The 48,445-nt window shown below is 47.9% G+C and carries 55 protein-coding genes and 3 pseudogenes (1 of these 58 only partly in view); 42 read left to right on the forward strand and 16 right to left on the reverse strand.

What is annotated here, in order from left to right:
- Nucleotides 1-198, forward strand: the 3' end of a protein-coding gene (locus QMZ30_RS14415) for a DnaT-like ssDNA-binding domain-containing protein (protein WP_283227893.1). It extends 1,605 nt beyond the left edge of the window; 198 of the gene's 1,803 nt are visible here — the last part of the coding sequence; its start codon lies beyond the left edge, outside the window; its stop codon occupies nt 196-198.
- 193 nt (nt 199-391) lie between these two features.
- Here the strand turns inward: QMZ30_RS14415 and QMZ30_RS14420 are convergent.
- From QMZ30_RS14420 to QMZ30_RS14430, 3 genes and pseudogenes are all read right to left on the reverse strand, one after another.
- A pseudogene (locus tag QMZ30_RS14420) lies at nt 392-484 on the reverse strand (NAD-dependent dehydratase); the annotation flags it as partial.
- Nucleotides 485-490: 6 nt separating this feature from the next.
- A complete protein-coding gene (locus QMZ30_RS14425; protein ID WP_283227894.1) occupies nt 491-1,423 on the reverse strand; it encodes an alpha/beta hydrolase in 933 nt (310 codons plus the stop codon).
- A complete protein-coding gene (locus tag QMZ30_RS14430) occupies nt 1,423-2,343 on the reverse strand; it encodes an alpha/beta hydrolase (protein ID WP_283227895.1) in 921 nt (306 codons plus the stop codon). Before QMZ30_RS14430 ends, QMZ30_RS14425 begins: the two co-directional genes overlap by 1 nt.
- 139 nt (nt 2,344-2,482) lie before the next feature.
- Between QMZ30_RS14430 and QMZ30_RS14435 the strand changes: the two genes are divergently transcribed.
- Entirely contained in the window at nt 2,483-3,382 is a 900-nt protein-coding gene (locus tag QMZ30_RS14435) for a LysR family transcriptional regulator (protein WP_283227896.1), read from the forward strand.
- Nucleotides 3,383-3,852: 470 nt separating this feature from the next.
- Nucleotides 3,853-5,664 (forward strand): toxin-antitoxin system YwqK family antitoxin, encoded by a 1,812-nt coding sequence (locus tag QMZ30_RS14440; RefSeq protein ID WP_283227897.1) that lies wholly within the window; start codon nt 3,853-3,855, stop codon nt 5,662-5,664.
- 235 nt (nt 5,665-5,899) lie between these two features.
- Here QMZ30_RS14440 and QMZ30_RS14445 read toward each other — a convergent pair whose 3' ends face one another.
- Nucleotides 5,900-6,136, reverse strand: a complete 237-nt coding sequence (locus tag QMZ30_RS14445; protein WP_283227898.1) for a hypothetical protein — start codon at nt 6,134-6,136, stop codon at nt 5,900-5,902.
- Nucleotides 6,137-6,313: 177 nt separating this feature from the next.
- Here QMZ30_RS14445 and QMZ30_RS14450 point away from each other — a divergent pair, with 177 nt between their 5' ends.
- Nucleotides 6,314-7,264 carry a bifunctional helix-turn-helix transcriptional regulator/GNAT family N-acetyltransferase gene (locus QMZ30_RS14450; RefSeq protein WP_283227899.1) on the forward strand — a complete coding sequence of 317 codons (951 nt, stop codon included), beginning with the start codon at nt 6,314-6,316 and terminating at the stop codon, nt 7,262-7,264.
- Between the two features lie 111 nt (nt 7,265-7,375).
- Here QMZ30_RS14450 and alaE read toward each other — a convergent pair whose 3' ends face one another.
- Nucleotides 7,376-7,837 carry an L-alanine exporter AlaE gene (gene alaE / locus QMZ30_RS14455; protein WP_283227900.1) on the reverse strand — a complete coding sequence of 154 codons (462 nt, stop codon included), beginning with the start codon at nt 7,835-7,837 and terminating at the stop codon, nt 7,376-7,378.
- Nucleotides 7,838-8,290: 453 nt separating this feature from the next.
- On the opposite strand from alaE, the gene QMZ30_RS14460 reads away from it, so the two are divergent.
- Nucleotides 8,291-8,494: a hypothetical protein gene (locus QMZ30_RS14460; RefSeq protein WP_283227901.1), complete on the forward strand. Its 204-nt coding sequence runs from the start codon at nt 8,291-8,293 to the stop codon at nt 8,492-8,494.
- 190 nt (nt 8,495-8,684) lie between these two features.
- On the opposite strand, the gene chaB is transcribed toward QMZ30_RS14460, so the two are convergent.
- Nucleotides 8,685-8,918 (reverse strand): putative cation transport regulator ChaB, encoded by a 234-nt coding sequence (gene chaB / locus QMZ30_RS14465; protein WP_283227902.1) that lies wholly within the window; start codon nt 8,916-8,918, stop codon nt 8,685-8,687.
- 461 nt (nt 8,919-9,379) lie between these two features.
- Here chaB and QMZ30_RS14470 point away from each other — a divergent pair, with 461 nt between their 5' ends.
- Nucleotides 9,380-10,267, forward strand: coding sequence for an SDR family oxidoreductase (locus QMZ30_RS14470; protein ID WP_283227951.1), 888 nt, complete (start codon nt 9,380-9,382; stop codon nt 10,265-10,267).
- Between the two features lie 44 nt (nt 10,268-10,311).
- On the forward strand, nt 10,312-10,836 hold the full coding sequence (locus tag QMZ30_RS14475; protein WP_283227903.1) for a type 1 glutamine amidotransferase domain-containing protein: 525 nt from the start codon (nt 10,312-10,314) through the stop codon (nt 10,834-10,836).
- A 50-nt stretch (nt 10,837-10,886) separates the two neighbouring features.
- Here the strand turns inward: QMZ30_RS14475 and QMZ30_RS14480 are convergent.
- Nucleotides 10,887-11,198: pseudogene (locus QMZ30_RS14480) on the reverse strand (glycine betaine/L-proline transporter ProP); the annotation flags it as partial.
- 265 nt (nt 11,199-11,463) lie between these two features.
- Here QMZ30_RS14480 and QMZ30_RS14485 point away from each other — a divergent pair.
- Complete coding sequence (locus QMZ30_RS14485; RefSeq protein ID WP_283227904.1) at nt 11,464-11,868, forward strand: cupin domain-containing protein; 405 nt, start codon at nt 11,464-11,466, stop codon at nt 11,866-11,868.
- A 13-nt stretch (nt 11,869-11,881) separates the two neighbouring features.
- On the opposite strand, the gene QMZ30_RS14490 is transcribed toward QMZ30_RS14485, so the two are convergent.
- A complete protein-coding gene (locus QMZ30_RS14490) occupies nt 11,882-13,249 on the reverse strand; it encodes an MFS transporter (protein WP_283227905.1) in 1,368 nt (455 codons plus the stop codon).
- A gap of 1,215 nt (nt 13,250-14,464) precedes the next feature.
- Between QMZ30_RS14490 and QMZ30_RS14495 the strand changes: the two genes are divergently transcribed.
- The 4 genes from QMZ30_RS14495 (at nt 14,465) to QMZ30_RS14510 (ending at nt 20,024) form a co-directional block, all read left to right on the forward strand.
- A complete protein-coding gene (locus QMZ30_RS14495; RefSeq protein WP_283227906.1) occupies nt 14,465-16,234 on the forward strand; it encodes a sensor domain-containing phosphodiesterase in 1,770 nt (589 codons plus the stop codon).
- Between the two features lie 519 nt (nt 16,235-16,753).
- Nucleotides 16,754-16,948, forward strand: a complete 195-nt coding sequence (locus tag QMZ30_RS14500) for a con-10 family general stress protein (RefSeq protein ID WP_283227907.1) — start codon at nt 16,754-16,756, stop codon at nt 16,946-16,948.
- Nucleotides 16,949-17,137: 189 nt separating this feature from the next.
- Complete coding sequence (locus QMZ30_RS14505) at nt 17,138-17,557, forward strand: thiol-disulfide oxidoreductase DCC family protein (protein WP_283227908.1); 420 nt, start codon at nt 17,138-17,140, stop codon at nt 17,555-17,557.
- Between the two features lie 115 nt (nt 17,558-17,672).
- The gene (locus QMZ30_RS14510; protein WP_283227909.1) at nt 17,673-20,024 is read left to right on the forward strand and encodes a phosphoketolase family protein; all 2,352 of its coding nucleotides are present in this window, start codon (nt 17,673-17,675) and stop codon (nt 20,022-20,024) included.
- Nucleotides 20,025-20,053: 29 nt separating this feature from the next.
- On the opposite strand, the gene QMZ30_RS14515 is transcribed toward QMZ30_RS14510, so the two are convergent.
- The 4 genes from QMZ30_RS14515 to QMZ30_RS14530 form a co-directional block, all read right to left on the reverse strand.
- Nucleotides 20,054-20,176 carry a hypothetical protein gene (locus QMZ30_RS14515; protein WP_283227910.1) on the reverse strand — a complete coding sequence of 41 codons (123 nt, stop codon included), beginning with the start codon at nt 20,174-20,176 and terminating at the stop codon, nt 20,054-20,056.
- 67 nt (nt 20,177-20,243) lie between these two features.
- A complete protein-coding gene (locus QMZ30_RS14520; protein ID WP_283227911.1) occupies nt 20,244-21,014 on the reverse strand; it encodes a hypothetical protein in 771 nt (256 codons plus the stop codon).
- Complete coding sequence (locus QMZ30_RS14525; RefSeq protein WP_283227912.1) at nt 21,015-21,212, reverse strand: hypothetical protein; 198 nt, start codon at nt 21,210-21,212, stop codon at nt 21,015-21,017. It lies immediately after the preceding gene.
- A 181-nt stretch (nt 21,213-21,393) separates the two neighbouring features.
- On the reverse strand, nt 21,394-22,083 hold the full coding sequence (locus QMZ30_RS14530) for a YetF domain-containing protein (protein ID WP_283227913.1): 690 nt from the start codon (nt 22,081-22,083) through the stop codon (nt 21,394-21,396).
- Nucleotides 22,084-22,726: 643 nt separating this feature from the next.
- Between QMZ30_RS14530 and QMZ30_RS14535 the strand changes: the two genes are divergently transcribed.
- From QMZ30_RS14535 to lysC, 9 genes are all read left to right on the forward strand, one after another.
- Entirely contained in the window at nt 22,727-24,268 is a 1,542-nt protein-coding gene (locus QMZ30_RS14535) for a recombinase family protein (protein ID WP_283227914.1), read from the forward strand.
- Nucleotides 24,265-25,170, forward strand: coding sequence for a ParB/RepB/Spo0J family partition protein (locus tag QMZ30_RS14540; protein ID WP_283227915.1), 906 nt, complete (start codon nt 24,265-24,267; stop codon nt 25,168-25,170). The genes QMZ30_RS14535 and QMZ30_RS14540 overlap by 4 nt, the downstream gene beginning before the upstream one ends.
- The gene (locus tag QMZ30_RS14545) at nt 25,148-26,023 is read left to right on the forward strand and encodes a plasmid partitioning protein RepB C-terminal domain-containing protein (protein WP_283227916.1); all 876 of its coding nucleotides are present in this window, start codon (nt 25,148-25,150) and stop codon (nt 26,021-26,023) included. Before QMZ30_RS14540 ends, QMZ30_RS14545 begins: the two co-directional genes overlap by 23 nt.
- A 306-nt stretch (nt 26,024-26,329) precedes the next feature.
- Nucleotides 26,330-26,923 (forward strand): helix-turn-helix transcriptional regulator, encoded by a 594-nt coding sequence (locus tag QMZ30_RS14550; RefSeq protein ID WP_283227917.1) that lies wholly within the window; start codon nt 26,330-26,332, stop codon nt 26,921-26,923.
- Nucleotides 26,924-26,941: 18 nt separating this feature from the next.
- Nucleotides 26,942-27,226 (forward strand): hypothetical protein, encoded by a 285-nt coding sequence (locus QMZ30_RS14555; RefSeq protein ID WP_283227918.1) that lies wholly within the window; start codon nt 26,942-26,944, stop codon nt 27,224-27,226.
- A 52-nt stretch (nt 27,227-27,278) separates the two neighbouring features.
- Nucleotides 27,279-27,980, forward strand: a complete 702-nt coding sequence (locus tag QMZ30_RS14560) for an antitermination protein Q (RefSeq protein WP_283227919.1) — start codon at nt 27,279-27,281, stop codon at nt 27,978-27,980.
- A 217-nt stretch (nt 27,981-28,197) separates the two neighbouring features.
- Complete coding sequence (locus tag QMZ30_RS14565; RefSeq protein WP_283227920.1) at nt 28,198-28,419, forward strand: phage holin; 222 nt, start codon at nt 28,198-28,200, stop codon at nt 28,417-28,419.
- Between the two features lie 3 nt (nt 28,420-28,422).
- The gene (locus tag QMZ30_RS14570) at nt 28,423-28,929 is read left to right on the forward strand and encodes a lysozyme (RefSeq protein ID WP_283227921.1); all 507 of its coding nucleotides are present in this window, start codon (nt 28,423-28,425) and stop codon (nt 28,927-28,929) included.
- A 281-nt stretch (nt 28,930-29,210) separates the two neighbouring features.
- Nucleotides 29,211-29,480: an Rz1-like lysis system protein LysC gene (lysC, locus tag QMZ30_RS14575; protein ID WP_283227922.1), complete on the forward strand. Its 270-nt coding sequence runs from the start codon at nt 29,211-29,213 to the stop codon at nt 29,478-29,480.
- A 397-nt stretch (nt 29,481-29,877) separates the two neighbouring features.
- On the opposite strand, the gene QMZ30_RS14580 is transcribed toward lysC, so the two are convergent.
- Nucleotides 29,878-30,144: a hypothetical protein gene (locus QMZ30_RS14580; protein ID WP_283227923.1), complete on the reverse strand. Its 267-nt coding sequence runs from the start codon at nt 30,142-30,144 to the stop codon at nt 29,878-29,880.
- 286 nt (nt 30,145-30,430) lie between these two features.
- Between QMZ30_RS14580 and QMZ30_RS14585 the strand changes: the two genes are divergently transcribed.
- The 5 genes and pseudogenes from QMZ30_RS14585 (at nt 30,431) to QMZ30_RS14605 (ending at nt 32,129) form a co-directional block, all read left to right on the forward strand.
- Nucleotides 30,431-30,631 (forward strand): hypothetical protein, encoded by a 201-nt coding sequence (locus QMZ30_RS14585; RefSeq protein WP_283227924.1) that lies wholly within the window; start codon nt 30,431-30,433, stop codon nt 30,629-30,631.
- 41 nt (nt 30,632-30,672) lie between these two features.
- Complete coding sequence (locus tag QMZ30_RS14590; RefSeq protein ID WP_283227925.1) at nt 30,673-30,906, forward strand: hypothetical protein; 234 nt, start codon at nt 30,673-30,675, stop codon at nt 30,904-30,906.
- A 242-nt stretch (nt 30,907-31,148) separates the two neighbouring features.
- Nucleotides 31,149-31,478, forward strand: a pseudogene (locus QMZ30_RS14595) (KilA-N domain-containing protein); the annotation flags it as partial.
- Between the two features lie 18 nt (nt 31,479-31,496).
- Nucleotides 31,497-31,670 carry a hypothetical protein gene (locus QMZ30_RS14600; RefSeq protein WP_283227952.1) on the forward strand — a complete coding sequence of 58 codons (174 nt, stop codon included), beginning with the start codon at nt 31,497-31,499 and terminating at the stop codon, nt 31,668-31,670.
- Between the two features lie 207 nt (nt 31,671-31,877).
- Nucleotides 31,878-32,129, forward strand: a complete 252-nt coding sequence (locus QMZ30_RS14605) for a bacteriocin immunity protein (RefSeq protein ID WP_283227926.1) — start codon at nt 31,878-31,880, stop codon at nt 32,127-32,129.
- 42 nt (nt 32,130-32,171) lie between these two features.
- Here QMZ30_RS14605 and QMZ30_RS14610 read toward each other — a convergent pair whose 3' ends face one another.
- The gene (locus QMZ30_RS14610; RefSeq protein WP_283227927.1) at nt 32,172-32,813 is read right to left on the reverse strand and encodes a DUF4145 domain-containing protein; all 642 of its coding nucleotides are present in this window, start codon (nt 32,811-32,813) and stop codon (nt 32,172-32,174) included.
- A 108-nt stretch (nt 32,814-32,921) separates the two neighbouring features.
- On the reverse strand, nt 32,922-33,821 hold the full coding sequence (locus QMZ30_RS14615) for an EcsC family protein (RefSeq protein WP_283227928.1): 900 nt from the start codon (nt 33,819-33,821) through the stop codon (nt 32,922-32,924).
- Nucleotides 33,822-33,993: 172 nt separating this feature from the next.
- Here QMZ30_RS14615 and QMZ30_RS14620 point away from each other — a divergent pair, with 172 nt between their 5' ends.
- The 13 genes from QMZ30_RS14620 to QMZ30_RS14680 all read left to right on the forward strand — a co-directional run bounded on the left by QMZ30_RS14620 (nt 33,994) and on the right by QMZ30_RS14680 (nt 44,964).
- Complete coding sequence (locus QMZ30_RS14620; protein WP_283227929.1) at nt 33,994-34,566, forward strand: terminase small subunit; 573 nt, start codon at nt 33,994-33,996, stop codon at nt 34,564-34,566.
- The gene (locus QMZ30_RS14625) at nt 34,553-36,025 is read left to right on the forward strand and encodes a phage terminase large subunit family protein (RefSeq protein WP_283227930.1); all 1,473 of its coding nucleotides are present in this window, start codon (nt 34,553-34,555) and stop codon (nt 36,023-36,025) included. The genes QMZ30_RS14620 and QMZ30_RS14625 overlap by 14 nt, the downstream gene beginning before the upstream one ends.
- Nucleotides 36,026-36,097: 72 nt before the next feature.
- A complete protein-coding gene (locus tag QMZ30_RS14630) occupies nt 36,098-37,438 on the forward strand; it encodes a DUF4055 domain-containing protein (protein WP_283227931.1) in 1,341 nt (446 codons plus the stop codon).
- 103 nt (nt 37,439-37,541) lie between these two features.
- Nucleotides 37,542-38,294 (forward strand): DUF6651 domain-containing protein, encoded by a 753-nt coding sequence (locus QMZ30_RS14635; protein ID WP_283227932.1) that lies wholly within the window; start codon nt 37,542-37,544, stop codon nt 38,292-38,294.
- Between the two features lie 13 nt (nt 38,295-38,307).
- Nucleotides 38,308-39,456, forward strand: a complete 1,149-nt coding sequence (locus QMZ30_RS14640) for a P22 phage major capsid protein family protein (RefSeq protein WP_283227933.1) — start codon at nt 38,308-38,310, stop codon at nt 39,454-39,456.
- 46 nt (nt 39,457-39,502) lie between these two features.
- Nucleotides 39,503-39,895, forward strand: a complete 393-nt coding sequence (locus QMZ30_RS14645; RefSeq protein ID WP_283227934.1) for a hypothetical protein — start codon at nt 39,503-39,505, stop codon at nt 39,893-39,895.
- A 1-nt stretch (nt 39,896) separates the two neighbouring features.
- Nucleotides 39,897-40,550: a hypothetical protein gene (locus tag QMZ30_RS14650; RefSeq protein ID WP_283227935.1), complete on the forward strand. Its 654-nt coding sequence runs from the start codon at nt 39,897-39,899 to the stop codon at nt 40,548-40,550.
- Between the two features lies 1 nt (nt 40,551).
- Nucleotides 40,552-41,355, forward strand: a complete 804-nt coding sequence (locus QMZ30_RS14655; protein WP_283227936.1) for a hypothetical protein — start codon at nt 40,552-40,554, stop codon at nt 41,353-41,355.
- A 67-nt stretch (nt 41,356-41,422) separates the two neighbouring features.
- Complete coding sequence (locus QMZ30_RS14660; RefSeq protein WP_283227937.1) at nt 41,423-42,976, forward strand: phage tail protein; 1,554 nt, start codon at nt 41,423-41,425, stop codon at nt 42,974-42,976.
- 31 nt (nt 42,977-43,007) lie between these two features.
- Nucleotides 43,008-43,439 (forward strand): hypothetical protein, encoded by a 432-nt coding sequence (locus tag QMZ30_RS14665; RefSeq protein ID WP_283227938.1) that lies wholly within the window; start codon nt 43,008-43,010, stop codon nt 43,437-43,439.
- A 36-nt stretch (nt 43,440-43,475) separates the two neighbouring features.
- Nucleotides 43,476-43,826, forward strand: a complete 351-nt coding sequence (locus tag QMZ30_RS14670; RefSeq protein WP_283227939.1) for a hypothetical protein — start codon at nt 43,476-43,478, stop codon at nt 43,824-43,826.
- Nucleotides 43,827-43,995: 169 nt separating this feature from the next.
- Nucleotides 43,996-44,484, forward strand: coding sequence for a phage virion morphogenesis protein (locus QMZ30_RS14675; RefSeq protein ID WP_283227940.1), 489 nt, complete (start codon nt 43,996-43,998; stop codon nt 44,482-44,484).
- A 108-nt stretch (nt 44,485-44,592) separates the two neighbouring features.
- Nucleotides 44,593-44,964: a hypothetical protein gene (locus QMZ30_RS14680; protein WP_283227941.1), complete on the forward strand. Its 372-nt coding sequence runs from the start codon at nt 44,593-44,595 to the stop codon at nt 44,962-44,964.
- Nucleotides 44,965-45,472: 508 nt separating this feature from the next.
- Here QMZ30_RS14680 and QMZ30_RS14685 read toward each other — a convergent pair.
- Nucleotides 45,473-46,126 (reverse strand): hypothetical protein, encoded by a 654-nt coding sequence (locus tag QMZ30_RS14685; RefSeq protein WP_283227942.1) that lies wholly within the window; start codon nt 46,124-46,126, stop codon nt 45,473-45,475.
- A 172-nt stretch (nt 46,127-46,298) separates the two neighbouring features.
- On the opposite strand from QMZ30_RS14685, the gene QMZ30_RS14690 reads away from it, so the two are divergent.
- The 3 genes from QMZ30_RS14690 (at nt 46,299) to QMZ30_RS14700 (ending at nt 48,354) form a co-directional block, all read left to right on the forward strand.
- Complete coding sequence (locus tag QMZ30_RS14690; protein WP_283227943.1) at nt 46,299-46,811, forward strand: hypothetical protein; 513 nt, start codon at nt 46,299-46,301, stop codon at nt 46,809-46,811.
- A gap of 758 nt (nt 46,812-47,569) precedes the next feature.
- Entirely contained in the window at nt 47,570-47,926 is a 357-nt protein-coding gene (locus QMZ30_RS14695) for a lipoprotein (protein WP_283227944.1), read from the forward strand.
- Between the two features lie 131 nt (nt 47,927-48,057).
- A complete protein-coding gene (locus QMZ30_RS14700; RefSeq protein WP_283227945.1) occupies nt 48,058-48,354 on the forward strand; it encodes a hypothetical protein in 297 nt (98 codons plus the stop codon).
- Nucleotides 48,355-48,445 lie beyond the last annotated feature (91 nt).

Below are 48,445 nucleotides of genomic sequence, written 5' to 3' on the forward strand. Positions count from 1 at the left end.
GATTTAGAAGTGGCGGAATTTATAAATTACTGGTCGGAAGAGGGCGCACAGCACACCCAGAAGCAGTGGGAGACGAAGCTGGCACGTTTTATCGGTAAGGGGCGGAAGAGGGCGGCTAAACGTGCTCAGAGCCGTCAGGACTTCACAATCCCCACCAGTATGGATTATGCAATACCTGATGGGTTTCATGGGGGCTGATAAGACAAACGCGAGTAAACCGGTTTTACTTGTTGAAGAATTGAAGCTCGTAAGGCAGCTATGAGCGAACAACGGACCTTCTTATCCAGCCTCGCTCCTGGGCTGGTTAACACCGATATATACAGGTTTTTTGATCATATCGGCAATGAATGCGGTCAGGCGTTTACGGGATACAATTTGAACAGCTCATAATTAACGTTTGTGTGACGCCAGATTTAGCTGCCCGCTGGTTGATAACATGGCGGGCAATCTGCCCGCTGGCGCACAAGATCAGGACGTTCTGCATCATGTTTTAAGCAAGATGTGTGGCAAAAAACGGCAGGACTTTAGCCATTGCTTCTCCTATCGCTTCCGGTTTGTCATACAGTTCGTAATGCGAAAAATCAGCTAATGAGACCAGCTGACGGTCACGGGAAGCCACGGCCCGGCCATAAACTTCCATGCCATCCCTGTAAGCACCGAAAGCACCCACGTTTTCACCAACCACCACCATCACGGGCTGAGTCAATAACGTTTCAGCAAAGGCGAAAGCATCCCAGGCCAGTGTTTTCTGCGCATGAGAGAACACCATTCGAGTTGCGCCGCCTGGCTGCTGGCCGCGCGGCGTTTTGTAGTAGTCTGTTGCTTCGAAGACGTCTCGCTCGGTCAGCCCGTTAGCCTCTGCCATTTCCAGGCTGGGAGGAAGCAGTTCGTTAACCTGAACCTCACCGCCCCGGGCTTCATTTGTACGCTGCGTCGCCATCGCATTCAGCGTGCCGATCGGATCGTAATTGCTGAAGCCTTCCCGAAAGAGTCGTCCGATATTAACACCAGTAATACTCGCTACGGCTTTAATACGCTTCTCCGTCAGCGTGGCGTTGATGGCATAACCACCTCCGCCGCAAATCCCCAGCACGCCAATCCGTTGGGCATCGACATACGGTAGGGTTACGGCGTAATCAATTACGCGACTGATATCTTCTACACGCTGAGTCGGATCTTCCACCCAGCGTGGGGAGCCGCCGGATTCCCCCTGGAAACTGGCGTCATAAGCGATCACAACATAACCTGCTTCTGCCAGCGCTTTTCCATAGACATTGCCAGAGGTCTGCTCCTTACAGCTGCCAAAAGGATGAACGCTGATAATCGCGGGGTACTGCTTTGACTCATCGAACGCAGGTGGAAACTGAATGCTGGCGGCAATATGCCAGGCCATGTCGGCGTTCTGGATTTGAACATGTTTCATTAGAGCGTCTCCTCGAAGAAGGGGGCTAATACAGAAACTGCTTCAGCGACGTATGCTTCACCGTCATACAACGCCATGTGGTTCGCGCCTTCGACAATGTGGTAGCGCTTATCCTGGCTTGAGGCGCGATCGTACAGGTCGTCGCTCATCCATTTACTTCCCGCTACGCTACCAGCAACAATTTGCAGAGGCTGAGTCAGGTACACCTCCGCCATGTGATAAGCATCGTAGGTAATTATCTGGTTGAGGCTGCGCAGCGTGGCGTATCCGGGCGCTGTCGGATATTGCGCACGTGGGGTGTGGTAATACTCCCACGCCTGACGCAACTCCTCGTTCGGCGCATCAGACTCCTTCAGAGGTGCCAGCGGCATGGAGGCATTTTCACCGCTGCTGATATCCCCGGTACGGGCGTTGGAACCTGCTTCCACATACGGCAGTGCATCAATGGACTTCACGTTGTTCTCCCAGCCATTTCGGAACATCGAGCCGATATTAACGGCACTGACCGTTCCGATGGCTTTGATACGACGATCCTGAATCGCGGCATTGGCCGTGTAGCCAGCCCCGGCGCAAATTCCCATCGCGCCAATTCGTGCGATGTCGACATAAGGTAGTGTGGTCAGATAATCAATCACTGCGCTGACGTCTTCGGTACGGATATAGGGATTTTCCAACTGACGGGGTTCTCCTCCGCTTTCCCCCTGGTAGGAAGCATCATAAGCCACGGTAACAAATCCCTTTTCAGCCAGTTTCTCCGCATAGGTTCCGGCGGTTTGTTCTTTTACGCCTCCGCCAGGATGGGAAACCACGACCGCCGGGTACTTTTGGTTCTCATCAAACCTGGGCGGAAAGTAGAGCACAGCTGACAAAGAGATTGTCGGGATATTGCTGTTTATGAAGCTTATTTTCTGGTTCATCATCCGGTTCCTCATGTGGGGTGACGGGTATCTGTCATGCTTGATGGGATAACTATAGCTATTGATCATTAATATAATTAGACCCAAAATCATGATTGGACTTATCATTTAAATGATTAATTTCTCATATGGAAATACAGAGATGAAGCGTGATGAGGTAGCAGATTTGATGGTGTTCGTAGCCGTCGCAGAAGAGCGTAGTTTCACCCGAGCAGCCGCCCGTCTTGGCATGGCGCAGTCAGCGCTAAGTCAGATAGTGCGCCGTACAGAAGAGCGTCTGAGTCTGCGGCTTCTGACGCGCACTACACGCAGCGTTGTTCCCACCGAGGCTGGTGAACATCTCTTGTCTGTTCTTGGCCCAATGTTGCATGACCTGGATTCCGCTTTGACTTCCCTGGGCGATCTGCGCGATCGCCCGTCCGGCACTATTCGCATTACCACAGTGGAACATGCCGCAAAGACAATATTGCTTCCCGCCATGCGCACGTTGTTGAAATCCCACCCTGAAATTGATTTGCAGATCCTCATCGATTACGGCCTTACTGATGTCGTCTCAGAGCGCTTTGATGCCGGGGTTCGCCTCGGGGGAGAGATGGATAAGGATATGATTGCTGTTCGAATCGGGCCTGATATTCCGATGGCGATTGTTGGTGCGCCGGACTATCTCTCCCGAAGAGGTACTCCATTGTCTGTGACGCGCCTGGTCGATCATCAGGCGATTAATCTGTACCTTCCATCGTCGGGCACCGCTAATCGCTGGAGATTAATGCGCGGAGGGCGCGAAGTCAGGGTTCGCATGGAGGGACAGCTTCTATTAAATACAATAGATATGATCCTCGACGCAGCTATTGACGGGCACGGACTGGCATATCTGCCTTTTGATCAGGTACAGCAAGCTGTTGAAGAAAAAAAACTGGTCCGCGTGCTGGAGAAATTTACCCCAGATTTACCTGGGTATCATCTGTACTACCCACACCGCCGCCACGCAGGTTCGGCCTTTTCTCTGTTAATTGATGTGCTTAAGTACAAGGGCACTGTTTAATTATCTTTTGGATGCTGGTTTCAGGTATTGAGATGAAACGAGTACATCCAGTACGACCTCCGTGATGATTGAGTTGCCTGCCAAGAAGGTTGGTAGGGCAGCAATGAGCGATCTACGGAAATTGCTAACAGCGCTTTGTGTCAATTAACCGGGAGCAGATCAGTCAGCCAATAAAGGATGAGAAAATGACCGAAAAAAAGAACCTTTTTGGAACCGTATGGTTCCAGAGCTGACGGTAACGGATTTTCCCGCCTCCCTGCAATTTGTAAATCATGATTCGCACGTACATAATCCTATGAGTAATCCATGGACAGGATCTTCTACCACACACGGGTCAGTCCAAAAAAATCAAAGCCGTCAATGAAAATTCAGGTAGTTGTTCATACCTCAACCTAACGGTGATAATACAAAAAAATGCAACGAAGTATGACACTCGCTTCAGGTGTTAAATATGGATTTCAGGAGAAGGAATGAAACGAGCAATATATTTACTGTCTGTCATTACTCTGGCCCATTCAGCCTTGGCGGAAACGCGTAATTTAACCAGTGAATGGCAAATTGCTAAAGAAGGGCAAAAGACTGCCTGGTTACTAGACTGGCCAGCAAAACCCGGAGATAAATTCACACTGCGCTACCCTGATGGTAAGCCCTATCTTCAAGCCACCTTACAAGATAATAACCATGAAGATTTGCTCGCAAGCGAAAATATGACTGGAAAATACCGCTTCTATTATCCTGATGGAAAAATAAAAAAAGAGGGTGAGTGGGATAAAGAGGGAACCTCTGTTGGTTTAGAAACGACCTATTATGAGAATGGCTCTCCCAAAGAAGTAAATCGATATCTCGATGGCGGATGGTCCATCAATGAGAGAGCGTATTATAAAAACGGCCAGCTTAGTTACGAGGGCCTTAATTATGATGGTGAGAAATATAAAGAATCAAAGTATTACTATAACGATGGCAAGCTTAAACAAAAAAATTATACTAAAACCATAAAGAACATCGAAAAAGAAATGGACGATTACTTCGATGAAAATGGGAAATTAATAAAACGCATTGAGGAATATGGCAATGACCCCTCGATACAGATCACTTATGGTGCAGATGGCAAAATTGTAGAACGAAGAACTTTGATGACTGGCATGCACCGTAGCAAAACTGAAACTTTTAACAGTGATGGGCAACTAACTGATTTAGATCAATACATTACCAATGGAAGCTTACTGAATGATGGGGAGCAAATCAGTAGTTATGAGGGAAAAACCACCTATTCTACTTATAAAAATGGGGTACAAGAAGGGGAAGAAAAAACGGTAAAAGATGGCAAGGTCGTTCGTTACTCTCAATTTAAGGCGGGTAAGGAAACTGGAGACAGTTTCGCATTTGACGACGTTTCGAATGTTATTATTTTCGAAAAGCACGCTTCGGACAAGCAAAAAGCCGTTAGTTACTACGTAGGACTTGATTACATTACGTATGATGACAAGGGAATGCCGCACGTTAAGCTCCCTTTTAATTTGGATTCACGGGTTCTGCCGAAACCTGGCACTGTATGGGAATATAGTTCAGATGGCAAACACATCAGCGCGCTGAAATTAATTACATCGGATGATAAGACGGCAACCTGGCGGACAGACCATGGTGAAATAAAAGAAAATCTCGATACCTACACCTGGATCATGCCGAATCAGCCACAGCAGGATCGACAAATTCTATCATTTCCGTTGACGCCGGGTAAGGAGTGGAAGAGCAGCTACCAGACCCGGGTAACCGTGCCATGGGGTAAGGGGCAGGAGTGGGGATATACCTATAAAGCGACGTCTTTATCAAATATTGTAGGCGTTGAGAAAATCACGGTTGCTGGTGGGACCTTTGATACGCTGCTGATTACCCGTAGTATCCACTGGACTAAATCCAGTCCACATCATGCAGGCACGCAGGCTTCGGAAATGACCTGTTATACAAAAGCATGCGAGGTGTCGGGATATACCGCTGAGACAATATGGTACGCGCCTGAAATTGGTCGTGCGGTGATGAAAGCTGTTAAAATTAGCGGTTCGCCTCAGGATCTAATGAGCAATAGCGATGCAAGCATGCTGAAAAGCGGTAACGTGCTCATTTCTGAACTGACCTCGTTTGGTCCCGCGTCAGTTAAGGATAAGCCTGCCCCAGAAATCCATTATGCGCATCAGATTTCAGGGAATGCATTCAGCCAGGGGTTCTCGTTGAGGCCAAATAATACCTGGGAGTTCTTAATGATCCATAGTCCGATGATTGAGTAGAGTGTGGTGCTGCACTCAGGACCACTATGGCAGGGAGGCCATTCACTTCTAGGGCAAACCTCTGCCCGTATCAATTATTTTTTGTAGTCTCGCTCTCTGATATTCTTCACGTTTACCGGGCAGTATTGAGTTCGACGCGTCAATAATCTCAGAAGATATAATTCACTTGAGCTGCTTCAGCTCAACATGAAGTTAGCAACGTCCGCTTCTGGCACTCAGCAGAAGTTCAGGCCCATCAAGATTCCTGCTTTGCTGGCGGAAGCAATTTTTTAGCTTCGTGAATGAGCTTTTCAATCTCTTCCAGAGGGATGCATCCTTCGTAGCAGGAAAAAGAGAACTCATGAGTGACATCGGAATAGAAAACTTCAGCAATTTGCCGGAGCGGGGATGTTCCAGCCACAGAAAGCTCAAGGTACATCCCATCACGGATGACATCGCTTCCACGAGTTAGGTTGTATTGGATCTTAGTCATAGATTTAATTTCCCATCGTTACTATTAACAAGGCCTCTGTTCGAGCGCAGTAAAAAATACCCCAGAAGATAACTTGCACAAGTCCGCAAAGAGTGAAGATCGGACATTACGTATGAGATTGACAAATACCTTGTGATAATGGTTGTATTGTACAACTATTATCACATGGCAATCCTAATGATTTCAGATTTTCAGAACATAAAAAACATACGTGCGGCATCACGTTTAATGGTGCGGGAATTGGGTTTCATGAACCAAAATCTGGCTGCAACTGATTATCCTCCCTCAGCCGTTCACTCTTTGCTTGAAGTTGAAACTCAGGGTTCAGTGACAGCCGCCCAGTTGGTGCAGATTTTGGGGCTTGAGAAGTCCAGCGTCAGCCGCATGTTAGCTAAGCTCGTTGAAGCTGGAGAACTTGAAGAAAACACTTCTGTTGATGATGCTAGGGCGAAGCTTTTAAGCCTCACCGGGAAGGGAAAACAGACGGTACAGAATATTAATGCCTACGCTGACCAGCGGGTAGCCGCAGCACTGGATAAGCTCGATCCGTCAACGCAAAGGACTGTATCACAAAGCCTTTCTTCATATTCAGGCGCATTGAAAGCCAGTCGCGAACAACCCGAAGTGAAAATGCAAAGCAGCTTCAAAATAGTCACGGGTTATCATGCGGGTATGATTGGCCGTATTACTGAAATGCATGGAGGCTATTACGCCAGAGAGCATAATTTCGGCCATTTTTTTGAAGCTAAGGTTGCTGCTGGCCTTGCAGATTTTTCAGCCCGTCTGGATAAGCCCTGTAATCAGATTTGGCTGGCAATGATGAATGATCGCATAGTCGGTTCAGTGGCTATTGACGGTGAGGACCTGGGAAATAATGAGGCGCATCTGAGGTGGTTTATCCTTGACGATGGTTGTCGTGGCAGCGGACTGGGCAGAAAACTTATTGAAGAAGCGATGAGATTTTGTGATGAACTGAGCTTCTCTTCAGTACAGTTATGGACATTCAATAAGCTTACAGCGGCAAGACGATTGTACGAGTCATTTGGATTTGAGTTATCGAAAGAATGGGAAGGCGATCAATGGGGCAGTATTATTACTGAGCAGCAGTTCACTCGAAAGTCATCTTAAAATCGCTAACGACTTTCCCTGGTGGGCAGGATGTTGTTGAGTATTTGCATCGAGCTGTATTTCTGTCCCTGATTAGTGATGTCCGGCTCTGGCACACAGCAGTCATAGCCCTTAATCGCCCAACGACATCGGCCGCTGCCCTCCCGGAGGTAAACCAAACCACCTTCGGACCCAGTTAAGAAATGCCCCATAAGGCCGGCCGAGAAGCAGCATCATCAATGCGGCACCGAGTGTGCCGCGCGCTAATCCACTGCCAGATGCCCCACTAAAAGCTATGATGGCGGCATAAATTGGGACCTGAAAACTGACCAATGCCGCACTGTCCCACAACAGCTTCGAGAGCCGGTTTGTTCCTGCGCCTTTCATCAGCCAGTCGCGCCACAGACCGTAAGGACGAGCTACCGGCACCATCAGAGCAGCACCAATTAAACGGGCATGCAGCACCTGATCCCACGACATCCCGGCTATACATTTTTCATTGATAATGCCGGTTGTAGTGAAAAACAAAATCAGCGCAGTTGTATCTGCAACAAAAGCTGTACGCCGCATACCCGGGTCGTGAATTTTTCGCAAATTACATTACCTGTGTGTGCTTGATGAGGAGGTGAAGTTTAGACATTAAACAACAATGAGATGCCAATTAAAGAAATTATTGTGCAGTGAAAGGGTGAAATAATTAATTTTTTTCCTGGCATCCTGTGTGAAGTCTATCAAGTTCTTTTACTTGAACAGCTTGTAAATCGACAATACACCATCATGAATCAGATCTGCATCGAGGATTTATGGAATTTTGAAGGCGCAGGCTGGGTTTAAAATCCTTTTAAATCAGGCTTTTGAATTGATTGGGCTGGAGGGGTAACTCTGTGGTGTTTAATCGGAAGAGGATGCTGCTCTTTAAACTGGTTAATTGTAAAGCTGATCGCTGTTCAATAAGATTTTTACTAAAAATGCGCAACATCTTGCAGGTATGAGGTCTAATGAGTATAAATCATTGTTCACCTCTCCTAAACCTGCAGGTTAAAAGACATGGAAAATAAGTTATCTCATCAGCCCACAGCCCCTCTCATGACAGGTATCATTGGTGAAGCTGTGCTTGAACTGGTCCAGCGAAGCATGGCAGTTAACACCGAGACTATCGTCATCATGCTTGAAAAAAAGAAAAAGAATTGCCAGATTCCAGCTTTAATAAAAGTTATTAATGATGCGTTGTTCTGGCTTAAAAAAGGTTAACCCTGATATGCTCTGAAAACCATTTTCATTGTTATGAAAATGGCCAATCACGGTTATTCCAGTTAAATTCAGCGACCGATAAATTTTAGGCTTTACATATTTTCAAGAGAAATAAGCCATCAACGACCCAACCCTTGATGGCTTAGACATAGAGGAATTGTGCCAAGTTGTCATAGCAACAAACTATTAATTAAGGACTTTTCTTATGCCATCTGTCGTCATGGCCTTTTTCATATTTCTGTTTAACTGCTGACCAGGCAACTTTGTGTGCAACTTCCTCACGTGTGCTGTCATCCTTCCGGTCTTTTTTTTCTTTATACTCATCCCATGCACTGTTGAAGGCAGCGATATAAATATCCTGAGCATGTGCGGGAAGAACGTTTTTTACACTATCTGGTAATGAACTACGGGAATCATAAGGCATCACTCATCCTCCTTTTTGAATTCAAGTAAAATCTTGGCTCATATTAATCTATTTTCAACACCTAAATTTATGACTCTTGTATTCAATGGGTTAGGATGGTTGAAAGCTTCGGTCATTCAGTTGGTTAGAGTGGTATGTAGTAAGCCTGTTTTTTCAGATGGATTTTTGGATGTTAACAGCATAATTCCAGTTGTAAGAGATATTAAAAAACAAGTCCGCTGCGGGAGTGAACAAGGTGGCTCTTTTATTTAAGTTATTCAGGTATAAAAATGTCTCGTGGTCAACCTGAATGGCTTTGCGAAAAGTAAGCGAGGCGTTTATAAAGATTATTATTCACTGTAGTAAATGGCCCTTTTAAGCCCAGCGCCGTAAAAGTGTTAATAGTGAGCCTTTCATTATCGTCAAAATTAACTAACCTTATTATCAGCCAATCGATTTATGCGCATGTTAAAGAGGTTCTGATGACAAACGAAGCGGTTAATAACATTACAAACTACCCGGTCCCTCCATTTAAAAAGCAGCCACAATCTTCTCCTGGTCTGGCATCCCAGATGAACCCTGTACCGGATCATGGTGAAACCAGTTACATCGGTAATGGCAGGCTTTCAGGTAAAAAAGCACTGATAACGGGGGGTGATTCAGGAATCGGCCGCGCAGCCGCGATAGCCTTTGCCAGAGAAGGAGCGGATGTCGCTATTGGATATCTTCCTGAAGAGGAAAGTGATGCACAGGAAGTCATCGAACTGATCCAAAGAGAAGGCAGAAAAGCCATTGCCTTACCCGGTGATATCAGGAGTGAAGAATTTTGTACTGACCTTGTTGAAAGGGCGGTCGCCGAACTTGGCGGACTGGGTGTTCTGGTGAATAACGCTGGCCGACAGCAATACTGCTCATCCATTCGTGACCTGACGACAGAGGCTTTTGACGCAACTTTCAAAACTAATGTTTACGCCCTGTTCTGGATAACCAAGGCAGCCTTAAAGCACCTGTCAAAAGGATCGAGTATTATCAACACTTCATCTGTTCAGGCCTATGATCCAAGCGACATTCTTCTGGATTATGCCCAGACGAAAGCAAGTATTGCAGCGTTTACTAAATCCCTCGCTAAACAGCTGGGCCCGGAAGGTATCCGTGTCAACGCCGTGGCCCCCGGTCCTTACTGGACACCGCTACAACCTTCAGGTGGTCAGCCCCAGGAAAAACTCACTCAGTTTGGACAAAAAGCCCCGTTAGGCCGTCCCGGCCAGCCTGTTGAGATTGCGCCTCTGTATGTCTTACTGGCATCCGATGAAACGCCATTTACTTCTGGCCAGGTCTGGTGCTCTGACGGTGGTACGGGCACCCTCTGAGCCTGTAATCATGTTTCACATTCATTCCCGGCAAGGAGAAAATCATGGGTAAGAAAATAGCCGTTCTGATTACTGATGAGTTCGAAGACTCAGAATTTACCTCACCTGCAGAGGCATACATCAGTGTAGGTCATGAAGTGGTAACGATTGAGATGCAGGTGGGTAAGAGCGTAAAAGGAAAGCGGGGAATAGCGGATGTTAAAATCGACAAGGACATCGACCAGGTTAATGCCGTAGAATTTGATGCCCTTTTACTGCCAGGCGGCCATTCACCTGACGCCCTGCGCGGTGACGATCGTTTTGTGAATTTTACCAAAGAGTTTGTCGCCAGCGGCAAACCGATATTCGCCATTTGCCACGGACCTCAGCTACTGATAAGCGCGAACGGCGTGCGAGGCCGGAAGATGACTTGTGTCAAAGCCATAGCAATAGACCTACGGAATGCAGGCGCAGACTTCTATGACAAAGAGGTCGTGGTGGATGATGATAAACTGGTCACCAGCCGCACACCGGATGATTTACCGGCGTTCAACCGTGAAGCACTACGTATTTTGAGTGTTTCTAGTTAAGTAGCCACTTTTCTTCGCAAAACCCGCCATCATCAGATGGCGGGCACATGTCACTGGGTGATTTCTGGATGCTGATCAACTAAATTGCGGCGTTTTTTCTTCAGTTCCTCAATTCTTTAATCTATGTCTTCGATGCGTTGCTCAATACCATTGTGATGTTCGTGAAGTAACTCTTCAGCCTCTTCAAGTGATGAGGCCGCAGGGGTATCGCCATAGAGAGGTTTGTTCGCCGTTTCTCTTACAGTGAAGCCGGTTACAACCCCAATTGCCCCTACAACCATCAGATACCATGCAGGCATGTAAAGGTTGCCGGTTTCTTCAACCAGCCACGCAGTCAGTGTTGGCGTGACGCCCTCAACCAGATAGAGATGTTATAGGTGCTCCCCCAAAGCACGTTAAAAAGTGATAAAGGAATGAATGAACGCTGCCTGAAAAATAAGCGATGGAGGGAATTAAACGAAGCATGCGGTATATTCATGTAATCTGGCGATATTGATATTTTTAAATTGGTGCGTGTTCTAAGTATTCAATATGGAGACACCACTTGGTTGGATGAAAATCGATCTCCATAAGCATGATTCCGGGCTTCATCTATAATATCTAATCGATATTGAGACAGGAGGCCAGATGGCAAATACAAAGAATGAATCTAAGGAAAATCAACATTCAGTTGAACATGTTTTGATACTTCAGAGTGGTTGTGCATGGAACGGACAGGTCTATGAAGAATATCCTGCAGGTAAACCACAGATTTCAGTGATGCGTATGTCACTTCCACCTCACAGCGAATTGCCCTGGCACACTCACCCCATGCCTAATACCGCCTACATCCTGTCCGGTGAGTTAACAATTGAAGATAAAATGACAGGTCTGACTCGATGCTTTAAATCGGGTCAGGCCGTCAATGAAACCATCAACAGCGCACACCGCGGATACACATCAGAACTACACACCGAGCTGGTAATTTTTTATGCCGGGGTTGATGGCCTTGAGCTTTCTGAATCTCTGCCTGGAGAAGCGCCAGAGTTTTGACCTCAGGTGCAATTTAACCTGAGCCATTCCTCTTACCAGTCATATAACGGACATAACTGACCAGTAATGAAAACAGGGAAAAGCAAGCCCCGGTTATCAGGCTGAGTGTGATGCCATGGGCTTCGCTGATGTTCAGATATATGGCGACCATGGCAGACCCAATAATCTGACCGATGAGGCGGGAACTTCCCAGAAGGCCACTGGCGACACTGACATTTTCATTTGCCACTGAGGTCATGATCAGATAATTGTTGGGTGACTGGAAAAGCCCAAATCCAGCGCCACAGAGTGCGACCCGCCAGATGATATCGAAGTTCCCGGGTGAAGCTGGAAGCACCGTCATCGTGACCATTCCACAGACCAGCATGCCCAGCCCCAGTGAAGCAATCACATTAGGGTTGTGACGTTTAAGCAACTCCCCCGCGACCAGAGAGGTAATGGTTGTCGCAAGTGGCCATGCTGTCAGTAACAAACCAACCTGAACCACGTCCCGATGCAGGATGTTGTGAAAGTAAAAGGGCAGCGAGACATAGGCCAGTAGCTGTGTGCAGTAGGATAGAGTGGACATCATCAAAGAAAGTGAAAACGTTCTGTCTGCAAAGACGGACAAGGGAATGAGAGCCTGGTTCATCTTTCGTCTCTGGTTATCGAACAGCCACAAAAGCATGGTGACCGACCCGACGGTACCGCACAGGGCCATTAGGATATTTTCTCTGGTCATACCCAGCACAAAACACGCTAAGAATATTGTCAGAGTGAAAACCAGCATTGCACCTGAGATGTCGAATCTCGTTCTCTGGATCGGTTGTTTGTTCAGGTACAACATGCTCAGTAACAGGGACACAATTGCTATTGGCACGTTAATGGTGAAGAGGCAATTCCAGCTGGCCATGGACATGATGGCGGCTGCGATCGATGGACCCGCAGCAGCTGAGACAGACACTATCATCACGTTAATGGCCAGGCCTCTGCCAAGTAATTTTTCAGGGTAGATCTCTTTTATGAGTGCGGCATTAACACTCAGAATGGCCGCTGCTCCAAATCCCTGTATCACACGAAATATCGTCAGCATGTTCAGCGTATCCGATATGGCACAGCCTAACGAAGATATTGCGAACAGCAACACACCTGTCTCAAAAACACTCTTATTGCCTAGTTTCTTTCCTAGCGCAGCCAGAGGTACTAGCGCTGCCACAACTGCAAACTGGTACGCGTTGACGATGACAATTGATGCCGAAGCGCTAACCTGAAAATCCCTGGCAATCACCGGCAGGGCGACATTAGCAATCGTGCTGTCAAGCATGGCAATCACAATACTCAGAGATACAGCTGTTATCGCCATCCAGCTTACTTTGGAATAATTTTCGTTAATCGAATACACACAGTACTCCCGTCAATATTTATTTTTTAAGAAAACACGCGATGAATACGCGATAGGGGATTTAATAGTGATGTTCTCAGAATGAAATTAATTATTTTTTTTCATTCAATATTTCATCAACCAAAGTCGGATTTCAAGGGGTTGTTTCATTGTGGTAGTATGTCTATGTTGTGTGCATATTTAATATGAAAGCATTGGTGCAATTCATTATCCTGAATAAAGTAGCCCTCGGGAAAGACGTGAGAATCGTGTTTGATAGGAAGGTTTTTTCTGATGTTGGCTGGATAATAAGTGTGGGGATTGCTTCATAAAATATGCCTGGTGTCTCTATTTATTTATGAGGCCGTGCAGGAGATGCTCAAGATTTTTGATGATAAATTGTAGATGAATAGGGTGTGTGTGCTGGATTTCCCCATGACGAAGATTTTATTTGTATTAATAAGGGGCATGTTACAAATTTTTATCGGAAATAAATTAAATTACGTATCGAAGAAATGATGATGATGGAAAGAATCTAAAACATCGAGGTGCAATCAAGATGACAATGAAAAAAGCCCGGAGCTTGCGATTTCCGGGCTGGGCTAACGAGCGGCCAATGAAGCAATGGAGTTGGAGATATCACAGGCAGGTAGTCCTGAGATGAATAAATAGTAGATGCCTGATTCGTTTTTTGCATGCGAAGCGGTTGATGTAGTTCCTCAGGTTTTTTACTTATTACGACTCCTAAGAAGGTAGCAGTGAGGGATAATAAAAGATGTAGGTAAGAGAAAGGAGACTTCTTTACCGTTAAATCTTGCATATGGGGTAGCTTAGGCATTCAGTCCGAAGTCGCTGTGGTTAAAGTCAGGTGGATTTTTTATACGACCTGAAGAGTAAATATATAATTATGAATGGTGTTTTTTGCAAAGTATGGGGATAGGAACTGTACGATTAAGTGTAAGATAAATTAACCATACGGTCCCTGAATCCGCGGTTGAGAAAAGCTATCCCGGTTTACGCCTCGCTTAAACTTCAAACGTTCAGGACTAAAAATGGCAGCAGCCCTGTTATGAAAGTTACATGACAAAGCGCATGCGCTTGCTTACTATAGCGTGATTGTTTCAATGCAAAACAATAATAACCGAAGCAGGATGTTCATCGTACTGGTGGTAAACCATCAAGCATCACTTCTAAATTAAATTTCTAAATCAGGGCCGACTTCTGGTGGGGGCTTGCATGAACAATTCAGCTATGTACGCACAAAACGGGCTAACCATTCAGGCATTAAGATCGCCTGACATATGCAGAGATGAAGTACTCACAAAATTCACTGACCTGGTAAGTGAAACGCTAAATTTTCCAAGCAGTTTCATTGCTATACTGGATGATCACTATCAGTACATCAAAGCGTCCCATAACTTTGACCTTGATGGATCTGTGAGAAGCGACTCCTTATGTCAGTACGTTGCGGATGATGTTAGTCCATTGATCATTCCTGATACTCATGCTGACAGCTGCTTTGCAACTAATCCTTTTGTTACTGGATCCCCCTTCATCAGGTTTTATGCCGGCGTACCGCTTAAAAACAGGGAGGGGGCTTTTCTTGGGACGCTCTGTGTGACGGACAGCGTCCCCCGTAGCTTTAGTGCGGACCAACTCGCAACGCTGGAAAAACTTTCACAACTTGTCATTTCATTTCTTGAGGCCTGGCATTCCGCAGGTTTCACCGACCCGGTAACAGGTTTACCTAATCGTCAGCAATTAATTCGTAACCTCCATACCCTCGGGAAAATGGAGAAGAGTTCATCTTACCGTCTGATTCTCATCGACCTGATTGATATCCCCCGCGCTTATGAGCTTGCCAGAACACTGGGAATGGGCCCGGTTGAAGGTCTTCTGAGGGATATGGCAACGCTTATACCACTGCGGTTGCGGCCTGGCCCGGATGACTTTATCTACACTGTTGCGACAGGGCGTTTTGCACTCCTCACCAAAGCCTCCACTCACTTCACAGCAGAATGGGTTGCGACTAAATTAACAGGCGTTTCTGCTGACATGGGTGAAGGATTATCTGTTGGTCTGACGACACATACGGGGGATGCACTATTCAATCCCGGTAAATTTCCACCCCATGAAGTCTTGAGGAAAGCGGTCAGTGCCCTGCATGAAGCTATTTGTCAGGGTGTTTCGCACATGAGTTTCAGTGAGAAAAACGATGAACGTCGCACCGATGACTTCACTCTGGTCAATGATCTGGCAACAGCTATACGCTTTAATCAGGGACTGTACTTGGTTTATCAACCTAAAATCTGCCTGAATACGGGACTGCCAATTGGTCTGGAGGCGCTTATCCGCTGGCGACATCCTGTGAGAGGGGAGCTTTCTCCCTCCGTATTCATACCTCTGGCCGAACAAACGACTCTTTTACAGGATTTGACGGAGTGGGTTATCGATAAAACCATTGAGCGTCTCAAGCGACTGGGCAGCAGCTCGTTACAGCTACCTGTTACTGTGAATGTCAGTGTACGGGACTTCAGTCAGGAGGGATTTGCCGACCGGCTGGAAACCAAAATGATAAACGCGCGACTATCCCCGGAATTGCTCGGAATTGAATGCCTGGAGACTGAACGAATCATCGAGAGTGCCGCCGCCATGGCTGGACTGGAAATGTTAAAACTGCGTGGATTTAACATATCTCTGGACGATTTTGGCACAGGCTACAGCAATATAAGCTACCTGCGCCGTATGCCTCTTGATGTTATTAAGCTTGACCGCTCCATTATCAATGGACTCACGACTGATACAGCTTCGCGCATTATTACTAAAAGCATTATTTCAATGTTAAAGGAGCTGGATTATGTCGTCCTGGCTGAAGGGGTAGAGAATGTTGAGACACTGGAGGTGCTCAGGGAGTTTGGGTGTGATCAGGCTCAGGGATTTTATCATTCTCGCCCTCTACCTGAACCTGAACTGGATGAGTGGTTGAGCTGGAAAATCCGCCGATAACTGTCATTCAGGCCAATAAAAATTGCGTCTAAGGTGGTTGAAGCGGTTCGTTATCAGCATATCCGACATACATCTTCGCTGCACGCCTCTTAAACTGTCAGTCTGAGTGCAGGATACGTATGCATCATTCCGGATGATAAGGAAAAACGGTTTTTAGCCTGTTCAGTCTGGCTGACAGCGTTCTTTATTCAGCGAAAAAAGCCGCTACAAATCAGGCAGTAGGGGTCTAAAAGGCTATCCCGTTTGATAATATAACTTCGCCGGCAGCCCCATGAGGGAGTAGTGTTAAACTCAATCGCCCTTAGTCGAAACGTTCACTTGCGAACAATGACCGCAATTTCAGCGGGAAGCAGAAAATCCCGCCTGATTTCGGCTTACTTTCCATCTGCGACAAAATGTGGATTTACGATAGCGTTAGTCAAAGTTGCATTGAAAATATGGATTAAAGGAGAATTATCAACCAGGCTGGTTACAGTGAAGGTAATCCTTACCTTTCACCAACATTGAAGGAATCAAGCTATGACTACTCGTCGCGGTGGAACAGGTAATTTTGCTGTAAACAGGGACCGGGCAAGTGAAGCAGGACGTAAAGGCGGAAGTATGAGTGGTGGTAATTTCAAAAATGACCCTGAACGTGCGGCTGAAGCCGGAAGAAAGGGGGGGAAAATAAGCCGCAGGAAAAGTGTTCCTGGTGGTGGAATAAACGCAGCGTAAATTAGCTTTCTGGCTGCAATTATTTTCTGTAGTTATCATCCCCATTCCCACCTGAGTTTGCAGGTGGGGTGGCGACGCTGACAGACTGAGCCCTGAAAAAAATTATTGCTATCATGATTTTTGACGCTTCGCTTTAAATAAAACCTTTCTTCACCCTGACAAATGGACTCCAGTTGCAGAGGTCATGTTATGTCTGAATTCACTTATATCAGGTCCACAAAACAGGTCATACTTTACGATGGAGTTTGTAAATTATGTAATGCCTGGGTCGTGTTTTTGCTTCGAAAGGGTGTATCAAAGGACATTCGTTTCTCAGCCATTCAGAGCGACATCAGCAAAGCGATATTAAAATCTGTAGGACTTCCCGAAGAGAACATTCGCACCATTGTTCTGGTTAAACAGGACATGTACTGGTTGCGTGCCGGTGCCATTTTTCGCGTTATGGCTTATTTACCCTGGCCCTGGAAGATACTGTCAGTGATGCGCTTCCTGCCACGATTCGTTACTGATTCTGTTTATAAAATTGTGGCCTTCAATCGGTATAGATTATTTGGCCGTTTCGATGACATCCAGATCATCAAAGCTGATTTTCCCCAGCGATTTTTGTGAATTTTATTGAGTAGTCCAGTCAGGAACTCCTGAACTTTAAACAGCGTCAGTGCATTCGCATCATTCCCCATTCTCTATTAGGTTTAATGCAGGTCTGAACTGCTGAGGAGAGGCAATGACGGATATAACCACTGATGAACTCACACTGCTGAATCGCTACTGGCACGCTGCGAATTATCTGTCTGTTGGGCAAATCTATCTGATGGACAATGCTCTGCTGCGGTCACCGCTCTTATCCCAACACATCAAGCCGAGGTTGCTGGGTCACTGGGGGACAACGCCGGGTCTGAATTTCATCTATGTGCACTTAAACCGTATTATCCGGCATCGCGATCTAAATCTGCTTTACGTCTGCGGTCCCGGACATGGCGGACCGGGCATGGTAGCTAATACCTGGCTGGAGGGAAGTTACAGTGAAATTTACCCTCACATCAGCGAAGATGCAGAGGGCATGAAGCGCCTGTTTAAGCAATTCTCTTTTCCGGGGGGTATTCCCAGCCACGCAGCTCCGGAGACACCGGGTTCCATTAATGAAGGTGGCGAGCTGGGCTACTCACTGGCTCATGCGTTTGGGGCAGCTTTTGATCATCCTGACCTTGTGGTGCCGTGCGTTATTGGTGATGGCGAAGCTGAAACCGGCCCTCTTGCCGCAAGCTGGCAGGGCATCAAATTCCTGAATCCGGAACGCGATGGTGCTGTTCTGCCCATTCTGCATCTCAATGGCTACAAAATCGCGAATCCAACAGTACTTGGGCGCATCACAGATGACGAACTGACACAGTTATTTGATGGTCACGGCTATGAAACCATCATTGTCAGTGGGCACGAACCCATGGACATGCATCATCAGATGGCACAGGCTCTCGACCGTGCTTTTGACATCATTTCAATGTTTCAGCAACAGGCGCGAACAGGCAAAGAAGTCAGTACAGTTCCGAAATGGCCGATGATTATAATGCGCAGCCCGAAAGGCTGGACCGGGCCGACAGAAGTGGACGGTAAAAAGGTCGAGGATTTCTGGCGCGCACATCAGGTGCCTGTGTCAGCTTGCCGTGAGAATACCGCGCATCGTGAAATACTGGAAAAGTGGATGCGTAGCTATCAGCCTGACATGCTGTTTGATGAAAACGGCACTTTGATGCCGGAACTGAAGGCTCTCGCACCGGTGGGAAATAAACGCATGGGAGCAACGCCTTTTGCTAACGGTGGGCGTCTGAGGCGCGAGTTGGTTACACCCGATATTGCTGAATATGCACTGGTCACTGGCAAACCGGGAAGTACTTCTGGACAGGCTACAGAACAGTTTGGCCGTTACCTGAGTAAGATATTTCAGGATAACAGCGATAATTTCCGTCTTTTCGGCCCAGACGAAACCGCATCGAACCGTCTTTCACCGGTTTTCGATGTAACCAGTCGTACCTGGATGGCTCCGCTTAAAGAGTATGACGAGCAACTTTCCCGAAACGGCAGGGTGATGGAAATTCTCAGTGAACATCAGTGTCAGGGGTGGCTGGAAGGGTATCTGCTGACGGGCCGCCATGGACTGTTTAACTGTTATGAAGCCTTTATTCATATCGTTGATTCCATGTTCAACCAGCACGCAAAATGGCTCAAGGTGACGCGTAAGCTGGGCTGGCGTAAGCCTGTGTCATCCCTGAACTACCTGCTCTCATCCCACGTGTGGCGTCAGGACCATAATGGTTACAGTCATCAGGATCCGGGTTTTATCGATCACGTTGCTAATAAAAAAGCCGATATTGTTCGTATCTATCTGCCACCTGATGCGAACACGCTGTTATGGGTGGGTGATCACTGTCTACGCACGTGGGATCGCATAAACGTCATCGTGGCCGGGAAGCAACCCTCGCCGCAATGGCTCGATTTGCCGAGTGCTGTGGCCCATTGTGAAGCCGGTATGGGGGAGTGGAAATGGGCGAGCGATAGAGGGGAACCTGATGTTGTTATGGCCTGTGCAGGGGATGTACCTACGATGGAAACCCTGGCGGCTGTTGACCTGTTGCGGGGCTATTTACCTGACCTGAAGATCCGTGTTGTCAACGTTGTGGACCTGATGGCCCTACAGACAAAAGAACAGCACCCTCATGGCAAGTCAGAAGATGAGTTTGATGCGCTGTTTACCACTAATAAGCCCGTCGTATTTGCTTTTCATGGCTACCCAAGCCTGATTCATCGTCTGACCTATCAGAGAAACAACCACCGCAACTTCCATGTTCATGGTTTTAATGAAGAAGGGACGACGACCACGCCTTTCGACATGACGGTACTCAATGAACTGGACAGGTACCATCTTGCGCAGGCTGCAATTATCCATATACCAGGGATGGCAGAGCGCCATCCAGAGTTGCTGGATGATTTACAGGAGCGCATCGCAGAACATCATCGCTACGTGCGTGAGCATGGTGAAGATGTACCTGAAGTCAAAGACTGGATCTGGTCTGGCAGGTAAATAAAAACCGCCTCTCGGCGGTTTTTCAGTCAGTCAGGCTGTTTGTCACCTGACTCCGGGGCATTTCTTTCGTCATCTTTGGGATTTTTGTCAGGCGATTTTTTACGTGGATTATAATCCGGTTGGTCGCCTTTCACGGGACGATCGGTCATCACGTTCTCCTCGTATTCGCTGGATGGATATTAAGTTTAGTTCCCTGTTGGTTGTTAAGCCAAACGGTCATTGATGAATATCATTCGTTGTACCCATCGCCAGTGCGCTTGCGCTGGCGGGGTCAAACAAGGAAAGACTTTCGATTTGATCAACCATAATAACTTTGCGAAATTCCAGCGCACATTTAGGTTTAGATGTGAAATCGATCCCGTGTTCGTGATACCAGCTACTGTAGTTATGCTCAACAGCAAGACTGAGTGTGCGCGCATCGCGGTAACCGCTGAGCATAGGGATAAGAACAATATTTGCAGTACTGGCGTATTCGAATGTGGCTGCGTGGATCATACCGATATAAATCCGACGGGACTTGAGTGTTACCCACGCCAGTTCACCTTCCTCCATACACTGTAACAGCATCTGTTCAATACCATTGGACCGTGACAGGCGCTGATACAGGTCTTTCCGACTGGAAGCGGTGAGGCGGGCACTGCCTGCCCAGTTTGATCGGTAAACACAAAACAGTACCGCGAACGCCAGCATGATCACCACAGGGGCCTGAATACCGAGGAAACTCCATGTCATGAATTCCACATGCCATCGGGCGTGTACCACGTCACTCAGCGCAAACGTGTTATTCATAGCAGATGCGCCAAGTAACAGCAGCCAGACAAGCCCCGTTGCGAGCACGCCCTGAAGAACAAAAATACAGCCATACAACGCGATCAAAAAATATACATCCCAGCCGATCGAACGTTTGATCTTCAACCTGCTGGACATATCCCGGCTGGTGTACCAGTAACCACACACCATCAGAACCATAAAAATGGCTGTACCCATCTAGATGTCCTTTAATGTTTTAACGTGGTGAGAAAAGTCGCGCTGTACCTTGGGACTTAAGGGATTAACCGAAGCGTTTCCATCCTCATCAATGATTATTCTGTCACCTTCCTCAATAGATTCTCTCATATCCTGCTGGCTCATCACCTGTAAAAGGGATTCCGGACTACTGAAGAGAGATATAAAGAACCTAACCATTTTTGAATTCCAATTTAAACGTTTAGGTTCAAGTCTGGCAGATGAAATTAAATTCGTTCCAGGTCTAAGAAACAAAAGGGATGTAATTGCTAAATTGCGGATAAATCTGTAATGAACGCTGAAGCCAACAGAACTGCAGCAACATCAGGCCAGCATACAAATGTTATTGAAGAGCTTTGCTTCAGGTGCGTAATGTATCAAGTGCCAGGCTCCATACTGACCGGCCACATTCAGGACAAGGACCTTGTTCACCTTCATTCATATGCTGAACTGCACCACATCGGTTACATGCAAACTGCCCGTCATGGGGGATGCGGGTAAAACAGGGGCGATGTTCATTCGGCAATACGGACAGACCGGGTACAACGTCATCATCTCCATAGAAGTACAGACTCAGCTGGCCATCAACTTCTACAAAACCAAGGCGAATCTGTCCGAGATGTTCTGCTCCTTTCAGACGCAATTCCATAAGGAATTCATCTTCTGAAATATTGAGTCCGTCAAGATTAGCCGAGACGTATTTTCCGTCCGCGATCAGCGTTACTACGTCACCTTCTACCAGCGTAGAGATGTAGGAAGACTTCGTCATGGCCCACGTAGTTAACCTGTAGAGAAGGAGAAGAACCACGAACACGAGAATAACTGGAAGAACAGGAACATCATCATAAAAAGTAACATCCCCTGAAGCAGACCCCAGTGTCAGTATGACCACGACCTCAAAGAGCGAAAGCTGCTGGACACCTCGTCGGCCAGAAATTTTGAGGAAAATGAACACTACGGCATAAGCAATAAAGACACGAACGATGACTTCGAAAAGAAAGGTGTAGGGTTGGTCGTTGATCAGAAATTTATGCAAATCGAAGCCTACCATAGGGTATACCTTCTAAGTTGTTATCAAAATTTTTCACAGTAATTATAATCCTTTATGAAGCTGTTAATGATTTTTCGTGGCGATAATGTAAAGTGAAGTTATTAGATTGAGTCTTCACATCAAACCTATGTTAATAAAAATGTTTTCCTTGATAAGGAGAGTGGCTCGTTGATCTGTAAGGATTTATTCATTAGCACTGATGTAATGCTGTTCTTAGTCTATTCAAAGGTTGCAGTATGAGTCGCTATCTTTTCAAGCCGGAGTAAGGGGTTAGATTTTTTTGATATTTAGATTGATAACTAATCAAAAATCTTTACATCAATTTATTTGTGTGATGGAAGGTGGTTTTGAATGATTTCATTTCCCTTTCAGTGACAAGGTGCTCAAAGTAATTGACATCACTGTATAATAATCTGTATGGAAGCGCACTTATAAGTGCTATGTACTGTTCACAGAGAGAGCATTATTAATAAGTTAATGATTCAGTATTTTTTAAGGCTGATGGAGATTGTCTGGGTTTTTGTGTGTTTTATTATTGGTGCCAGATCACATAGTGAAATTTACTCAAGGTTTTTCTTTAATTTTTTAAATGAACGACTAATAATTTAAGATTGAGCAGAGATAATTCAACGGGGTAAGTAACATGTCATCAATAGATGGAAAGCCCGAAGCAATTCGCGTGGCACAGTACCTGCGAATGTCTACTGAACATCAGCAATATTCAATTGAAAATCAAGAACGATTTATCCATGAATATGCAGAACGCCATGGCATGATTATCACTCATACTTATGATGATGCAGGAAAGAGTGGAGTTACGTTGTCTGGAAGGAATGGTTTGAAGCAGTTGCTTAAAGATGTTATGAATCATATTGTTAATATAAATGCGGTGCTGGTATACGATGTCAGCCGGTTTGGTCGTTTTCCAGACCCTGAAGAAGCCGCTCATTACTCTTATTTGTTGAAAGAGCATGGTGTACGTATCATTTATTGTGCAGATCCTTTGCCCGATGAGTATCCAGAGATGTCTATGCTCGCTCTGCCTGTCCTGAGATACGGGGCTGCCAGCTACAGTAAAAATCTTTCTCAAAAAGTCTTCATCGGACAAGTCAATTTAGTCAGGCGAGGATTTCATCAGGGAGGAACATGTGGTTACGGATTGCAGCGATTACTCATTGACGAGCGCTCTGAAAGCAAAGGTGTTCTTAAAAGAGGCCAGAGAAAAAGCCTTCAAACTGATCGTGTCATCTTGATACCCGGCCCAGAGGACGAAGTTAAAGTCGTTAATCAAATCTATGACTATTTCATTTATGATGGTTACAGTGAGGGCGAGATAGCAAGCCTGCTTAATTTGAAAGGTATTATTGCGGAAAATAACAGTGAATGGAGTAGAGGTAAAGTAAGGCAGATTTTAACCAACGAAAAATATGTTGGAAACAATGTCTATAATCGTGTTTCATTTAAACTAAAAGTCAGACATGTGCGTAACCCTCCAGAAGAATGGGTTCGTTGTGATAATGCGTTTGACCCTGTTGTTTCAACTGAAAAATTTACTCTCGCCAATGAAATTATCAAGCGTCGCATGAAGTATTATGAAGATGAAGAGCTGATCGATTATTTAAAAAAGTTATATTTAGATGAAGGTGGTGTAACATCTAAGATATTAAAAGAAAACAGTGGGCCAAACGCTAACGTCTTCACTCGACGCTTTGGTAGCCTGATAAAGGCTTATCGACTTGCTGAAATCCCGCTAAAGACAGACTACAGTTATATTGAAATAAATAAACATCTTAAGGATGTATGTCGAACCAGCAATGAGGCGTTGGCTAATGACCTTGCTTCAATGCATTGCACAGTGATTAACACCCCATCTGAGATCAAGGTTTGTAATGAGACCAGCATCTGTTTTCTAATGTCGAAATATAAGGAGACTAAAGCAGGAAGTATGCGTTGGCAAGTTAAAGCCGGGAAGGCTACAGAGTTTGACCTTACTGTGATCGTGAGAATGGAAAAAGAAAACAAATGTCCTGAAGATTATTTTGTTATTCCTACAATAGATAAATTTTCCCTTGATATAAAACTTAAGTTGAATAATCCACGTCATATTCAACTCTACAGATTCAGTAGTCTTGACAGGCTCATTGAGCTGTTTAAGCGTACCACTGTTACTGAGGCGCAGATATGAGCAGACAAAAAGTTGAAATGATTGCCATCGACGTCATCAAGGTAGTGAATGAGAGGTCAAGGAATAAAGTTGTTCATGATGAGATTACGGAAACGATTCATTCATCTGGACTGCGTCGTCCTGTTACTGTACGCAAGATAAAAGATGAAAATTATCAGTATGCCCTTATCTGTGGGCAGGGCAGACTTGAATCCCTGTCTTTACTCGGTGAAAAATTTGTTCCTGCTATTGTGAAAGATGTCTCGTCTGAGGATGCTTACGTCATGAGCCTTGTTGAAAACATTGCCCGGCGTAAACCCAGAGCCAATGAACTTTATGAACGAATCAGAGAGATGTATTTGAGTGGTGTCAGTGAAGAAGCAATATCTGAGTATGTCGGATGCTCTGTTCATTGGGTGCAAAGTGTACTTCTTCTGCTTAACAGAGGTGAGCAGAAACTTCTGTCAATAGTTGAGTCAGGTGATATACCGATTTACATGGCCGTAGAATTTGCTCGCTGTAGTGGCGAAGAGAACCAGGACATACTTATTGAAGCTTATGATAAAGGGATAGTTAAGCATCATAATGTAACCAAAATAAGAGAAATTCTGGAAATGCGTTCTGCCGGGCTGAAAGGTAATGCGAATCTTGCTTATACAAAAAGACAGACTTCAAAGAAAATCACTCCTGAACAATTACTGGATATTTACCAGAAGAGTGTCGAGGAGCATAAGAATATTTTAAGGAAATATGAAACCGTCGTTGAAAGTATCACGTTGTGCAAACGGATAATGTCTAACCTATTAAAGAATCCAGACTTTATTCGGGTATTGAGCGAAGAAGGATTAAATAGTGTTCCCGATGCGATACTGGATAAACATGACAGGGAGGAGACTGAAAATGATTCAGCGCTGCTTCAATGATGAGTTTTTAGAGCTTCCAGTAAGCAGGCTCATTAGCTCTCGCAAACTGCCTGAAAATATCAAACTTAGTGTTAAATACAGGCAGATCGTTGCGTCAATAAAAGAAATCGGTCTTGTTGAGCCTGTCATAATTTTCCCTGAAGATGGTGGGAGAATACTGAAAATAATTGATGGTCATTTGAGAGTTGAAGCACTTATCGAACTCTCAATTGATAAAGTAACCTGCCTGGTATCAACCATTCCTGATTCATACACCCCCAACAAACAAGTCAACCGTTTAACTGTTTTGCAAGAACACAAGATGATAAAAAAAGCAATAGATTCAGGCGTGACTGTCAGCAAGCTTGGTGCTGCGCTGGGCTTGAGCGCAGAAGCGATAAGACAGCGATTCAACCTTACAAAAGGAGTTGAACCAGAGGTAATGAATCTCCTGGCTAACAATGTCGTACCTCTGTCTGTTTTCTCAGTCTTAAGAAAGATGAAACCTCTTCGACAGATTGAGGTTGCACATATTATGGTTAATCTACAAAATTTTTCATTAAAATTTGCCGAATCCCTTCTTTATGCGACAGAGGAACGGTTACTGCTGACTCCCGGCAAGAAGAAAGAAACGATGGAGCTTAATGAAAGCATTGTCAAACTGGAGCGGGAGATGAATGCGGTACAGCAGGAAGTCAGTAACATTGACAGTTCATATTCGGAAGAAGTACTCAAGTTTGTCATTATTAAAAACCATATTACCAGCCTCCTTAACAATCCAAAGGTGGTCCTTTGGTTACTCGAAAACAATGATGATTATCTCAAGATTCTGAAGAGAATATCTGATGTTAAAAATCTTGATTCGGCACCGTAAAGTTTGCGGGATTTTGCAGGGTTGTTGAGTGATAGTCAGGGCTGGTGAGCATTGTATTGACGTAGTCTTATGCAATCAACATTGAATGAGACGAGACACTATTACTTATTCTGAAAATTAGTCCTATTTTTTAGCGGGTGACGGGGTTTTCTTTGTGAATTCATAGGCATTCTGTAAGTGCTGGGTGTTGCAGTTTGTTTTACGTAAACGATTGCATTGAAACCCATAAGGGATTTGCGTAGTAATAATAAACATCACGGGATGTGAGTATTTATTGTCATTACTGAGCGATAAAGGCCTTAAAAGATGGGTAATCAAAGCTATGTAGTCGTAATCGGAGAGACCAATATTCTTCATTGTGGTTTTTTTCATATGATAAAGGAGGAATGTCAAAAAAATAATTTCCTCCCACTTTTCTTGAAAAATGAACGAGAGTTATGGAAGAGATCGCCTGCTGGCTCATCTGATGTCTATCGCCTTGCCATTATTTGTATGGGAGTAGATGTTTTTTTTCCACACTGGTTAAGTGCATTTTTAACACTACTAAGAAAAGCCAATGGAAATGTGCTGATTTTTACAGACCAACATGATCTTCTCTGTAAACGTAAAAAAGGCCTCCTGAATCGGGTTCATGAACTGGAGCATGTACTGGATGTGTCAATGCCTGAGACTTATATCTCCTTTCTTGTTGAATATTACCTGAACCGAGAGTGTTCCCTCGACGACAGAAGTAAAATGTCGCAGCGGGAACTGGCTGTTATCGATGGGTTCCTTAGTGGCATTGATGTTGTCTGTCATTCAACATGGATGGGCATTACACCAAAGACGCTGTATCAGCACAGAAAGAACTGTGCCAACAAACTCGGTGTCAGAAATCTGAAAGATTTACTCAGGCTTTGATTTTCAGGAGGGAGCTGCGTGCCCGTCATAAACATCCATAAAATCGACTGGTTCAGGATCCTTTCCGACATGAGCCGTTCAGGCTACTCGCTACAGGATATTGCCGAAGAACTCGATGTTGTTGCCTCTACGCTGATCGGCTGGAAAAAGGGGGCCAGTCCCCGTCACCATACCGGTGAAGCGCTCATTGAATTGTGGTGCCGTGTAAACAGTAAGGGCAGACACGAATTGCCGAAGGAGAAGTTTGTACAGAAATTCATTTTTCACTCAGCCAGTCGTGCCTGCCGTCATTCAGAAAAATGAATCAGGTCGCTCTCATAGTGCCGGATGACTTTACCGGCACGGAGTATTCCTGATGAAACTTGAAAGTGTTGTTAAGTATCACTCTCCTCGATCGCTCTCACCTCATGCCCTCAGCGTAGCCACCTCACCGGACAACCTTTCTGGTACTGATGTGATTGCTGCGCTAGGCATGGCGTTAAAGAGGGCACCACTGGGTTATTCGGCGTTTTGCAGCAAGATGAACCTCAGCCAACGTGACAGAAAACGTACTGTTGAGTTACTTACTTTAGTGGGCCTCAGGGTATCCGGCCGTTATCCGGCGCTGACAAAATTAAGTGTGAGAGAGCAAAGGGCGGTCATCAAGGTTATCGCAATCTACGCTTATCTCGATTACGCGCGAAGTCCGGAGACTGAGATCCCCTGCCATGCATGTTCCAGCACCGGTTTCAGAAAAGGTAAGCGGTGCAGTAAGTGTGCGGGTAAAGGGATGACGCGCGCAGCCTGTAAGGACTGCAAGGGGCGGGGCCAGTCAGTTAACCGGATGAAGACCGAACTGAAGGGCGTACCGGTCTATCAGGACTGTAAGCGCTGTGGCGGGCGGGGATTTGAACGTATCCCGTCAGCAGTAGTGTTCAGGGCGTTGTGTCAGGTTTCCAGCGGTATCTCTCTGGATACCTGGAACAAAAGCGTTAAACAACTTCTGGACTTTCTCATTGCGGAGCTGCACAGAGAAGAAGCCTGGGCTGACAGGCAAATTTCTCGCATCACTAAGTAGCGAGCGATATACACTGTAGCTATGAAATAGCCCGCTATTTACATTTCCATTTTTTGGGGTAAACTTGCTCTAACAATGGGTCACTGACTCTGAAAAAGCTTAAGAGCCCTGGCATATCAAAACCGCCGGGGCTTTTTTATTTCAAGATTTTCCTCCGCTGCACTGCATCTCTTTTCAGGCAGCCTGTTTTATCCTTACTTCACTACGGCATAACCCCATGAGCAAACTGACGACAGGTGCAGCTTACAGCGCATCTGCGGGTGCCATCGTGCACAGCATACTGACATGGTTCAGCCCGGAAGAATGGAGTGCACTGGGTGTGCTGGTGGGTATCAGCATCGCCATCGTTACCTGCATCGTGAACTGGTATTACCGGCGTAAAGCAACACTCGCCAGTATCGAGGCGAACAGGTGTCACTGCAGTACTGCCAGAGACTGAACCGTGGCTCTTTCATCTGCCCTAAGAAAGCGCCTCCTGGCGGTTGCCGGGGCAGGTGCGTTCACTATAGCCGCAACATTGCTTGGCGGTTCAGATGGACTGGAAGGGCGGCGGTATACCCCTTATCTGGATGTGGCGGGCGTTTTAACTGTGTGTGACGGGCACACCGGTGCTGATGTCATCAGGGATAAAAGCTATACCGATTCGGAATGTGACAGCCTGCTCCGAATCGATCTGCAGCAGGTGAAAAACAGCGTAGATGCTCTCGTCAATGTTCCTCTCAATGATTACCAACGCGCTGCGCTTTACAGCTTTGCATATAACACAGGTACACGCGCATTCGCTTCTTCTAAACTTCTGTTGAAACTGAATGCCGGCGATATCAACGGAGCGCGTGAAGAACTGCGCCGCTGGATTTATGCAAAGGGTGTCAGGCGAAAGGGGCTCATCAACAGAAGACAGATCGAACGCTGGCTGTTTGAAGTGAAAAACAAAGATGACCTGCGGTAAAAGAAATATATCTCTGCTGGTGGCTGTCGTGTTGCTTTCAGTAAATCTGATAGTGGGCCTCACGGCATACAATCAGCATGTCAAAGCAACTCTGCTCAACCTCAAGAACCAGCAGTTAGCGTCTGAAAAACTATCTGCAGAAGCCATTACCCGAAATGTCATCCAGACCACACTTCTCATGCACGACCTGGCAAGAGCAACTGCGAGGGACAAAGATAGTCTTCGGGAGAACAGCGAGCGAAGGGTGGTTGTCATCCGGAAACTGGTCAAGGGGGACAACTGTGCTGTTGAGCCTGTTCCTCATGACGCAAATGAGCAGTTGCGTGCGCACCGAAACGAAATACGTTAGCGCACCCGCAGTACCATTGCCTGAAAGCTTACTGAGCGATTGCGCGGTACCTGAACTTCCAGAGCACTTCACCTGGGGAGCCAGTCTTGAGCTGAATGAAAAACTGCTTACCGAACTTCAAAACTGCAACAGAGATAAAGCGGCTATACGGGAAATTGAAAATACCAGGCATTCAGAAGACAGTAAGCAAAGCAACCAGTGACGTCAGTAATCAGGCAACATTAAAGCGTTTTTAGTTTTAAATGAATCATCTGATAATAGGTAGCTTATATAAGGCGTTACTTAATACATCACACAGATGTTTTAAGCCAAGCGCGTCGAAGGGAATAATTTCTACCCGAAGCCTTCCTCACATTTTTCAAAAGGGATGAAAAGATGTCATTCATGATGACTAAACTTTTATCACCCATTGAGGGTGCTGGAGGAAGATATGTCTGAACGTCCAGATACTGAACCAGATAAAGTTAAGCCGCGTCCGGGGGCTGATTAACGTTAAGTTGATAACGATGATGATGGGTGCGGTGAGTAGAGTACCACTCTCTGTCAGACGAGCCGCCTGTGGCGGCTCTGTTGTTTATCCGTAGTAGGTACCCGGTCGCTTATGCTGGCTGACTGCCATCAATCGAGGGTGAATCAAAACGGATATATTGTCGTATCGCTTCGTGAAGTGCGCGGTTACGGCCGGTATCGAGCCCGCGCTCTTCGTACTCCTTAGCCATCTGAATCAGGACTTCATCGTACTTCCCTTTAAAAGTGATGTTGTTCAGGGCCACCTGTTTGATCATGAGTTCACGCAGTACATCGGTCTCGACCTTGAGGCGCAACACGGTTTCCTCAAGTTCCTTAATTCTGCTCTCAGCTGACATTGTCACTCCCTATATTTTCAATTGGACAGTATTTATCACAGACAGATAACTGCATGAAAACTATCTCATTGAATAGAGTGACGCTCAAGCAATAACAGGTATTACCAGGGGTAAGCGAACCGTTAATTAATGCCTCTTGTTACTGCTTTTCATGCTAAAGCAATTTATTTTCCCGGGTGTTAATTTCAGGGTTTTCTTTAAAGGCCTTGATTGGAATTTACTTAACTTTGAGTCCCCAACCTGAAATATGGCCTACATTTAAATAACATTAACAGTGAGGTTATTTATGAAAGATCATAATTCTAATGAGCAACGCAAGAAAGAAGGGGATGTCCACAAGGGATTACCTGAGGCGGCACCTAATGCGGGCAACGCTTACGAAGAAGACGATCACCCGGCAAAAGACAATCCCAATGAACACGGTGAGATCCCCCGTACGCGCGATGACAGCAAAGACCATAAGCGAGATCCCTTTAAGGACAAGTAGTAAAAGCTGAACAGCCAAAATCATGTTGAAGGAGACAAACCATGAATCTTTCAAAATTAGCCAAGCATCTGGACCTCACTCAGGATGAACTGTTGGAAATGGGGCTTAGCCCTAACGATATTCACCAGGACAACAGTCAATCCGGTGATGATGGGCACTCATACTACTTCAACGTACCTGACGTGACGCCGGACCGCATACTGGGCAAGAAAGGCTGGTCTCTGGGTGAGCGGGTAGAAGTGGATGCCAGTGTTATTGATACTGATGGAGAGTAGCAAAAGTTCTAGCAGTTTCGATCGTGCTCGATGGTAATTACCCAATCCTGAAGACATTTAAAATTTATGGCCGCACTTTATCAGGTGCGGCTTTTTTACGACATAGTTCCAATCTGCGCAATCGCATGCGTGTTTAACGAGAGCCTTTCATAAAGTGAGCCTGAGAAAAGCCGTTATAGGCGGCGACCTCTCTCGGGCGGCTTTTCTGTGCGAACAGGCTCACTTTCTAAAAGGTATGATTCATGAACGTGATTCCACTGGAATACAAAGGCGAAGCTGTTCGCTTCAATACTGATGGCTGGATCAACGTCACTGGTGTGGCTGAACGATTCGGTAAGCGAGTCGATAATTGGATGCGATTGGTTGAAACGCTTGAATATTTCCGTGCGTAAGATCAAGCACTCACCGGTAAAGAATCTAAAATTCTACATCCCTCACAATACAGTTATGTAAGAACGAGCAAGGCTCGAAAGGACAGGGGCGGCGGCACATGGTTGCATCCTAAGTTATCTGTGGCCTTTGCTCGTTGGTGCGATGCAAGCTTCGCCGTCTGGTGTGATCTGCACATCGACAGCCTACTCCGTGGTGAATTGTCCGAGCAGCAGAGGTTTGAGCAAGCATGTCGCATTCGTGATGATCGTAAATCGAAAGCGAGTAAAGGAGCACGAGAAATGGCGCGTTGGAGATGGGACAAGCCAGAATTGAACGCCAGTGTCGATTACTGGCGTGACCAATTGCAGCTAACACTGGATATTGCCATTTAGTGAAGGAGAGGCCTGCAAGTCATGAACCGCCTTCATCACGGTTTTCACCCCCTGAATGACGTACCGCCTCTCACCGTGACTATTTCACCTTTAGAAAGTGGTTCGACGTCGCCATGACGCCAACAGCTGGATTACAGTAATACTTTAACAGCAGGTGCATTAAGTAAATTCATGAGATACCATCGACCACATCTAAGAGGAAGATTAATGAAATTAAAGCACAGGTTCGAAGAGTATTCGGAAGCAGAATTCACTCAATTAGTGAGACTAATTTTTAGCGCTGAAGGTGGTGTAAGTTTTCAGGATGAACTGCTTGAAAATTTCATCGCGGTTACAGAACATCCTGACGGTTCTGACCTGATTTATTACAGCCATGACGATAATCTTACACCTGAAAAAGTTGTTGCGACGGTGAGGGATTGGCGCAGGATGGAAAGTTTACCAGACTTTAAAAAATGACAATCATCGAGCGTACTTGTCAATACGCCCGATGATAAATGTTTATTCAGTGATCTCGCGTTTTTCACTTACAAGCGCAGGTAAAGTGAAAGCGTAGGTCAGGAATACTTCAGTAAATTTCAATAACTGATCGACCTCGTCAGACTCAAACTCTTCATCTGAGTGAACCGCGCCATTGGTGTCGATTCGAACAATATGCGCCCAATCGGCCATTTCTTGTGTAATTAGTCCTGTCTGACGTAGAGCTGATATTCTTCGAACTAATTTATCTTCATCACCAACATGTAAAACTTTTGTTGCTATATCAATGACTTTTCTACAATTCATGGCGCTGGTTTCGTACCTTCCACGTACGAAGTCTTCTTTTGCTTCAATGAAAAATTTTGATGCTCGTTCTGGAGTGCTTGGAGGAGATTCAATAGCCGGAGCTATTGGATAGATATCAGTTACATGGAACTTATTGCTTTTATTAACAATCAGAGGGAAGGCAGAGTTGTTAGCATGAAAAGTCGGACTTGCAGTGCCAGTCCTTGCAACTTCAGCTATTAGTAACCTAAAACATGATTGGCACTGGAATACCAATGAGAAAAAATTTTCCTTTAAAGGTGTTTCAGCTATAAACTTGAACATTGCATGTTCTTTAATGCAATGAGGACATGTTTCGTCGATCGATATTATTGCCATAATATACATTCCTTTGAATTAAAGATTAAATAATAAAGGCGCTCACCGACAAACAGGAGATGCCCTGTCAAGAGTGCCTGACCGATTCGGGAATTTCCCAAGGAACTCTCACATTAACTCGCCTTCCAATGCATCTGGTAGGTCCGGATCGAAGGTGGCAGCGGGTTCGACACTTTGGTCGATGACTGTAGGGCCATATTGTTCAGCTAAGAAACGCTCTCTGTAGAGATAATATGCAGCCTCACAGACATTTGAGGTGAAGTATGCGTTAAAGCCACCGCCCACAACAGCACCGGCTACAGGTATGATCTGAGCGAGTTTTGCTTTGGTAATCTTAACTCCTAAACTGCTGGCTATTTGCTGGATGATTTTTACGAATGTATGTTGCTCAAGTTGCTTCCAGGTTTGTTTTTTGGCAACTTGCTGTGAGATTTTTACAAGTTGAGCCATCGCCACATTTTTAGATGCATCTGCAGGTGATGAAGAAAGTGCAAGAATGTTAAAAGCAAAAAGTCGCTCCTCTTGCCTTTCTATGTCAAATCCATAATAGGTTGCATATTCACCTATAGCTCGCAGGTTTAGAGCAATCAGCGTCGGGATATCAATTGCAATCCCAGCTATACCCGCAGCTCCAGCGCCAGCACCTTCTGCAAGAGCTAAGCTTTTGTACTTCGCAGCAAGCCAGCCGACGGTCTTATCAGCATCTTCCAGTGTAAGTTTGGATACGTCTTTTAGTGATTGCACGTGCACGTGTCCATCCGAGCGATATTCCTCAAGGATAGCATCCGGCCTAACAGACCATTGAGCCGCATCATTGCATACGCTAATTAGTCCTTTAACCGCTTTCTGTATTGCTTCACCCACAACCGGTGTGGAAAGCACTGCATTACCTGCAGCGTTCAAAGGTTCATTGATTACCTTCAGAGCCTTATCAAACCACCCTATCTGAGGGTTTTTCCAATGATGGATCTCTTTAAGTGCCTTCTGATCATACGCCTTAATTTTCATAGCAATCCCTGAGTTTTCCGCTTGTTGGTAAAGCCGAATGCATTAACGCCTTGAATGAATATTTATCGGATGAGATTGCAGATTGTTTACTACTAAAATTAGTGGTTACCGCGGCAGAAAGACCATGCTCATGTTTAATTGTTGAAAGGTATTACTGGTTCTGAGGCTTAAGTTGACAAGGCTAACCCCCAAACAAGAAATGTTTTGTCGCGAGTACCTCATCGATTTGAATGCTACGCAAGCTGCTATACGGGCGGGATACAGTAAAAAAACTGCCCGCGCATCAGGTTGTGAAAACCTTACAAAACCCAACATTGCCGAGCAAATTGCTCGACTCAAATCTGGCCGAAATGAACGGACTGAGATAGACGCCGATTATGTTCTGCGTCGTCTGGTGGAAATCGATGAAATGGACGTGCTCGACATCCTGAAAGATGATGGTGGCCTTAAGATGGTGCACGAGTGGCCTAAAGTCTGGCGCACGACACTGAGCGGTCTGGACGTGCTGACGACCGTCATCAATTTCGACGAAACCACTACTGAAAACATCCTCAAGAAGATTAAGTGGCCCGATAAAGTGAAGAACCTGGAATTGCTGGGTAAGCACATCGCCGTACAGGCTTTCCGCGAGCAGGCTACCCATGCGCTGACAGGCAAGGATGGTGGCCCTGTTAAGGTTAAACTGCTCTCCCGCGAGGAATACCGGCAGGCCCGCCGGGAAATGTTAGAGGATGACGACTGCTGACTGTAAGACCGCTGCACGCCGTATAGAGTGTGAAGAGGACGGGATGTATTTTGCCCGTTACTTCTTCAAGCAGCGCACTGGCAGCCGGATGATAGTCGCGCCACATCATCAGGTCATACAGCAGACGCTTGACCGGGTGATTGATGGCGAGATACAGCGCCTCATTATCAATGTTCCACCGGGTTACACTAAGACCGAACTGGCTACCATCAACATGATGGGCCGGGGGCTGGCACTGAACCGCCGTGCCCGCTTCATGCACCTGTCGTATTCCCACAACCTGGCGTTACTGAACTCGTCGACCACGCGCAGCATCGTTAAATCGTCTGCCTATCAGGCCATGTGGCCCATGTCGCTGCGCGACGATGCGGACAGTAAAGCCATGTGGTGGACCGAATACGGCGGCGGGGTGTATGCCTCCTCGGCTGCGGGACAGGTTACCGGCTTTCGTGCCGGCCATATGGAGCCAGGCTGGCAGGGAAGTCTGATCATTGATGACCCGGTGAAACCCGATGACGCCTACAGCGAAATTATCCGCGACGGGGTGAACACCCGCTTTAACGAAACCATTCGCTCCCGTCTGGCCATCGAGACCACGCCTATTGTGGTCATCATGCAGCGCATCCATTACCACGACCTGAGTGGCTATCTGCTGCGGGGTGGCAGTGGTGAGAACTGGCACCACCTGAACCTGCCCGTGCTGATTGATAACAGCCAGAGCTATTCAGCGCAGTACCCTGAAAACACCCACGCGATACCGGTTGAGCATGGCCTGCCTGACGGCTGGCTCTGGCTATACAAGCACAATGAGTCGCACCGGGTTTCCCTGTTTTCACACCGGCGTACTGCCGAAGCGCAGTACATGCAGCGCCCACGGCGATTTAACGCTGAAGGGGCACTCTGGACTGAAGCGATGGTCTCCGGCGCACGTGCGCTGGATATCGCCCTGCAGCCATCGCGTACCGTCGTGGCCATTGACCCGCAGGCAACTAACAGTGAAGAGAGTGACGAAACGGGGATTGTGGTGGCGAGCAGCTACGGGCGCGGTAACGACCGGCTGTTCTCTGCTGACGCGGATTATTCGGGTAAGCACTCGCCCAACGGCTGGGCCAAGCGGGCCATCCGTGCCTATGAAGAGCACCACGCTGAAGCCATTGTCATTGAGACCAATCAGGGCGGTGATATGGCCGAAGATACGCTGCGCAACGCGGGCTTTCGTGGGCGCGTCATTCGTGTCCATGCCAGTAAGGGCAAGTTTGCCCGGGCTGAGCCTATCTCTGCGCTGTACGAACAGGGCCGGGTGGCGCATCGCGGCAACCTCTACCAGCTCGAGAACCAGCTGCTGGAATACGTACCCGCCACAGCCAAAAAATCTCCGGACCGCCTCGATGCGCTGGTCTGGGCCATTACCGAACTGTTCCAGCCGAAGGGCACGACAGTCCGTCCATTTTCTGCCTGACTGAATATCACCATGAGCAACGACGTCCGGAAGCGATCGCCAAGAATTGAGTCGATGGCCGGGTGCTGGCCCATGATTTCTGCACTGCTGGGCGGTACGGCGGCCATGCGTAAGGCAGGGAAAACGTATCTGCCACGGTGGCCCAACGAAGAGGATGCGTTTTATCAGAACCGCCTGAGTACAGCCACGTTGTTTCCGGCGTTCTCCCGCACGGTTGAAGTGCTCAGCGGGAAACCTTTCTCCCGCCCGGTGACCTGGGATGAGACGGTTGTGCCCGCCCGCATACGCGAGATGTTCACCAACATTGACCTGCAGGGCACCAATCTGCACTCCTTTCTGGCTGACATCTGTGAAGAGGCCATGGCTTATGGTCTCTGCGGCATTCTGGTGGAGCATCCGCCCGCGGATAAGCCACTTTCCCTGGCCGAAGAGCGCCAGCGCGGCCTGAGGCCATACTTCGTGAAGGTGACCGCCAACAGCCTGCTGGATTACGAGTCAGAACGCGTAAACGGCCATGAGACGTTCACCATGCTGCGCTTTGTTGAGACGGTGAGTGAGCGTGACCCGGAGAATGAATTCGTCGTGAAAGACATTCAGCAGGTCAGGGTGCTGAATCCGGGACGCTGGCGTATTTATCGTGAGAAACCCAACGCCACTAACGGTGCGCTGGAGTGGCAGCTGCACGAGCAAGGCACCACCAGCCTGAAGAAAATCACCTTTGTCCCGGTCTACGGTGACAAGCGTGGCTTCATGAATGGCAGGCCGCCGCTGGCGGAGCTGGCCTGGCTCAACGTCGAACACTGGCAGTCACGCAGCGACCAGCAGACCATTCTGCACGTCGCCCGCGTGCCGGTACTGTTTGGCAAAAAGCTCGGTGATGCACCCATATCCGTAGGCGCGGCCTCGGCCATTATGTCCGAAGAGGACGATGCCGACCTGCGTTATGTCGAACACACAGGTAAGGCTATCGAGGCGGGGCGGACTGACATTCTTGACCTTGAGGAGAAGATGCGCCAGATAGGGGCGGAGCTGCTGGTGATTAAACCCGGCCACCGCACCGTGGTGCAGACGCTGGCGGATAACGAAGCGGGCACCAGCGCCCTGCAGCGCATGGTGTGTGACCTGACTGATGCGGCCCGGCTGGCGCTGCAGTACCTGGCTGAGTGGATGGGTGAAAAAGACGGAGGCCATGTCACCATCTTCAGCGACTTCGGTGCCACCACTCTTGCTGAAGCCTCGGCAGACTTCCTAATTGGCATGCACAAAGAGCGTGCGCTGTCAGACGAGACGCTGTTCAACGAAATTCAGCGCCGCGGCCTGATCAACAGCGAACTCCGCTGGGCCGACGAGCAGGGGCGTATTCACGCCATGCCGCCACCCATTACCAACAAGCCGGTTCCAGACCCGGCGTAATCCTTTCAGGCCTGTGCAGACGCATGGGCTTTTTATTGCCAGCAATTGCGGATGCAGCGCGGCGTCACGGGCCGGATGGCTCTCTCCTGGTTGGATGACCTGAATGAAACTGAAACTCGATGAGAACGGCAATGTTGTCGTGAACGATGGCAAGCCTGTGTACGTGCAGGATGACGGCAAAGAGATTGTCTTTGATGCCCCCGGCACGCTGCAGACCATCACCCGACTGAACGGTGAGGCGAAATCACACCGCGAACGTGCGGAGACTGCAGAGACAACACTGAAAACGTTCGAAGGTATTGCCGATCCGGTTGCTGCCCTGGCCGCGCTGGATACCGTGAAAAATCTGGCAGACAAAACGCTGGTGGATGCTGGCGAAGTCGAAAAGGTGCGTACTGAGGCTGTCCGCGCTGTTGAGGAGAAGTATGCGCCGATCGTTAAAGAACGCGACGACCTGAGCCAGAAACTTACCGCTGAGAAAATTGGCGGCAGTTTTGCCCGCTCAAAATTCATCGCCGAAAAGATGAGTATCCCGGCTGACCTCGTGGAAGCCCGCTTTGGCAGTAACTTCCAGGTGGTCGGTGACACCGTCACGGCGTTTGACCGCGAAGGGAACAAAATATTCAGTGCAGTCAAACCCGGTGAACCGGCAGGGTTTGACGAAGCGCTGGGCATTCTCGTTGAGCACTACCCGTACAAAGACCAGATCCTTAAAGGCACCGGCGCATCAGGCGGTGGCTCCGGTGGAGGCAATGGCAACACCAACACGAATACGCTTACCCGTGAACAGTTCGAATCACTCAGCCCTCAGGAGCAGAGTGAAAAGGCGTGCGCGGGTGTGCAGATTACCGATTAACAGGACACACTGAATGTCTAATACCCTGACCCAACTTATTCCCGACCTGTATCAGTCGCTGGATATTGTATCCCGTGAACTCTGCGGGTTTATCCCGTCTATTACGCTGGATGGTTCCGCCGAACGCGCGGCACTCAATCAGCCGATCCGCATTCCACTGACTCCTGCATCCAAAGCGGATGATGTGAAGCCCGGGCAACTTCCTCCGGATGATGGTGACCAGGTTATCGATAACGTGCCGCTGACCATCACGAAATCGCGCATGGTGCCGTTCCGCTGGGAAGGCGAACAGCAAAAGGGCATTAAGTCAGGGCCTGGTTATCACGGCATCCGTCGTGATCAGGTCACGCAGGCGATGCGCACGCTTGTTAATGAAATCGAAGTCGACCTGGGGCAGCTCTTTCGCCGTGCTTCGCGTGCCACCGGGGAAGCGGGAAAAACGCCCTTCAAGGATACGCTCACTGACACGGCACAGGTCCGCAAAATTCTGACCGACAACGGCGCCCCTCTGAGCGATCTGCAGTGTGTCATCGACACGACTGCAGGTGCAGCACTACGCACCATGGCGCAGCTGACCAAAGCCAACGAAGCGGGAACCACATCGCTGCGTGCACAGGGCACACTGCTCGAACTGCATGGTTTTACACTTCGTGAGTCGGCGGGTGTGGCGGAAAAATCTGGGGCAAAAATTGAAAAACTGTCTGTCGGTGATGACCTTGAGGCCGGGGGCTTAATCATCCCTCTAATCGGTCCCGGTGCCGAGGTAAAACCTGATTTGACTAGTTCTGTTATGCCTGGAAACGTGGTGCTACTGGGTAAACACAAATATGTCGTCGCAGGCGTTGAGCCAGGGGAATCTATCATGATTAATCCACCGGGGTTGATGGACGATGTGAAAGCAGGGATCAAGTTTGAAGTTGTGAGTGAATTTGTGGCCAACTTCGCGTTCAGCCGTTCTGCCATCATCCTGGCGACCCGCGCACCGGCACTGCCAGAAGAGGGTGATATGGCCGATGACCGCATCATGATCACCGACCCGCGCACCAACATGTCATTCGAAGTCTCCATGTATAAACAGTACCGTCGCGTACGCTATGAAATCGCCGCGGCATGGGGCTGTCAGAACATCAAACCAGAACATACCGCACTGCTCTTAGGCTAATTCTTCACTGCCATTTCCGGTGGCAATTCATATAACGAGGTATCTCATGCTGACTCCACAACAGCAGGCTGACGCACGCCGGTATATGGGCTATCCGATGCTGGGTGATACCTCTCCGGACGATCGCTCAGATGTCGCGTACGCACAGGTCACATCCGGACGCTTTCAGACGCTGGCGCATCGGCTGAATACACTGCGGGATGAGGAGGAACAGATTGTGGCGAACTACCTCATCACGCTGGCAGGTCTGGAGAGCGGTATCTCACGTGCCGCTGAAAATCTCGATACGGATAAGGCTGCTGTCTGGCAGCGAAACCGCTCAGAGGTTGCTGACCGCACGCGGTTGTACAATCAGTGGCGTCGTCAGTTGTGTGGCTTGCTGGGTATAACCCCGGGCCCGTCTCTGGGTAATGGCACAGCGCGACTGGTCAGGAGCTGACATGGATGCGTTGCAGCTTTCAGCCAGAGTAAGTATGGGCAATGGTAAGGCTGCAAAACGCCTTGGCAGCATCGCCTGTCATTACCGTGCACAGAGTCCCTTTGGTCCGCTTAAAACGGAGCCGCTGCAGTTACTTTCAGCGTCCTTCACGACTGACTACGGCTACATGCGCGCTGCGCGTTTTGGTCAGGCCGCCCGTATTGGTATTTTTGATGCCACGGGGTTTGAGGTCGGCGACATCCTGGTCTCAGAAGAAGAAGGCACGCTTTATGTGGCTGCCATGCCGCTGTTACAGCCCATATTGTGCGTAAAAGCAGAGCGGCAGATAACGTTGAAGCGCACCGCTGCGGGCAGGGCGAGTGGCGCAAATGGAGGTCTACAGGATTACGGCGGGACGACTGCTGCCAGTGAAACAATAATCACGTCTGACTGGCCTGCGAGCATTCTGCTCAACCGTAGTGTTGAGCACAGCCCGTTAAAATTACCCGGAGAAACCCGCAGCGCCTGGTGCAGCATTCTCATGCCAGCCTTCGGTAATCTGCATATCCATACCGGGGATTTTGTGACCGATGATGGTGGACTACGCTATGTGGTCATCGGTACCGAACTGACTGACATGGGATGGCGGCTCACAGCGATGCGGTTGACTGCGTAAAATGGCCAGTGTTGATGATGTCTCACAATACCTGGCAAAGCGTGTCGCGGATGTGCTTTACCCCGGCGGTTCTCTTTTGCCCGGGATTGTTAATGCCCCTGTCAAAATTTACCCGGGCTGGCCAGCCTCATTACCGTTACAGTCAGACATCGAATCAGGCGGTGCGCACGTCTCTGTGTGGCCACTCCCTGCTGAACGCAAGGTTAACTGTGCGCTGGGCAGGTCATATCAGCAGTTGGCTAAAGGTATGCCCACGCTGAAGTTGTGGGTAACTGACTGTGCGATTGCAGTTTCGGGAGTTGCATCGGCTTTAACGAATGTGCAGGTACGTCTGAATGGGAAAAAATTTATCTTTCACTTCAGGACAGGGACAACAGCAGAACATGTAGTCAACAGCCTTCAGCAGCATCTCCCCCATGCATTTGCCATGATGGGTCGGGTCATAATCTCTGTTGTTAATCAGTTAAGTATTTCAGTCACAACCGCTGGCACTGCTGTCCGGGAACTTCGCCGGCAGATAAAGGAGTTTCAGGTTACGGTCTGGGCACCTTCACCACAGCTGAGAAACACAATCGGCACAGCGATTGATGCTGTTCTGTCAGAGCATTGCCACATTGACCTCGGCGATGGTGTACCAGCTCAGATGTTCTATGCCCGCCAGTTTGATTCTGATGCTGCTGAGAACTGGCATGTGTACCGCCGTGACCTGATTTTCAGTGTGAACTTCGCTACTACTCAGACCGTCAGTGCGCCAGAGGTAACAGACATCGCCGTTAATCTCAATGGCCACAGCTTCAGGCCCTGATGCCTGACCTTCACTCATCATCTGTCACCTGCGACCTGCATTACTGATTCATTACGGAGTAATTTTCATGCCGATTTATCCCTCCGGCAGCCTCAACACGTCTGCACTGACGGCACCGGATTTATACGTGCAGGTCGTGCCTCCTCGCACACGATATATCAACGGTGTATCCACTGATGGTCTTGGGCTGGTGGGCGTGGCCAGCTGGGGCCCGGTCAACAGCGCTTTCCGCATCGGTTCTGATACGGATATGGCTTTCTTTCTGGGTTCCCCCAGAAATCGCCAGTACGATTTAGCGACCGCTGCGGCGATTTCTCTGCAGGTTGGCGCCACTAACCTTATCTGTGTCCGTGTAACCAACGGGCGCGATACTTCAGCCAGCGGCAGGCTCAGTGAGAACGGGCTCAAGACTACTTTGTTGCTGACCGCACTGTACAGCGGTACCCGCGGTAATCAGATTAGCGCAGGTATCAGCAACGGTACTGCAGTCGGCTCCAGAAAACTCACCATCAGCCTGCCGGGTGTGAGTGCCGAAGTCTTCGATAACATCCGGGGTGAGGGTGATTCGTTCTGGAAAGCCATGGCTGATGCGGTGAACCAGGGCCAGCTCAATATTCGTGGCCCCAGCCAGCTTGTCAGGGCAAAAGTCACCGAGTCCGAGACGACGACACCGTCCCCGGCCACTGAAGTAACCCTGAGTGGTGGTACCGACGGTGCGACGGGCATTAGTGACACAACCATCCTCGGTCAGGACGGTATTGATACCCCGCGCACGGGCATGTATGCCCTCCGCGGTACCAACTCTCAGGTCATCAACCTGATTGATGTGACGGATAAAAACTGCTGGCCATCGATGGCTGCGTTTGCGGGGTCAGAAGGGGCATATGCGATCGCGCAGGGTGCTGTTTCGACGGGCTGTATGGCGCTGTCCGAAGCCCTCAACAGTTCAGGCGTTGATGACTGGCACCTGAAACTGATTGTGGGCGACTGGCCGACCTGGAAAGACACTGCCAACGGTATTAACCGCATAATTGCGCCAGCCACCTTTGAGGCGGCGAATATTGCGGCCCGATCACCGCATATCTCCACACTGAACAAGCGCATCCCTGGCATCATTGCGACTCAGCGCCAGCTGGAAGGGCGACCTTACTCGGTACCGGAAATCGGGGCGATTAACTCTGCCCGACTTGATGTCATCACTAACCCCTGTCCGGGCGGTCATTACTTTGGCATGCGCTCAGGGCGTAACACCTCATCAAACCCGACCCAGAATGATGACACCTACACCCGAATGACCAACTATCTGTCGCTGACCATTGCAGCGAGTTTTGGTGGTGTTGTCGGTGACAACCAGACGGTGGACTTACGCCGTGAAACCAAGAGCACGCTGGAATCCTTCCTGTCGACTCTGGAGAGGCAGAACATGATAGGTGACCCTAATGGCGGGCCCGCATTTGCCGTGCGCCTGGATGCAACCAATAACCCGGACTCACGCGTTGCACTGGGGTATATGACCGCAGATGTGCAGGTTAAATACCTGAACGTGGTTCGCTATTTCCTCGTGAACCTGGAAGGGGGTGGCAGCGTATCCATCTCCGTCTCCAATGACTCACCTCATTAAGTCCGTTGCGCTAACATCCCGGAGATAAACCATGCCAACTCTTGGCTATACCGTGGGCCGCGACATCGCAGTCGATATCATTACGCACACTGGAAAGCTTCGCATTCCCAAAATCATGAGCTTTGACTCAAAGCCGCAGGTCTCAACTCAGAAAATCACGCCACTGAACGGCATCACTGACGAGCTGCAAATCCCTGTCGGCTGGCACGGCACCATCACCGCGGAACGCATGGATGCCACGCTCGATGACTTCTGGGCGAAGTGGGAAGACAACTATTTCAACGGTATCGATCAGCCCCGCGGCACCATTACCGAAACCATCACCGAAGCGAACGGCACGGTCAGCGTATACCGCTATGAAGGCGTGTCGTTTCATCTCACCGATGCCGGCAACAAGCAGGGTGAGAAAACCGTCAACCAGACGCTGACCTTTACCGCCAGTCGTCGTAAGAAAGTTAACTGAGGTCACTGAGTGAAAGTCACTGTCCATGAAGAACCGATGTCAGAAACGGCAACGCCCGCTGTATCCAGTCAGGTGACTGACGCCCGGGGCCGGGTCATCCGCTACCGTGAACTGGACCCGTTACAGGAGTCGCGGCTGATTCTGGCCATCGGTGCACAGGCTGCAATGAACCCGGTTTATGTGAATGTCTATGCCATTCCGGCGGCACGAGTCTCCGACATCGATGGCGATGAGTACGCTATCCCTCAGACTCAGGCGCAGGTGGATGCCATGATCAGCATTCTCGGCCGCGAAGGCATGGACGCACTGGCCACACGATTTTTCCCGACCGGAGAAAACGCCACAGACAGTGACGGTCACAGGACCGCCACAAAAAACTTGCCCTGAACCCTGATTTTCGCAGCCGCTGCTGGCTGGTGAAGAACGGGGTTCCGTTTTCAATGGTATTTGATGTAAGCGTGATGGCGGCGCATGAACGGCACGCGATGGCGATCGTGTTTTCGGAGCTGGAAGGGGCGCAGTTTAACTGGCAGACATGGGGCTGGGAGAAACAGACGTGAAAGAGTTAGAGGGTTTTCTCGGGGCGGCTCTGCAGTTCTCAGCGCTGGAAGTCGCGCTGCACAAGCGACTGGCTGACGGACTCGAAGAGGTCGCCGCATGTATCGAACAGACCGCGAGAGATGAAATCGGTTTCTATCAGCCTGCAGTGGGCCCTTTTCAGGACTGGGCTTCGCTGGCTGAGAGTACCGAAGCGGACAAAGCGAGAAAAGGTTTCCCCCTGGAAGCGCCGCTCCTGCGCACCGGTGAATTCCGGGACACGTGGGAGCATGAGGTCAGTGGTTTTGAGGCGGTGGTCGGCTCAAAAGACAATAGGGCACCGTGGTTTGAGTTCGGGACCGTCAATATGCCTCCTCGTCCGGTGCTGGGCCCTGCCGTCATCCACAATGAACATACCATTCGTCGGATTCTGGGCCGTGCTGCAGTCACCGGTATGACTGAGGGCACCGCCATTCATAAAGCATTGGGTTATGACCGCCGCATATGAATTCTTAGCGTTTTCAGCCCTGAATATTTGAGGGGGTTCATTTTTGCGGAAAACTGAATCCGGAAAGTGACAGCCTGTAACCTCGGCATTTTCTCGGGGCAGGTGGGTATGAAGACATTAACAGTTTTGTCCTTGCTGGCACTGACGCTGGTGGCCGTAGCTATGGACGACAATGACAGTGACACCTACTACGGTGACAGCTGGGACAACACCATGGCTGAAATCCATGGAACGTGCACACGAATAACATGCCCACCCGGCACCCGCGTCAGGGTGGATGTGGTGCCAGGAGATACCGGTATTGCGGAAACCTGGGACAGGAAGCTCGTCGATCTGCTTAACCTCGTCGGGATGAAATTCGTGGTCATGGGTACTGACGGGCACTCCTCGTCTGCCTGGGTGCTGGGTCCCGGACAAATCGCCTACAGCATTCAGTGGATGTTTCTGAAGAAAGTGGCCGATAAGAAACGCAAAAGCTAGAAAACAAAAAGCCCGGGAGTGGTGGCAACCGGGCTGGGCACAATCCTGTGCCAAAGATTTCCAATAAGAGCATGGCCTCATCACAGGGAAGTAAGAGACGATCTGATCTTAGTTGGTGTTTAGGGGATTGCATGCGAAGCGGTAAATATTGGAGGGGTTGAGGTAAAGAAAACCCGGCCTAAGCCGGGTGCTCCACTACTTACTTCTTACCAGAAATGACCAGCATTTGTAGCCATAGGAATGAGCATCCAACACTTTGCGCTCATTTTCTGGGGTGCCTGCCTTAGCTCGGGTGCGGCGAAAGCGGCAATGTCTCCAGCTGTAACCAGGAGGTGCTTCTTTTGTAGCTATAGTGCGTAAAGTCATCGACTTCACCCCACCTATGGGTGAAGCACTCCCCATAAGTGTCTTGCTTGAGAGGCGAGGATCCACTATTGTACAAATTCACCAGCTGTACAGTCGTGGGTGCCTTTACCCTCGATTCGAGTAAATGTTCTTGCAGGAACAATTACTCAAATTCATGACGAGGCCGGGCGTAAACCTTCAAAATTGAAGCGATACGCTCGGCTTCTTCGTTTGTGAGATCAGTTGGAACTCCGGGTATTGTCAAAATGATGCCATCGCGAATTGGTACAGGTATATCAATTGTTGACTGCTTTGATTCAGAGGGCAACTGTGGTGGTAAAACTAGAGTTTGTGGTAATTGCTTTTTCACCTTCACCTCACTTTCTTGATTTTCAAAAATGCTGTTTGGGTCTGCCAAGAAGTTCTTATATAACTTTATTGCTTGATTGATGCGGCTTTTATAACTGCTGCGTGAGGATGGGCCTACTTGCGCGTTAGTATCTTCGATGAATTTTTCGACGGTAGCTTCGGCATCTATTTCCTCGAAGTTAATGATGAAAGGGTCCACATACTTAAGCATCTTCGGCACTGGCTTCAGGTTTTTGAGCGTACTGTCACCAACTCCACCTACTAATGGAAGTGAACCGACAAAAGCGGCTAAAGCTTCAACTGAAATATCTTTCGTTTCCATATGGCCTCCAACTCTTAATCTGACCAAAATATACCCTGACTTGAGCGCGATCGCAACTCCTTGAAAAACGATCAGAACCCGAACCTCGCTCAAGATTGGCTCTTGGGGTTGTTCAGGTTGGTTCATGTTCGTTCATTACCGTTTGTTTACGATTGACTACGATTGATTTGCGTGTTTTTTTTCGAGCGAAATGGAATAAAAATAATTTTTTATATTCCAAAGTTGAATAACACAATTGCTTTTATTTATACCTGTTTATAACTTAACTATGTGGGCGTTAGTGCAGGTTAAATTAGGTATGGATATGACTGGACATGATGAGGTCTTGGACTCTTTTGAAATGAAGTCTCCTCAACAACTATTGGCGGGGTTGGACTACCAGTTGGTGGCAGAATTCTTTGCGGTTTTTTCAAGGGTTGAACACGCACTTAAAATGAGCGGCTATTTGCAGGAAAGGGAACCAGCGACAGTAGATTGGCACAGGTTTGCTTCTGAGATGGTAGGCCAGCTTAGTTCGGTTAGGTCGATCAAACTGAAAACTTCAATTGTCTTTCTGACTGATTTCCCCCCAAAGAAACAGCTTAGAAATTTTGAATGGCAAGACTCTCCTTTTCCAGAAATTTGCTCTGATCGTGACAGTAAGGCAATCATTGCATCAACACGTGTCCGCAATAATCTTTTCCATGGGGGTAAATATAATATAACAGACCCGGCACGAGACACTGAATTGATAGTCAGTGCTCTGAATGTGCTGCGTGGCTGTCTTTATGTTCGTGAAGATATCAAGACAAATTACGAGCTGGTCTTGTGAAACTCACTTGCATGGCTGACATATGATCAGTGCTTACCGATATGGTGCAGTTGGCCACTTCTTGTATGCGAAGACGTATAGCATGATGAAATGAATGCCTGGACAGGATAGCAATATCGCCATCTTCCATCCGAAACCAGCCTTTTGTGCCATACGAAAGCAGGGGATGAACATCAGAAACCAGATGATTAGTGACAGGGCTGCGAGAGGATTTGGCTTTTCCATTAAGAGTTCTCCATGAGTTGATTGCCTATGGTTATCGGCGAATAACGGAGATCATTTAGCCAAAATAATCTTTGATCATCTATCCCACATTGTACCGTTTGAAAGTAACAGCCCACCTTAGTGGGCCATATCTTTAGTTGCCGCCCGGACGAGCGTCCGCAGAGCGGTTACCGCAACGTGAACCATCTGCTGCTGTGTCGCCGTTATGCTGACAGTTGCCCGCAAATGCACTCACTGAAGCACCCATAGACAGAATGAGGCAAAAGATAGCCATTACCTTTTTCATAATGTTTCTCACTGTGTGATTGTGTTGCCAAGTGGCGAAATTACATTACGACCGAGTGAATGACTTATCAATAAAATTTATAGGAATAGTCTTAACTCCCTACAGTATGTCAGTGCAACTGTTGATGGTAAATCGCTGTTACCGGCCTGCCAATATTAGTAGGTGGAGATATAAATCATTGTTTTCAAGTTGAATTGCACGTGCATGATGCTAGGATGCGTCCGTTTGCAATCAATGGAAAATAAAAATGAAAAAGATTTTAGCAGTAGCGCTGGGAGCGCTTTTACTTTCAGGTTGTACAGTGCGCGTGGCCGACATGACGGTGGGTAGTACTAAAAACTACAACCTCAATGCTGGCAAGTTTGAAAAGGGTGCACGTGTTACAGGTGAAGACAAAGCACCCATCGTTATTTTCCCTCTGGGCATTCCTAACGTTAAAACGGCAATGGACAGGGCGATCGAAAAGGATAAATGCGCGGTAGGCTTGAGCGATGTGGTGATTTCTCAACTAAACCATGCATTTATCTTTGGGACATTTGGTTTCCGTGTTGAAGGAAACCTCATCATCGATAAAACCATGGCAGGCTGCGAAAACCACGTCTGATATGAAGCCACCTGAAGGTGGCTTTTTTGTTTGGATGTTTTCAAAAAGAATAAGCAATTACTTGCTGCTTTTTCAGACGATTGGGCTGCCATTATTCAGGCTAATTTATCTCTCTTTTAATGGAGGGAATCATGAATAAACGCAAACTCGCTGTAACTTTGGCTGCAGCCTTTAGTCTCTTGTGGATCAGCACCACAGAGGCGAAATCATCAAAACAAACCGACGATCAGATACGTCAGCTCATTATCGAAGATTCTATCGCATCTTACCCTGGCGTCTGTGCCTGCCCGTTCAACTCAGCCCGTAATGGCAGTAGCTGCGGGAGAAGAAGTGCGTGGAGTAAGCAAGGCGGGTATGCGCCTGTTTGCTATAAGAAAGAAGTTTCCAGAGAAATGGTCGATGAGTGGCGCAAAAGCCATGCATCCTGACTAAACCCGCGAAAGCGCTGAGGGATCCCCACTAAATCAGCGCTAATAAACCAACACCATATTTTGGTAGGTTTTGGCGAGGTGGTTAAGA

Origin of the sequence: Pantoea sp. EA-12, assembly GCF_030053355.1 — a bacterium.
Lineage (GTDB): Bacteria > Pseudomonadota > Gammaproteobacteria > Enterobacterales > Enterobacteriaceae > Pantoea > Pantoea vagans_C.

Excerpts from the sequence above, each read along its gene's own strand:
- QMZ30_RS14425 (WP_283227894.1), bottom strand. The coding sequence starts at position 1,423 with ATGAAACATGTTCAAATCCAGAACGCCGACATGGCCTGGCATATTGCC.
- QMZ30_RS14430 (WP_283227895.1), bottom strand. The coding sequence starts at position 2,343 with ATGATGAACCAGAAAATAAGCTTCATAAACAGCAATATCCCGACAATC.
- QMZ30_RS14435 (WP_283227896.1), top strand. The coding sequence starts at position 2,483 with ATGAAGCGTGATGAGGTAGCAGATTTGATGGTGTTCGTAGCCGTCGCA.
- QMZ30_RS14440 (WP_283227897.1), top strand. The coding sequence starts at position 3,853 with ATGAAACGAGCAATATATTTACTGTCTGTCATTACTCTGGCCCATTCA.
- QMZ30_RS14445 (WP_283227898.1), bottom strand. The coding sequence starts at position 6,136 with ATGACTAAGATCCAATACAACCTAACTCGTGGAAGCGATGTCATCCGT.
- QMZ30_RS14450 (WP_283227899.1), top strand. The coding sequence starts at position 6,314 with ATGATTTCAGATTTTCAGAACATAAAAAACATACGTGCGGCATCACGT.
- QMZ30_RS14460 (WP_283227901.1), top strand. The coding sequence starts at position 8,291 with ATGGAAAATAAGTTATCTCATCAGCCCACAGCCCCTCTCATGACAGGT.
- chaB (WP_283227902.1), bottom strand. The coding sequence starts at position 8,918 with ATGCCTTATGATTCCCGTAGTTCATTACCAGATAGTGTAAAAAACGTT.
- QMZ30_RS14470 (WP_283227951.1), top strand. The coding sequence starts at position 9,380 with ATGACAAACGAAGCGGTTAATAACATTACAAACTACCCGGTCCCTCCA.
- QMZ30_RS14475 (WP_283227903.1), top strand. The coding sequence starts at position 10,312 with ATGGGTAAGAAAATAGCCGTTCTGATTACTGATGAGTTCGAAGACTCA.
- QMZ30_RS14485 (WP_283227904.1), top strand. The coding sequence starts at position 11,464 with ATGGCAAATACAAAGAATGAATCTAAGGAAAATCAACATTCAGTTGAA.
- QMZ30_RS14495 (WP_283227906.1), top strand. The coding sequence starts at position 14,465 with ATGAACAATTCAGCTATGTACGCACAAAACGGGCTAACCATTCAGGCA.
- QMZ30_RS14500 (WP_283227907.1), top strand. The coding sequence starts at position 16,754 with ATGACTACTCGTCGCGGTGGAACAGGTAATTTTGCTGTAAACAGGGAC.
- QMZ30_RS14505 (WP_283227908.1), top strand. The coding sequence starts at position 17,138 with ATGTCTGAATTCACTTATATCAGGTCCACAAAACAGGTCATACTTTAC.
- QMZ30_RS14510 (WP_283227909.1), top strand. The coding sequence starts at position 17,673 with ATGACGGATATAACCACTGATGAACTCACACTGCTGAATCGCTACTGG.
- QMZ30_RS14515 (WP_283227910.1), bottom strand. The coding sequence starts at position 20,176 with ATGACCGATCGTCCCGTGAAAGGCGACCAACCGGATTATAATCCACGT.
- QMZ30_RS14520 (WP_283227911.1), bottom strand. The coding sequence starts at position 21,014 with ATGGGTACAGCCATTTTTATGGTTCTGATGGTGTGTGGTTACTGGTAC.
- QMZ30_RS14525 (WP_283227912.1), bottom strand. The coding sequence starts at position 21,212 with ATGGTTAGGTTCTTTATATCTCTCTTCAGTAGTCCGGAATCCCTTTTA.
- QMZ30_RS14530 (WP_283227913.1), bottom strand. The coding sequence starts at position 22,083 with ATGGTAGGCTTCGATTTGCATAAATTTCTGATCAACGACCAACCCTAC.
- QMZ30_RS14535 (WP_283227914.1), top strand. The coding sequence starts at position 22,727 with ATGTCATCAATAGATGGAAAGCCCGAAGCAATTCGCGTGGCACAGTAC.
- QMZ30_RS14540 (WP_283227915.1), top strand. The coding sequence starts at position 24,265 with ATGAGCAGACAAAAAGTTGAAATGATTGCCATCGACGTCATCAAGGTA.
- QMZ30_RS14545 (WP_283227916.1), top strand. The coding sequence starts at position 25,148 with ATGATTCAGCGCTGCTTCAATGATGAGTTTTTAGAGCTTCCAGTAAGC.
- QMZ30_RS14550 (WP_283227917.1), top strand. The coding sequence starts at position 26,330 with ATGGGTAATCAAAGCTATGTAGTCGTAATCGGAGAGACCAATATTCTT.
- QMZ30_RS14560 (WP_283227919.1), top strand. The coding sequence starts at position 27,279 with ATGAAACTTGAAAGTGTTGTTAAGTATCACTCTCCTCGATCGCTCTCA.
- QMZ30_RS14565 (WP_283227920.1), top strand. The coding sequence starts at position 28,198 with ATGAGCAAACTGACGACAGGTGCAGCTTACAGCGCATCTGCGGGTGCC.
- QMZ30_RS14580 (WP_283227923.1), bottom strand. The coding sequence starts at position 30,144 with ATGTCAGCTGAGAGCAGAATTAAGGAACTTGAGGAAACCGTGTTGCGC.
- QMZ30_RS14585 (WP_283227924.1), top strand. The coding sequence starts at position 30,431 with ATGAAAGATCATAATTCTAATGAGCAACGCAAGAAAGAAGGGGATGTC.
- QMZ30_RS14590 (WP_283227925.1), top strand. The coding sequence starts at position 30,673 with ATGAATCTTTCAAAATTAGCCAAGCATCTGGACCTCACTCAGGATGAA.
- QMZ30_RS14605 (WP_283227926.1), top strand. The coding sequence starts at position 31,878 with ATGAAATTAAAGCACAGGTTCGAAGAGTATTCGGAAGCAGAATTCACT.
- QMZ30_RS14610 (WP_283227927.1), bottom strand. The coding sequence starts at position 32,813 with ATGGCAATAATATCGATCGACGAAACATGTCCTCATTGCATTAAAGAA.
- QMZ30_RS14615 (WP_283227928.1), bottom strand. The coding sequence starts at position 33,821 with ATGAAAATTAAGGCGTATGATCAGAAGGCACTTAAAGAGATCCATCAT.
- QMZ30_RS14625 (WP_283227930.1), top strand. The coding sequence starts at position 34,553 with ATGACGACTGCTGACTGTAAGACCGCTGCACGCCGTATAGAGTGTGAA.
- QMZ30_RS14630 (WP_283227931.1), top strand. The coding sequence starts at position 36,098 with ATGATTTCTGCACTGCTGGGCGGTACGGCGGCCATGCGTAAGGCAGGG.
- QMZ30_RS14635 (WP_283227932.1), top strand. The coding sequence starts at position 37,542 with ATGAAACTGAAACTCGATGAGAACGGCAATGTTGTCGTGAACGATGGC.
- QMZ30_RS14640 (WP_283227933.1), top strand. The coding sequence starts at position 38,308 with ATGTCTAATACCCTGACCCAACTTATTCCCGACCTGTATCAGTCGCTG.
- QMZ30_RS14645 (WP_283227934.1), top strand. The coding sequence starts at position 39,503 with ATGCTGACTCCACAACAGCAGGCTGACGCACGCCGGTATATGGGCTAT.
- QMZ30_RS14650 (WP_283227935.1), top strand. The coding sequence starts at position 39,897 with ATGGATGCGTTGCAGCTTTCAGCCAGAGTAAGTATGGGCAATGGTAAG.
- QMZ30_RS14655 (WP_283227936.1), top strand. The coding sequence starts at position 40,552 with ATGGCCAGTGTTGATGATGTCTCACAATACCTGGCAAAGCGTGTCGCG.
- QMZ30_RS14660 (WP_283227937.1), top strand. The coding sequence starts at position 41,423 with ATGCCGATTTATCCCTCCGGCAGCCTCAACACGTCTGCACTGACGGCA.
- QMZ30_RS14665 (WP_283227938.1), top strand. The coding sequence starts at position 43,008 with ATGCCAACTCTTGGCTATACCGTGGGCCGCGACATCGCAGTCGATATC.
- QMZ30_RS14670 (WP_283227939.1), top strand. The coding sequence starts at position 43,476 with ATGTCAGAAACGGCAACGCCCGCTGTATCCAGTCAGGTGACTGACGCC.
- QMZ30_RS14680 (WP_283227941.1), top strand. The coding sequence starts at position 44,593 with ATGAAGACATTAACAGTTTTGTCCTTGCTGGCACTGACGCTGGTGGCC.
- QMZ30_RS14685 (WP_283227942.1), bottom strand. The coding sequence starts at position 46,126 with ATGAACCAACCTGAACAACCCCAAGAGCCAATCTTGAGCGAGGTTCGG.
- QMZ30_RS14690 (WP_283227943.1), top strand. The coding sequence starts at position 46,299 with ATGGATATGACTGGACATGATGAGGTCTTGGACTCTTTTGAAATGAAG.
- QMZ30_RS14695 (WP_283227944.1), top strand. The coding sequence starts at position 47,570 with ATGAAAAAGATTTTAGCAGTAGCGCTGGGAGCGCTTTTACTTTCAGGT.
- QMZ30_RS14700 (WP_283227945.1), top strand. The coding sequence starts at position 48,058 with ATGAATAAACGCAAACTCGCTGTAACTTTGGCTGCAGCCTTTAGTCTC.